Source organism: Haloarcula sp. DT43, from assembly GCF_037078405.1.
GTDB classification, from domain to species: domain Archaea; phylum Halobacteriota; class Halobacteria; order Halobacteriales; family Haloarculaceae; genus Haloarcula; species Haloarcula brevis.
In genome coordinates this window covers 558,045-602,096 of sequence record NZ_JAYMGZ010000004.1, presented here as the reverse complement: position 1 = coordinate 602,096, position 44,052 = coordinate 558,045, and the positions used below count along the sequence as shown (strand labels likewise).

The following is a 44,052-nucleotide window of genomic DNA, read 5'->3' as shown; positions in this document are numbered from 1 at the left end:
CGTTCCGGCGAGTACTGGAGTGCGCGAGCCTCTGGGAAATCCGGTTCGCCGCCACCATTCATACCTTACACAGCCCACCCGAGAGAAACATCCCTCTCCCGTGGGCTTCCTGTATTTATCGACGAGAGCACACAGATAGCGGCAGCGCCGTCCGACGGTGGGATATGAAATATTAATACCCTAACGCAACCGAGTTATTACATGGGCGTAGTCAGCATCTCGATGCCGGACGAACTGGAGGAGCGAATCGACACGTTCGCGGACGAACACGGGTACACCGGCCGCAGCGAGGTCGTTCGGGAGGCGGTCCGGAACCTGATGGGCGAGTTCGAGGACAAGCGACTGGAGGACCGCGAACTGATGGCCATCGTCACGGTGCTGTTCGACTACGAGACCACGACGGTCGAGGAGAAGATGATGCATCTCCGCCACGACCACGAGTCAATCGTCGCGTCGAACTTCCACAGTCACGTCGGCGACCGGTACTGTATGGAACTGTTCGTCTTGGAAGGGCGGCTCGATGACATCTCCGCGTTCGTCGGCAAGGTCCGGGCGACGAAGGACACGCTGTCGGTCGATTACTCGGTGCTGCCGGTCGACGACATAAACATGTTCACGTGAGACGGTGTCGACGCCGGAAAGCCCTGCCGCGTCCCGGGAGACAACGAACCGTTTGGGACCTTCAGTAGGCGTTTAAGTCGGGGCCGCGTAGCCGGCGGCGATGAAAGACTCCATTCTCGACACAATCGGGTCGCCGCTGGTCTCGGTCCGCGCACCGGAGGGGGCGACCGTCGCGGCGAAGGTCGAGTCGTTCAATCCCGGCGGCTCCGCCAAGGACCGGCCGGCCAAGTACATGATAGACGACGCCGAGCGAAGCGGGGCGCTCGAACCCGGCGATACGCTCGTCGAACCCACGAGCGGGAACACCGGCATCGGGATGGCGCTGGTCGGGTCGACGAAGGGATACGACGTGGTACTGGTGATGCCGTCCTCGAAGTCGCCCGAGCGCCGCCAGATAATGAAGGCCTACGGCGCGGACATCGAACTGGTCGAAGGCGACATCTCCGACGCGAAAGAGCGCGCGGACGACCTCTGTGACCGCGACGACCACGTCCAGCTCCGGCAGTTCGAGAACCCGGCAAACCCGCGGGCGCACTACGAGACGACGGGCGAGGAGCTACTCGAACAGGTGGGCGACCGGAGCGTCGACGCCCTGGTAGCGGGCGTCGGGACCGGCGGGACCCTCACCGGAACCGGCCGCCGCTTGCGCGAGGCGTTCCCCGAGATGGATATCGTCGCGGTCGAGCCGGCGGACAACGCCGTCCTCTCGGGGATGGAGCCGGGCACCGGCGAGGACAGTTTCCAGGGAATGGGACCGGGGTTCGTCAGCGACAACCTCGACACAGACTTGCTGGACGACGTGATGACGGTCGAACTCGCGGACGCGGAAGACGAGTGCCGACGCCTCGCCCGTGAGGAGGGCATCCTCGTCGGCCAGTCCTCGGGCGCGTCGAACCTCGCCGCGCGCGAGGTGGCCGGACAGTTGGTCGCTGACGGCGTCGACGACCCGCTCGTCGTCACGGTCTACTGGGACAGTGGCGAGCGGTACATGTCGACCGGGATGTTCGACGGCGACTAGTCGAGCGGGCGCGCGTTCCGCCTGTAGGCTTCGTACTTCTCGCGGGCCCACTCGTTCATCGCTTCGGTGTCGTTGTTGATGGTGCCCTTGATGCCCGTCTCGGTGTAGACGACGATACCGCTGACGGCCCCGTCGGCCCTGTCGGCGGTCCAGACCGCGTACGGCATCGGCTCCCCGGTCACGTACAGCGAGACGTTCGACAGGGCTTCGAGCGTGTCGCGCCTGTCGGGGTGCGCGCTGTCGAGGGATTCGACGACGGCGTCCGTCACTACCAGTTCGACGTCGACGGCCGTGTCGCTCCACAGGGACTCGATGATGTCGACGTAGCGCGGGAAGACCGCCGGGCCGGTCCCCTGAAACGACGTTGTTCCGTCCAGGACGTCGACGGTCTGCTCGGTCGGGGCGGTCGGTGCGGACGGCGACGCGGTCTCTACGTCCGCGTCGTGGAGGACTGCCGGGTCGATGTCGACGTCGGCGGGCAGCGCGGAGAGGACGGGATGGGCACGGTGGAGGGCGTCGAGCCGGTCGCGGAACCCCTCGTAGGCTACCATCGCCTGTCGGCCCGCGTAGGTGACGACGTACTCGCTGCCGGTCCGTTCGACGAGGTCGGCCTCGCGGAGCGCGCCGACCGCCCGGTCGACGGTGGACCGCGACCGGTCGAGTGCCGCCACGAGTTCGGGCTTCGTTTTCGGCGTTGATAACTCAACGAGAAACTCGTATCGCTTCGTGACGACGTCGACCACCGATGAGGACTGTCCCATGTCCGTCTCACCGTTCGTCGCTATCCGGTATTGTTCTTCCTCTTTGCCCCAGTATTTCCGAAAACAGGCATTGATACTCAGGGGATGGGAACTTTCCCGGTCATTCGGTATATACGGTTCGGACGAGTGATGAGAGCCGTGGGCAGACAGACCGCCGATAACGCCCACCCGGAGTGCCCGGCCCGTGCCTCTGACATCCGGGCGCTTTTCTCACGCACCGAACTCGGATTCGGTCACCCGCACGACGAGCGTATCGTCCACGTCTTGTAGGTCGTACTCGGGAATCGTGTCGCCGGTTCGCGTCAGGAGCATCGGCTCCACCAGTTCCGGCGGGCGCTCGGTCGCGGCCTGTGCGTCGGACGCCTCGTCCGGGTCTGCCGGCTCTCTTTCGACGATGCCGTACACGTTGAGAAAGCGCCCGGTGTCCTCGGGGGCGATGTCGTCGTCCCGAATCGCGGCGGCGAGGTCCCGAGAGAGCCACTCTGTCTCGCTGATGGAGGGGTCGCGGATGAAGGCGGCGTCGGCGAAGCGGACAAGATACCAGTTCAGGTCGTTCAGGAGCGCCACCGCCGCCCCGAGGCTCACGGTGTCGACGGCGACGGTGTTTGCGAACGGTTCCTGCAGGTCGTAGGTGGCGAGGGCGTTCCGTGCGGTCTCGCGCGAGAGGAGTTCGTACCGGAGGTTCACGTCCTCGCACCCGACGAGACAGACCTGCGTCATGGCTCAACCCTGGCCCGCCCCGGAAATTTAGCTTTCGATGGGGACGACAGTGCGGTCCCGGGCACAGCTCTCGGCGCGGTCGAACAGGTCGTCGGGTTCGGCCGCCCGGACCGCTTCGAGCGAGGCGTTGGTCTCCGGGTGCGACGGTGCAACGCGGTTGCACCCGGCGTCGATTGTCGAGTCCTCGAACGTCCCGATGGCCCGCGCGCGGTCGGTTATCTCGGACTTGTCGACGGTGAGGTTCGGCCGGTGTACCGGGAGCGCCGTCGCGGCGTCCGTGACCGCGATGTTGGCGCTCGTCTGGCTGGACTTCTGGCCGATAGCCTCACCGGTGACGACGCCGACAGCGCCGCGGTCGCGGGCGATGGCGTCGGCGACCGCGAGCATGAACCGGCGGAGCGCGAGCATCCGGAGCGACCCGAGGTCTTCCGAGAGGTCGGCGACGACGTCTCCGGCGTCGACCACGGAAAGCGACAGGTCGTGTCCGGGCGCGTACGCGGCGAGCGTCTCGACGGTCGAAACTGCCCGCGCCCGGTGGTCGGGGCCGCCGTAGTCACCGAGGTCGACGTAGACAGGGAGCACGGGTGCGCCGCGTTTCATGAGCTTCCAGGCGGCGACGGGCGAGTCGATGCCGCCGCTGACCAGCGCGACGACGGGTCGCTGGGTCCCCAGCGGGAGCCCGCCCGGGCCGGCGCGCCGCTCACAGAAGACGTACGCCGCGTCGGCGCGGCACTCGACGAACAGCTCGAAGTCGGGGTCGTCGAGGTCCACCGCGGGCGATTCGCCCAGTCGTTCGAGTGCCTCCCAGACGGCTGCCCCGCCGGCGGACTCGATATCCGTACTGGAGAAGGGATGTGCCTCCGCCCGGCCCGCCCGGCGGGCGTCGACGGCGAAGGTCCCCCCGGCGTACTGTGCCCGGGCGGTCACGGCCAGCGCGCCCTCGATTGCCGACAGCGTCGGGTCCACGGTCGTGACCGCCGAGGCGGAGGTGACGCCGAACGTGTCGGCCGCGGCCCCGGTCACGCCCTCGGGCTGGTCGGTGTGGACGAACAGCCGGTTCCGGCGCTGGTCGATGTCCCCGGACAGGCCCCGGGCGTCGAGCATCGCACGGAGGTTGTCCGCCAGTTGCCCCTCCATCTTCCGGCGGACCTGTTCGCTCTTGACGCCGAGTTCGCCGTGACGGACGAGCACGCTGTCGGCGTCCGGTGGGTGCATGCCCGCGAGTTGACTGCCGGCGAGTAAAGGGGTGTCGCCTCGCCGCCTCAGAACGTCGAGAGGTCGCCGTCGATGACCTGCCGCGTGACGTCGGTCACGTCGGCCAGTTCCTCGTCGATTGTGGCCTGGATGTCCGATTCGACGTCACCGACCGCGACGCCGTCCTCGGTGACGACCGTCGCGTCGGCGACGTGGGGTTCGTCGATGGGTGACCCGATTTGTGAGAGCAGGCGCATCTGGACCTGCCGGATACCGTCGACCTCGCTCGCGACGGACTGGGCGATTTCCGTCGAGAGGAGGTTGTATATCTTCCCGATGTGGTTGACGGGGTTCTTCCCCGATGTCGCCTCCATGCTCATCGGGCGGTTCGGCGTGATGAGACCGTTCGCGCGGTTCCCGCGCCCGACGGAACCGTCGTCGCCCTGCTCGGCGCTGGTGCCGGTGGTCGTGAGGTAGATGGACTCGGCGTCGTAGTCGTCGGCGGTGTTGACGTGGACCGTCACGTCCCGGTCGGTGTACTCCGCGGCCAGGTCGGTAACGAACGCCCGCACGTCCGAGACGGCGCTCTTGTACGCGTCGAGGTCCGGGACGTGTTCGTCGACCATCGCGACGGCGACGGTCACGTCGATGTGGTCGCCCTCGCGTTTGCCCATCACTTTCACGTCTTGGCCGACGACGGGGTTGGACGCGGCGTAGTCGCCGGTCAGTTCCCGCTCGGTGTGCAGGACTATCTGCTCGGTCTCTGTCAGCGGGGCGTGGCCGACGCCGTAGCTGGTGTCGTTTGCCATCGGAACCGTCGCGTCCTCGCCGAAGACGGTCTGGAGGTCGCCCGACCCCTCGCCGAACTGCACGTCGACGACGACGTCGGACCCGAGGTCGAGATGGGGGAACTGCTCGTCGAGGTAGTCGCGTGCGGCCCGGAGGGCGATGCTCTCCGCCGGGATGCGCTCGCCCTCGAATTCCTTCGTCGCCCGCCCGACGACCAGGATGTAAATCGGCTCCAGCACCTCGCCGCCGCCGTACGCGGGCGCGGCGGTCCCGGCGACGAGCTGTGTCTCGTCGGTGTTGTAGTGCAGGACCGTCCCGAACCGGTCGATGTAGGTCTGGGCCAGCGCCCGCGACACCGTCTCCGCGATACCGTCACAGATAGAGTCCGGATGGCCGATGCCCTTTCGCTCTACGACTTCGATGTCCTGGTCTTCGACAGCGTGCCCGCTCGCGGGCTGGACGTGGATGTTCCGCTCGGTCATTACCCCGACTTCGGCTGGCCGGGTTCTATAACTTACGGGAACAGATGGCGGAGAAATGATTACTCGCTCGCATCGTCGAGCAGCAGACCGAGGTAGGAAGTCCGCTGCTGGTCGCTCGGGTCGAGACCGAGGTCCCGGAGCACCTCGTAGGCACCCTCCCGCACGGGCTCGATGTCGCCGTCGGTCTCGCGCTCGACCTCGACGAACTCCCCGACGTCGTCGACGGCGTCGAGCGTGACGGCGTACTCCCGGACCTCGTAGACCCGGCGGTTCTTCCGGACGGTCGCCGCCGGCTCGAAACCGAGCTGCCGGACGATGGCGTCGACGTCGTCGCCGTCCGCGACTCCCGTCTCGAGCTCCTCGCGGCTCTTCGACTCCGCTTCGAGGAGTGGGCCCTTGTACGTGACCTTCGCGCTCGTTTCCCCCTGCCTGGTCTCGCGGCGGACCCGGAACGCCTCGTCTGTCTGGGCGAAGTCCCGGTGGGGGGCGTCGTAGTACGTGTCTGTCTGTATCACCGTATCGACCTGTTCGGCCCCGAGCTCGTCGAGCCGTTCCGCGACGGCCTTGATGTCCGCCGGCACCTTGACCTCGACTTCGTACATACCGGTTGGCTGGACCGGGTCGGTGAAAAACGCTCCCGTCGACCGCGCCATTTACTGTGTCCGCTCTCCCGGGTAGTAGTATGGCCGGTCGCTACGAGCCGATCAACTCCCCGGACGAGACGACCCTCTTTCCGTACCACGACCTGACGCCGCCGACGGTCCCGGCAGTCGTGCGCGCCCGGCGACGCACCCGACAGCACCTCCCGGAGACGCCTCTGGTCCGCAGCGAGCCCCTCTCTGCCGCCCTCGACGCCGACGTCCTGCTCAAGCGCGAAGACACGCTCCCGACCGGCGCGTTCAAAGTCCGCGGCGGCGTGAACCTCGTCGCGTCGCTGGACGAGGAGTTCCGCGAAGCGGGGCTGCTCGCCGCGAGCACGGGGAACCACGGCCAGTCTATCGCCTGGGCCGGCCGCGAGTTCGATGTCCCCGTCACCATCGGCGTCCCCGAAGACGCGACCGCCGGCAAGGTCGACGCGCTGGAGCAACTCGGCGCGGAGGTCATCCAGCACGGCGAGGACTACGACGAGGCCCGCGAACACATTGAGGAGCTGGCGACCCAGCGCGAAGCCCGCTACGTCCACTCGGGCAACGAACCGAAGTTGCTCGCCGGCGTCGGCACCGCGGGGTTGGAAATCCTCGACGAGCGGCCCGACGTCGACCGGGTGTTCTGCCCCGTCGGCGGCGGCACCGCCGCGGCCGGGTACTGCATCACGCTCGGGGCGATGACCGACGCCGCCGTCGTCGGCGTCCAGGCCGAGCGCGCGCCCGCGGTGTACCGCGCCTGGCAGGAGGAGACGCTGGACGGCCTCGACAGCGTCGACACTATCGCCGAGGGCGTTGCGACCCGGGTCCCGTTCGCGCTCCCGACCGAAATCCTGCAGGCGGGGCTCGCCGATTTCCGGCTCGTGTCCGAGGACGCCATCGCGGACGCCGTGGCACGCCTGTTCGCGACGGACCGCATCGTCATGGAGGGGGCCTGTGCGACGGCCGTCGCCGCGGCGCTCCGGGCTGGCGACGAGCTACGGGGCGAGACGGTCGTCCTCCCCGTCTCGGGGCGGAACATCGACCGCGATAAGTTCGCCCGGTTGCTGGCCGAAAGCGAGTACTAGCCGGTTACCAGCGGGAGTGTCCGTCCGCCGCTGGCCGGGAAACGTTGTCCTTAAGAGTGCCACGACTGACGAACAGGGTATGAGCAACGAGTCCGAGACCGAGGCAGACGAGGAGACCGCAGCCGAAGAAGAGCAGGCGGAGGGACTACAGAAGGGCGACGTCGTCAAGCTCGCCTACACCGCACGTACCGTCGACGGCGGCCAGCTCGTCGACACGACCGACGAGGAAGTCGCCGAGGACGACGGCATCGACACCGAACAGCAGGAGTTCGGTCCGCGCACCATCGTGCTGGGCGAGAACCACATCTTCCCCGACGTCGAGCAGGACATCTACGGGAAAGAGGTCGGCGACGAGGGCACCGTCACCGTCGCCGCCGCCGACGCCTTCGGCGAGTACGACGAGGAAGAGGTCCGGACGGTCTCGAAGGACAAGATTCCCGAGGACGACCGCTACCCCGGCGCACACGTCGACATCGAGGGCGAGCACGGCCACGTCGAGACCATCATCGGCGGCCGCGCGCGCGTGGACTTCAACCACCCGCTGGCCGGCGAGGATGTCGAGTACGAGTACGAAATCCTCGAAGAGGTCACGGACCGCGAGGAGAAGGCCCAGGGCATCATCCAGATGATGCTCGACATGGAGCTCGAGGTGTGGTTCGAGACCGACACCGTCGAGGAAGAACAGCTCGTCGAGAGCGAGGACGACGAGGACGAGGAGTCCGAGCCCGAGTACGAGACCGTCGAGGTCGAGAAGGAGACCCTCTACATCGAGGCGACGCCCCAGCTGACGATGAACCAGCAGTGGATGATGGGCAAACAGCAGATAGCCCAGCAGCTCACCCAGCTGCTCGACATCGACCGCATCATCGTCCAGGAAGAGATCGGTGGCGGCGGCATGGGCATGCCCGGCATGATGGGCGGCATGGGCGGTGCCGGCGGCGCTGACATCGAGGACGCGCTGGAAGACGCGGACGTCGACGCCGAGGAAATCGTCGAAGAAATCGAAGGCGCCGAGGAGTAACTGCACCGAGCGGCTCTGCAGTGCTGTGGGCCAGCGAGCGGTTTCATCGCTCCGAGCGACTGCTATCTTCTGACGGCCACTACGGGCGAACCGTTATACGCGCGAGGCGACATCACCAGCCATGCGAGTGTCGCTGGTGTACCCGTCGCTCCTCGCGCTCCCGCCCGGAATCGCGTTCGGCGTCGGCACGCTCGTGCTGACCGGTCGCGCCGGACTGGGGCTGGTCGCCGGCGTCGGCGTCGCGCTCGGACTGTTCCTGTTGATACTCGTGGGAACCGAGTTCGGCTCGACGGACAGGGAGCGACGGCCCGGCCGCGAGTAGAATCAGGCGATGTCGCGGCTGGTGTCGATGCTGACCTCTTCGACGAGGTTGAGCTTGATGATGTCGGTGGGGGCGCGTCCGCCGCGGAACTTCGGAATCGCGAGGCGGTTCTCCACCTCGTCTCCGGTCGTCGTGGTATCGAGCTGGAACACCACGTCCGCGAAGTGCTCGGTCGTGTCCCGGAGCGGCGGCACCTCCCGGCCGTCGAGACAGTGGACGATGGCGAGGCTGCCGGTGTTGACGATGTGGTTCTGCAGGTCGTTCATGAAGGCGCGAAAGCGCGAGTGTGGCTCCTGTGCTTCCAGCACGTCCAGCGGGTCGACGATGAGGTTCGACGTCTCCGGGAGCGCCGAGACGAGCTTGCCGGCGTTGTCCAGCGGCGCTTCGCCGGAGATGTGTCGCACCGTCGGGTCGCCGGTGTTGGCCGGCGTCTGCTCGATGCTGGCGATGACCGACTCGGCGGTCCGGTCGAGCGAGAGCCACAGTGTCCCGCGCGTGGCGGTGAGTTCGTAGAGGAACAGCTCCGCCTGGCTGGCCGGCTGTGCAGAGAGCACGACGATGCTCCCGGCGGGGATGCCACCGTCGAGCTTTCTGTCGAGGACGTCGATGCCCGTTCGCAACCGGTTGGCCATACCACTGAGGAGTTATTTAGCCACGAGATTAAGTATTCCGCTTGGTCAGAACGGCCGCTATCTCGGCGTATTTCGCCGTCGCGCGGTCGGCTTCGAGTGGCCCCGACACCGACGGAACGTGGACCGTGCGCGGACACGACAGCAGGCCCGACGGGTCGACGGACCCGTCGCTGCCGACGAGGACGGTCAGCCTGGGTGGCGCGTCGAGCGTCCGGGCCATCGCCGCCGTCTTGGCCGCGTCGGTGAGGCTCCGCCGGGTCGGCTCGCTCACGAGCACCGTCCCGTTGGCCGCCCGCAACGGGCAGGCGGCGTCCGGGCCAGCGCCGGCCGGGCAGTCCAGTACCACGGGGCGACCGCACCGGGATAGCCTGTCGACAGCGCTGCTGACAGCGGCCGCAGACGCGGTCCGGCAGGGGACGACGTCGACGTTCTCGACGGTCGCGGCCCGCCGTGCGACTGCGGTCGGCTCGGCTCCGGCCGCGATGTCACTGACGCCCGACGCCGGCCCGACGCCGGCGCGGCGATGGAGGTTCGGCATGTCCCGGTCGGTGTCGACGACCAGCGCCCGTCCGGTGACCCTTCCCAGTGCCTGCCCGACCCCGAGAGCCATCGTCGTCTTCCCGCAGCCACCTTTCCCGCCAGCGATTGCGAGCATACCGTTGGTCGCCCCGCTATCCCTCTTCAACCCTCGCACCGGTCACCGTGGGCCCGCACACAGATGCCCGACTCCGCGGGACCAACGTGGTTCAGGTGGCCGTTCGCGCCGCCGCCCTCCAGGGGTCCACGTCTAGCGGCCATCGTCGGGCTCGGTTATCCACCGGCTATGCCACGATAGCCCATGTGTAACGATAACAGTCACAGCATTACAGAACCGTATGGGTAGTGGACCCAGCAAGGCGCTCCAGTTGTACAGCGTCCGTACCCTGCCCGAATCGCTCCCCGAAATCGTCCGGCGCGTCGGCGCTGCCGGCTACGACGGTGTCGAGTTCGCCCACCGGTTCCACGAGGCACCGCCCGAGGACGTCGCTACGGCACTCGACGACGCCGACCTCGACCCGGTCGCCGTACACGCTGCCCTCCCCGAAATCGAAGCCGCTCTGGAGGGTGATTCGGACCTGCTGGTTCGGTGTCGAACGGTGGGGTGTGACACCGTCGTCGTGCCACACTTCCCGGCGACGGCGCTTCGAACCCGGAGCGACGTCCGCTCGCTCTCCCGTCGGCTCCGCGACGCGGCGGCCGGCCTCGCGGAGTCCGACATGCGGCTGGGCCACCACATCGGCCGCCGGACGTTCCGTCCGTTCCTCCCGGACGCGGCGGGCACCGTCATCGACGAGACGCCGATACCGGCGGCCGCCGGGGAGTGCGCACACCGGCTGGCGACCCGGATTCGGCAGAACGACCCGGCGACGATACCGAGCGAGACCCCGATGTGGAACCTCCTGGCCCGGACCGCTCCGGACGAGGTCACGTTCGAGCCCGAGGTCGCGGACGCACGCGAGGCCGGCTACGACCCGACCGCCGTCTTCTCGCTGTGTGGCGAGCGCATCGATATGGTACACCTCCGGGACGTGGCTCCGGCCGGGCCGTTCCGGGGCTACGAGAACGTATCACACGGTGAGGGAGTCGTCGACATGGACGCGGTGCTGGACGCCGCGGCCGACGCCGGGGTCGACTGGGTGATATACGAGAACGAACTCGACGGCGACCCGACGGCGAAAATCGACGACGGGGTGGCCACGCTGGAGCGACTCCTCGGCGGGAGCGACCCGTCCCGGAGTCCGGCGCGCGCCACCACCCGCTCCTGACCGGTGTTAGCCCGGCCATAACAATACTGATTCACCCGAAGGGCTGGGACATGAACCTCCACCACGAGCGCATCGAGGCGTCGCCGCCGGCGAACACGATGAGTTTCTGCCTCACGACCGACCTCACGGGCAACGGTCGGCCCGACGTCATCGTCGGGGCGCTCGGCGACAAGCACGAGGTTGAGTTCCCACTCGTCGACAAGTCAGTCGACTTGCTGTCCGTATTCGGCATGGGGCCGCTGGCCCGCTGGCTCCAGACGAACGTGTTCTGGTATGAAAACCCCGGCTGGGAGCGCCACGACGTTGCCAGCGCACCGGAACTCTCTGTCGGCGGTTCGCTCGGCGACATCACGGGGAACGGTCGCCCGGACATGGTAGCCGGTCAGAACATCTACCGGCACAAACTGTGGTGGTTCGAGATACCGGACGACCCGCGAGAGCAGTGGACGCGTCGGCTCATCACTGACGACTTCGAGAAGTATCACGACACCGCCGTGGCCGACGTGGACGGGGACGGGGAAAACGAGGTCGTCGGGCTGTCACAGGAGTCCCAGACCGTGTTCTACTACGACATCCCCGAGGACCCGACGCGGGAGCCGTGGCCGGTAGCGAACCGCCACATCGTCGCCGAGGACCTCGACGTCGAGGGCGTCGCCGTCGAGGACGTGGACGGCGACGGCGCGGTCGAAATCGTCGCCGGCCCCAACGTCTTCCACCGGACCGCCGACGGGTGGGACCGGGAGCCGATTGCCGACGACTGGCAGTGTACCCGCGTCGCCATCGAGGACGTCGACGGCGACGGCGACCTTGAGATAATCCTCGTCGAGGGCGACGAGCCGTACCTCGACGACCGCCCGGCCCGGCTGGGCGTGTTTGACCCGCCCGAGTGGGACCTGACCCTGCTGCACGACGACCTCTCGAATCCCCATAGCCTCGACGTGGCGGATTTCGACGGCGACGGCAGTCCCGACATCTTCGTCGCGGAGATGGGGCTGGAGACCGGCCACGAGCCCCGACAGTTCGTCTTCCACAACGACGGGGCCGGGAACTTCGAGCGGAAAGAACTGGGCATCGGCGTCCCGACCCACGAGGCGAAGGCCGTCGACCTCGACGGCGACGGCGTCCCCGACATCGTCGGCAAGGCCTACACCGAACCGCGCGTCGACGTCTGGCGGAGCAATCCCTGACAGGGCGCTGGCCGGCCGTCGGGTCGGTTTCGCCCCGCTCGTTTTCCGCCGTATCCCGGCCCCGCCGGCCGACGTTCGGGCACGCCCGAGAGCCCTGTTCCCGTGTCGGGGGATTCAAGACCGTCCGGAGCGCGGTATCGAGTGAAATGCGGCACGACCACATCATCAGCGCGAAACAACTCTCGCGGGGCGACATCGAGACGGTGCTCGACCACGCGGCCGACATCGCGGCTGACCCGGGGGCCTTCGCGGACCGGCACAGCGACACGCTGCTCGGCATGCTCTTTTTCGAGCCGAGCACCCGGACGAAGATGAGCTTCACCACGGCGATGAAGCGCCTGGGCGGCGACATCGTCGACATGGGCTCGGTCGAATCCTCGAGCGTCAAGAAGGGCGAGTCGCTGGCCGACACCGTCCGCGTCGTCGAGGGGTACACCGACGCGCTCGTGCTCCGCCACCCCATGGAGGGGTCGGCGAAGATGGCGAGCGAGTTCGTCGACGTGCCGCTCGTCAACGCCGGCGACGGGGCCGGCCAGCACCCGACACAGACGCTGCTCGACCTCTACACCATCCGGGAGAACGCCGGCTTCGACGACCTGACTATCGGTATCATGGGCGACCTGAAGTACGGCCGGACGGTCCACTCGCTGGCGCACGCGCTCACGACCGTCGACGCCAGCCAGCACTTCATCAGCCCCGAGTCGCTCCAGCTCCCGCGGTCGGTCCGCTACGACCTCCACGAGGCCGGCGCGGGTATCCGCGAGCACACCGAACTCGACGAGATTCTCCCGGAACTGGACGTGCTCTACGTGACGCGCATCCAGGCCGAGCGGTTCCCCGACGAGAGCGAGTACCGCGAGGTCGCCGGCCAGTACCAGATCGACGCCGACACGCTTGCGGCGGCCAAGGACGACCTGACCGTGATGCACCCGCTCCCGCGCGTCGACGAGATTGCCCACGACGTCGACGAGACCACCCACGCGCAGTACTTCCAGCAGGCCCACAACGGCGTCCCGGTGCGGATGGCCCTGCTCGACCTGATACTCGGAGGCGACCAATGAGCGACGACCAGCAACTCCGCGTCTCGAAGATTCGCAACGGCACCGTCATCGACCACATCGCCGGCGGTCAGGCGCTGAACGTCCTCGCTATCCTCGGCATCGACGGCACCAGCGGCGACTCCGTCTCGGTCGCCATGAACATGCCCTCGGACCGCCTGGGCCACAAGGACGTGGTCAAGGTCGAGGGTCGCGAACTCTCACAGAACGAGGTGGACGTGCTCTCGCTCATCGCGCCCGCCGCGACCATCAACATCATCCGCGACTACGCGGTCGTCGAGAAGCGCCGCGTCGAGCGCCCCTCTGTCGTCGAGGGCGTCCTCGAGTGTCCGAACCACAACTGCATCACGACCGAGGACGAACCCGTCGACTCGCGCTTCGCCGTCGGCGACGACGGCGTCCGGTGTGAGTACTGCGACACGATTATCCGCGACGACCTGCCGGCACACATCCTCGCGGAGTAGGCCGCCTACTGCAGCCAGACGCTCGCAAACGAGTCGAAGTAGTCCTCGCCGGTATCGACCAGCACGTGGTCCGCCCCCAGCGCAGTCACGCGGTTGGACACCGAGTCGATGTGGGCGTCGAGCCGCGACTGGTAGGTCTCTGCCAGCGAGCCGCTGAAATACGACCGCCGTTTCTCGTCGCTCTCGGGGTCGGCAAACAGTACGTCGCCGACGACGCCGGGGTCGCGTTCGCCCGGTGCGACCACGCGGACCAGCAACACGTCGGCGTCGTTGCGCGCGAGCGCGGCCACCCCGGATTCGAGGGCTTCCGGGTCGGTCAGGCAGTCACTGAACACGACGACGAGCGAGCGCGAGCGGATGCGTTCGGCGTACGCTTCCAGCGCCGACTCGAAGTCGGCCGTCCCCGCCGGCGACATCTCGTTCAGCTGGTCGATGAGCGAGAGTATCTCGCCGCGGTTCGATTGCCCGGTGTCGATTCGCTCGACCCGGTCGCGGAACGTACAGAACCGGAAGTCGTTGTTCTCCTCCGCGGTGAGGTAGGCGAACCCGAGCCCGAGCTTTGCTGCGTACTCGAACTTGTGGCTCGCCGCCTCGCCGTAGTCCATCGACGCGCTCGTGTCGACGAGCAGGTGGACCGTCAGGCTCCGCTCCTCCTCGTACTGCTTGATGAAGTACTCCTCCGTCCGGGCGAACAGTTTCCAGTCGATGCGCCGCGTGTCGTCGCCCGGCGAGTACCGCCGGTAGTCGCTGAACGTGAGCCCCTCGCCGACCCGCGGGGATTCCTGGTCGCCCTGTCGTATCGAGGTCGTCTGGCGGTTCAGGGCGGCGGTGAACCGGCCGAGTTCGTCCAAGAAGTCCGGCTCGATAGTCACGGCTGGCCCTCCCGCCCGTCCGCCGGCCGACCCGCAGTCCGTGAGCGGGTCATTCCAGCAGCGACGCGACGAGGTCGTCAGCCGTCCGGCCCTCCCGCTCGGCCCGGAAGTCCACGATAATCCGGTGGCGGAGGACGGGCGCGGCCAGCGCTTCGATGTCCTCGCCCGTGACGTGGGAGCGGCCCCGGAGGAACGCCCGCGCCTTCGCCGTCTGGACGAGCGCCATGCTCGCTCGCGGGCTGGCTCCGAACTCGATGTCCTCGGCCTCCCGGGTCCGGCGAACGAGCTGGACCGCCCGGTCGCGCAGGTCGTCGGCGATGGGCATCTCGCGGACCAGTTGCTGTATCTCCTGAATCTCCGAGCGGGTCAGCGACCGCTCGACCGGCACCTGTTCGGCCCCGGCGGTGTACATGTCGACGATTGTCCGCTCCTCCTCGTAGTCGGGGTAGTCGACCAGCAGTTTCAGCATGAAGCGGTCGGTCTGGGCCTCCGGCAGCGCGTAGGTCCCCGACTGGTCGATGGGGTTCTGGGTCGCCAGGATGAAGAAGGGACGGGGCAGTTCGTAGGTCTCGCCCGCGGCGGTCACCTGCTTCTCCTGCATCGCTTCCAGCAGCGCGGCCTGTGTCTTCGGTGTCGCCCGGTTGATTTCGTCGGCCAGGACGACGTTTGCGAACACCGGCCCCTTCTCGAAGACGAACTCGCGACCGCTGTCTGTCTCCCGGATGATTTCGGTCCCCGTGATGTCCGAGGGCATCAGGTCGGGGGTGTTCTGGATGCGGGAGAACTGGAGGTCCGTCACCTCTGCGACGGTCCGGACCATCGTCGTCTTCCCCAGCCCCGGGTTCGATTCGAGCAGGGCGTTGCCGTCGGCCAGGATACAGACGAGCAGTTGCTCCAGTACCTCCTCCTGGCCGACGATGCGCGTCCCTATCTGTTCACGTGCGTTCGCTATCTTCCGCTGTAGTTCGTCGATGTCTTGCTCTGGGCTCATGGGTCGGTGTCCTCGTCCTCCGGGTCTTGCTCTCGAATCCTGAGGTTGTACTCGCGGATGAGGTCCGCGTCCTCGACGTCTTCCTGACCGGCGAAGCCGGCCTGCTGGCTGTCGACCGCGCCGCTGCCACTCCCCGGCCCCCCGGTGTCCGGCGACGGCGGGAACGACTGGCTCCGGTCGAGTTCCTCCTCGCCGCCGGTCGAATCTATCTGGGCGGTGAGGTTCTCGTCGCCGGCCTGGACGTCCTCGCTGTCACCGAGTATCGCGTCGCCGTCCTCCAGTCCCTCGTACCTGCTGGGCCGGTCGGTCGGCGACTCCGTCTCGGCCGGGTCGCGGTCCAGCAGGCCGACGTCGACGACCGCCACCTGCACCGTCGCCAGACTCAACAGGACGACGACAACGAGCGTCCCGACGAGCCGCCGGCTGTCGACGAGGGCGACGCTCGAACTCTGCTTCAGGCCGTCGAGGACGTCCTCGTAGAGTCTGGCGGCCATCCGCGTCTCGGCCCCGTCCTCGACCGCGTCCCGGGCGGTCCGGAGCGCCTCGGCCACGCCCGGGTTCGCCGCCTCGAACTGCTCGACGAGGGGACGGCGGGCGCGGTACAGGTACTCGCCGACGAGCCAGGCCGCGCCGGCGACGCTCCCGACGACCGCGCCAGTCGGGAGCGACAGCCCCGAGAGCGAGCGGCCGACGGCCGTCCCGACCGGCTCGGTCACCGCCGCGGGCACCGACAGCTGTGTCGGGAGTTCGGCCGGCGAGAGCACCGTCAGGAGGATGTTCACGAGCAGAAAGAGCAACATCGCGTCGACGACGGCGTAGACGAACGCCGCCTTCTTGCCCTCGCGCCTGACCTCAGCGATGGCCGCGGCCATGCGCTCGCGGGCCTGCGTTCGGTCGCTCGCGGCAGCGTCCTCGCCGTCGTTGGTGTCCGGGTCAGTCATCAGTAGTCCTCACAGGTCGGGTCCGGCGTCTCCATCCGGTTGCAGATGGTCTCGATGTCGTCTTCCAGCGCCTCGTTCTGGTCTTCGAGGTCCTGGATGTCGTTTTCGAGGGAGCGTATCCGTGATTCCAGGTTGTCGATGTCGTCCTGCAGGTCGGACACCTGGTCCTCCAGCTCGTCGCGCTCGTCTTCCAGCTCCTCGTTCTCGCTCTCCAGGTCGCCGACCGTCGATTCGAGGTCGTCGACATCGTCCTGCAGGTCGTCCCGCTCGTCCCGAAGGTCAGAAACAGTCCCCTCCAGCTCCTCGACCCTGTTCCGGCTCTCCCGGAGCGACTGCCGGGTCTCGGATAGTTGGCTCTCCGTGGCGTTCAACTGTGACTCCGTCTGGTTCAGGTTGGTCGCGACCTGGTCGACGTCCTCCGACCGCGTCTCCAGTTGCTCTTCGAGTTCGGTGACCTGCGTTCGCGTCGACTCCAGTTCGCTTCTGGTGTCGTCGAGGGTCCCCCGAAGCTCGGCGTTTTGCTGGCGGAGCTGTTGGTTCTGTGAACGGAGTTCGCTCGCCGAGTCCTGGTACAGCACCGTCGTGCCGCCGGTGCCGACCATCGAGAGGACGACGAACACGACGAGTCCGACGTTGATGCGCCGGCCGATTGCGCTCACGGGAGACCACTCTCCAGGGAGGTGCGGCCGCGGTACACTTGAACACGGCGGGCGACCACCTCGCCGGTGAAAAGCAAGAGCGCCCCGAGCAGGGCGACCCAGTCCCAGGTGTCTCGGACGGTGCGGACGCGGGTGGATTTCTGGCGCGCCTCGCTGGCTATCTGCTCGCCCTGGCTCGGACTGAAGGTCTGCCCGCCCGTCGCCTCGACGAGCGCGTCGAGGCTGTCGCTCGGCCCGAACGCGCCGTACTCGACGGGGTAGTTCGCCGCGTACTCGGTGTCAAGCACCGTCCGGTATCCCGCCTCTCGGGGCGTGAACTCGCCGCGATAGCGGCCGTCGCCGACCTGCCGGAAGGACACGTCCGCCGCCTCCGGACGGCTGTCGCCCCGGTATGTCAGCGTCGTCGGACTCCCGACCCTGGCGTCGCCGACCGCCGTGACGCCGGTCTGGGTGCGGGTCGGGTCGCCGACGGCGTAGTTGACCGACTTCGTGACGACCAGCGAGTCGGGCCGGTCGAGCAGACCACCCATCGTGTTGTCCGAGTCGTAGGCGGTGATAGAGACGACCCGTCCCAGCCCGAACCGCCAGGAGGCGATGGCCGGCTTCCCGTCCGCGGTGGCGACCTGATAGTCGGCCCCGGGCTTGACCTGGACGTTGTTGGCCTGGCCGGGGTTCGCCGTCAGCTCGACGCCCGAGGTGATGAACGTGTTCTCCGTGACGATAGTGAGGTTCTCACCCTGGTAGCGCCGCGAGGTGCCGCCAAAGAGGAGCCGCAGCCGCTCGGTCTCGTCGGCGGCGAAGTACGAGCCGCCGGACTCGCTGGCTATCTGGCGCAGGGTCGCGACGCCGACCCGCCTGCCGACGCCGACAGAGATGACGCGCGTCCCCTCCCGGCCCAGTTGGTTGGCGACGGCCGCGGGCGGGCCGAGCCGGTCTTGGCCGTCACTGAGCAGGATTATCGTCCCCTCGCGGTCGCCCAGCAGTTCGTCGGCCCCCTGGAGCCCGACGGCGATGTCCGTCGCGCCGCCGCTTTCCAGCCGGCGTATCCTGTCGGCGGTCTCGGCCCGGTTCTGTCCGAGCGGTTGCAGCTCCGAGACGCGGTAGGCGTTGTAGTTGAACGCGACGACGCCGACCCGGTTCTCGTCGCCGAGCTGGTCGAGCACGTCCAAGGCGACGGCCTTCTGTATCGAGAGGCCGCCCTCGGCGCTGCCGGAGACGTCGACGAGGACGACGATGTTGGACTCGCCGCCGGTCGCGTTCCCGACCCGGACCGGGAGCATCGAGGCCACCGGTGACGTCTCGTAGCCGCCGTTCTCGTAGGCGTTCTCCCCGCCGGCGACGACCAGCCCGCCGCCGTCGATGACGTACTCCTGCAGTGCGGTGGCGTTCCCGACGTTGCCCGCCGGCGTGTCCTGCATGACGACGGCGGCGTAGTCGCCGAGGTCAGCTGGCACTGACGAGGCCGTCGAGACGTTGTACAGCGAATCGAGGTAACCCCGCAGCGGGTACTGGCCCTGCGAGACGTACAGCACGTCGGGCTGTTCGATGACGCGGACGCTCTTGTAGAACACGTCGTTTCGCGCGTACTCGTCCTCGCCGGACAGCGTCGCGGTCACGCGGTGGGCCCCAAGCTCCTCGAACGTGTGGTCGACGGTGAGCGTCCCGTCCGGCCGGAGTTCGCCCTCGGTGACGGTCTCGCCGTCGACGGTCACCGTCACGGGCACGGGTTCGAGGACGCTCACGCCCTGCATCGAGACGGTGTACTGGGACTGGACGCCGCGGCTCACCGTCGACGGCCCCGCTATCGCCACGGCGCGCTCGGTGCGTGGCGACTGGGGAGTGACGCTGTGGACGGTCGCGTTGAGCGCGGCGGCGTCCTCGGCGGCCGCCGCCAGGCTCCGCCCCTCCGTGACCCGGCCGTCGGAGACGACGACGACCGTCCCGTTCTCCCGGAGGTTCGCCGCCACGCCGTCGCCGAGCCGCGAGGTCGACCCGCTGCCGATGGTCGCCCGCGTCACCGGCACCCCCTCGTTTTCGATGTCCCGCACCAGCTCGTCGGTCGTGTTCGGATAGATGCCCATGCTGGCGGAGTCGTCCGAAAGCAGCGTCACGCCCGGCTCGCCCGGCGTCTCGCGGGTCTGGACGGTGTACGGCTCCATCGCACCGAGGACGAGCAGGCAGACGATGAGTACGCGGCTGGCCAGCAGAAGCCGGCGGCTCCGGTCCGAGGCCGACCGCGGCCCGCTCTCGCCACGCCGGACGAGATACACGAGGAGGCCGACGGCGACCGGGAGGACGAGCAGCGGCCAGAGGGACTCGACGCCGACGGTGAGCCCCTCCGCGACGGTGTAGGAGACCGCCATCAGAGGTCACCCCGACGGCGCAGATAGCCGACCTCGGCCAGTGCGAGCACCAGCCCGCCAAGTGCGAAGTACTCGGTCAGCGGCCGCGGCACCGACCGCCGTTCGGTCCGGGTCAGGTTCCCGGCCGTCCCGGAGCGGTCGTCGAGCGCCTCGACGGCGGTGTTGGACTCGCTCTCGTCCAGCAGCGACGCGCTCACCTGCCGGCTCTCGCTCCGGTAGAGGCCGGCCCGCTGGAGCGGGACCGTGGGCCCGGAGACGGAGCCGGCCGGCCCCTGGACGGTGGTGTTGCCGAATCGGACGGTCTCGCCGGTCGCGTAGTTCAGGTCCGGGAGCTGGTCCCTGTCTGCGAGGTAGTACACCGCCCGCTTCCAGAACACGGGGTACTGGTAGTTGAACTTGAAGCTGGACCGCTCCTCGATGTAGCCGTAGTACATGACCCGCCCGCCGTTTCGCTCCTCGGTGGCGATGAGCGGCGTCCCGTCGCCCAGTTGCACCTGGGCGGACCCGGAGCGCAGCGAACCGGAGACGTACTCGTCCGGCGGCTGGAAGTCGATGCCGCGGGTGAGCTGTGTCTGTTCGGTCAGGCCGACCGTCGCGCCCGTCCGTATCTCGCCGGGCTCGACGAGCAGGAGGTCCCCGTAGCGCTGTGGGAGCCCGTCCTGTGCCAGCACCGCGACGCCGCCGCCGTCGGAGACCAGCGTGCGCCCGCTCTCGACGTTGCCGGGGAGCAGCGAACTCCGGTCGACGTTGCTGTACAGGATGACGTCGTAGCCCTCCTGAATCGTCGTCGGCGGCTGCCTGACCGTCACGTTCACCCGGTCGACGACAGACAGCGCGGTAATCAGGTAGCGGTTCCGGTCGTTCGTCAGGACCAGCACGTCGACGGCCGCGTCCGCCGGCGCGGCGACGTAGACGCTGTCGTCGGTGGCGAAACTGTCGCCCGGGCTGAGCCGGGCCTCGCTCCCGCCGGCCGGGACCGGCAGCGTCACCGAGCCCACGTCGTCGGGGCCGAGTTGCAGTTCTTGCTGCGTGTCGCCGAGCCGGACGGTCCGGGTGACCGTCGAGTCGCCGTAGTTTTTCACCGACAGCGTCACCGCCGCGCCGGAGAACCGCCGGTCGATGAACCCGACGTTCGCGTCACCGCCGCCGCCGAACTGCCGGAGGTCGACCGAGAGGCCCCGGCCCCGCGCCGTCGTCACCGCGCTGGTCCACTCCTCGCCCGCGAAGTCGCTCAGGACGACGATTCTGGCGTTTTCGCCGGCGAGCGAGGCCGCCTGCGAGATAGCGCCGCCGAGTTCCCCCGGCGCGTCCGTCGGACTGAGCCCGTCCAGGGTTCCCTGGGCCGCCGTCGGCGTGCCCCGCTGGAGCACCACCTCGCCGCCGTCGGTCGTGGTGACGACGGAGGTCGTCCCGGTCACCTCCTCGCGGGCGGCCGCGACGGCCCGCTGGAAGCGCGTCTGCCCGTCCGCGTCGGTCCCCATTGACGCGCTCGTGTCCACGACGACGACCGTCTCCTCGACCGTCGCCCGCTCGGAGACGGTGACGTACGGCGTCGCCAGCCCGACGGCGAGTACCAGCACGACCAGCACCTGCAACAGCAGGAGGAGGCTGCGGGAGATGCGTTCGAAAAACGGCGTCGCCGACTGCTGGCGTTCCCCGGCGACGAGAAACTGGAACGTCGGCAGGGTGACCTCCTGTGGGTCAGGGCGGATGAGGTACAGCACCACTATCGGGAGGGCCAGGAGGAGGGCGGCCAGTCCCAGCGGGGCGAGCAAAACGTCCGAGAGGACCATTACCTGTGTTTCAGGCGGAGGCGGCATTTATCTTGTGACTCTGGTGACACGCCCCCGCGGGTGCCCGACGACGCCGTCTATTTGCGTCCCGGCGTCGAACGGTCGGTATGCGTTTCAGCCGCGCCCGCACGGAGGAAGTCCTGCGGGCCCTCGTTCACGAAGTCAGGGCGGAACGGCTCACGTTCATGGCTGGCTCGATAGCCTACCACGCGTTCCTGTCGATTCTCCCGCTGTTGTTGCTGGTGTTGACCTTCGTCCAGCGGACGGAGAACGTCGCGCTCAGCACCTCTATCGTCAATATCATGGAAGCCGTCCTGACGGCCCAGGCAAGCGGCGTCATCCAGCAGGGGCTCAGCGAGGCCGACGCGTCCGTGTCGCTTCTGGGCGTGGGCTTTCTCTTCTGGGGGTCGCTGCGCATCTTCCGCGGGCTGGACACGGCCTTCTCGGACATCTACGAGACGGGCGCGTCGAACACGTTCCTCGACCAGCTCCGCGACGGCCTGCTCCTGCTCGTGACCGTCGCCGTGGCGATACTCAGCGCCAGCGCGCTCGGTAACGCCGTGCCCGACGGCGGGAGCGGGCCGGCGTGGGCGGTCGTCGGCGGGTTTGTCCGTGCCGCCGGCCTCTTCGTCGTCTTCTACCCGATGTACTACGTCTTCCCGGACACCGACGTCGAACCGCTGGAGGTGGTCCCCGGCGTCGCCTTCGCCGCCGTCGGACTCACGGTCGCGCAGGTCCTGTTCACGGCGTTCAAATCCGGCTCGACGGGCGGGAACCTCATCGCCAGCATCCTCGTCTTGCTCTCGTGGCTGTACGTCATCGGCCTGATTGTCCTGCTCGGCGCGGCCGTCAACGCCGTCCTCTCGAACCGCTCCGAGGACGTGGACATCGCGCCGGTCGTCGGCGGCGTGGCCCAGCAGAACACCGAGCGGGAGACGGCGATGGCCCGAGACGACCTGCTCGCTGACCTGGACGCGCTCGGCGACCGTCTGCAGCGCGGGAGCGGGACGATAACCGTCGAGGTCGGGACCGAACGGACCGAACTCGACTGTCCCGAGACCGCGACCGTCGACCGCTCGTCGGACGTGTTCGGACTCGACCGGTCGGTCGCGCTCACGCTCCGGTGGTGGCCGGAGGACGACTAGCGCTACCGCGTGTCGTGTCGCTCCCGCGCCCGGACCGTCGGGAGCGACCACCCGCGGCCGACGCCGAGCCCGCGCGCCGACAGCACCGCGAGCGCGCACCCGCCCGATGCCGCCCCGAGCGCCAGGTCCATCCCCGCTAACGCCCAGAAGGTGAGGCCGCCGATGACGGCACAGGACGCGTAGAAGTCGTCGCGGAGGATAAACGGCGTCCGACCCAGCAGGAGGTCCGATATCGCGCCGCCGCCGGCCGCGTTGACCGTCGCCAGCGCGACGACGGCGAACACCGGGAGACCGGTCCGGTGGGCCAGCAGCGCGCCGGTGGTCGAGAAGGCCGCCAGCCCGATGGCGTCGGCCGTCAGGACGACCGGGTGCTGGTGGCCGTCGTCGAGGGAGTGGACGAACACGACGGCCGCGCCGACGCCAAGCAGCGAGAGGCCGACCTCGCCGGGGGACTGCAGCGAGTTCGGGACCCTGTTCAACAGCAGGTCTCGGGTCGTCCCGCCGCCCAGCGCCGTCATCACGCCGACGACCGTGACGCCGAACACGTCGTAGCGCTCCTCGATGGCCTTTGCCGCGCCCACGAACGCGAAGCCGACAAGTCCGACCGCGTTCATCAGCGCGAACGCGTCAGTCACGCCGGTCACCGCCGGTCCGTCCCCGCCGCCCGCTCAGTCGGTTCGGGCTTCCCCGGTCCGGCACGTCGCTGCCGCCCGTCCCTGCCATTACCGTATCGCTACGGACGGCGGTAATTATCCCTTTCCAACGGCCGCGCCGGGGGCAGTGTGGTAGCGTTCGACACGGCTGGACGGCAGTGGAGGGCGCGACCGGTCAGCCGTGCGCCCGGTCGCGACCAGTGCGCTGTCAGGGTTTCTCCGTCTCCAGCACCCAGTCGCTCGGCGTCGCTCGCCGGACGTCGAACGGGTCGAACGCCTCCCGCGGGGCCTCGGCGAGGCGACCGAGGAAGCTCCCGACGGGCGTCGGGTCGCGGTCGCTGACGAGGACGAACCGCTCGCCGCTGTCGAGGGCGGTAAAGCGCTCGCGGACCCGGTCCTTCCGTTCCTGGGGCGGCAGGTCGCGGATGTCGACCGCGTCGGGGTCGTCGGCGACCGCCACCTCGCCCGCAGTATCGAGCGCGTCCTCGACCGCCGCGCCGAGGTCGTCGACCGCGTCGGGCACGTCGCCGGGCGCGGGCGTCCCCTGGAGGTCGTGGCTGAACGGGAGTTCGGCGAGCACGTCGGCGTCGAGGTCGGCGAGCGCGTCGCCGGCGAACAGGTCGTTCGGCTCCCCACAGCAGTCACAGACGTACTCGGCCATGTTGACGACGGTCCCGAGCACCGGGACGTCGTTGTCGCGGAACAGCTCGACGGTGCGGCTGGTGTCGCTGACGCTGGCGTGGAACGGCGTCGTCACGACGACCACGCCGTCGACCGGCACCTCCTGGAGCGTCGTCAGGACCACGTCGCCGGTCCCCGGCGGGAGGTCGAGCACCAGCGTCCCGTCGGTGCGCCAGGCGGTGTTCTCGAAGAGGTCCGAGAGCGCGTCGTGGGCCATCGCCCCGCGCCAGGCCAGCGGCGCGCCGGACTCCATCAGGCCGACGCTCATCACGTCCATCGAACCCGCTCGCACCGGGAGCGGGTCCCCCTCCTCGCTTGAGTGGACCGGCCCGCTCACGTCCAGCAGTTCGGGCACGTTCGGGCCGTGGATGTCGGCGTCGAACAGCGCCACGTCGCCGTCGGCGGCCAGCGCGCAGGCGAGGTGGGTCGCCACTGTCGACTTGCCGACGCCGCCCTTCGCGCTGGCGACGGCGACGACGCGGTCGAACGACTCGACGCCGCCCTGGCCCTCGCTCGACGGCGTGGTCCGCTCGACGTGGACGCTCTCGACGCCGTCCACGTCGTCGACAGTGCGGAGCATCGCTTGGACGACCTGCGTGCTCGTCCCCCCGTCCAGCGCCGTCAGGTCGGCCTCTATCGTCACCTCGCCGCCGTCGACGGCGATGTCGTCGACGAATCCCGCGTCGAACACGGAGAGGTCTGCGTTCGGGTCGCGCACGTCTCGCAGTGCGGCCTCGATGCGGTCGGTCAGCGTCGTGGGCGTTCCATCAGTCATCGTCAGAGGTCGGGCATCCGGTTGAGTCGGTCTTCGCCGGGCAGGAGCCGGGCGTCGTTCTCGAGCGCACCGCCGAACTGCCGCCGGAAGGTCCCAGGGTCGACCTCCAGCGAGCGCTCTGCGGTCTGTCTGACCACGGTGGCGGGGTCGTCGGTGAGTTCGCGCAGCCGCTCGCGGGCGCGGTCCTCGTCGACGCCGCCGAGCATGTGGGCGGCCCACTCGCGGACCCGCTCGCTGTCGTCGCGGCTCTGTTCCAGTAGCGTGTCGGCCATCTCCTCGCCCCGGAGCTTGAACAGCGAGATGGCGGCGTTACGCCGCACGGCGTGGTGGTCGTCGTCCAGCGCGGCCGCGATGTCGACCTCGTGGGCCTCGCGGTCGACATTGTCCAGCGCGACGACGGCCTCCGCGCGGACCCACGGGTCGGGGTCGTCGAGGAGTTCGACGGCGACGGCGGCCGCCCGCTCGCCGCCGTGGGCGGTCAGCGCCTCGACGGCGAACTGGCGCACGTCGGCGTCCTCGTCGGTCGTCGCGGCCTGCGCGAGCCCGCTCACGACCGCGTCTGAGGTGCCCCGGTCCTTCAGCGCGAGGACGGCGCGCCGACGGTCGGTCTTCGACCCGTCCGCCGCGTCCGCCAGCAGCGACGCTACCTCGTCGTCTTCGACCGGTTCGGTGTCGCTCGCGGCCAGTTCCTCCGGCGTCGCCTCCCCGATGGTCACGTCCTCGCGGCTCACCTCGATGTCTTCCAGCGCCTCGATGTCGGCGTGCAGGCCCGGACTGCGCTCCGGGTCCAGCTGCGGGTCCGGGTCCGCTTCGAGGTGCTTCTCGAACTCGTCGTCATCGTGACACCCGGTCATGGTTGGCCCTCCCGTACGGTGAGCGCGGCGACCCCAAGCGCGAACGGGAGCGCGCGCGGGAGCGAGGCCGGGACGCCGGCGAACGTGACCAGCGCGACGCCGGCCAGCAGCGTCCAGCGGCCGGTCCGCACGGCGGCGCTGGCCGTCGTCACCGCGCCAGCGACGGCCAGTGCCACGACCGGGAGGCTCGTCCCGACGACGCCGCTGCCGGTGAGCGTGACCGCGCCGGCGACGAACGGGACGGTCCGACCGACCGCGAGGACGACGGCGAAGGCCGCGACGCCGCCGATTACCGCGCCCCAGTCTGCCGTCGACAGCGACGGCCAGCCCGTCGCCGCGAACGCGGGGGTCGCCGCGACCCCGAGCAGCGCGACGGTCGAGGCAACCGACCGGAGCCCCGTCCAGCCGCCGACGCCGCTCGCCAGCCCGATGCTCAGTGCCGCGACGAGCAGGGCGGTTGCGGCCGCCGAGACGGGGTTCAGCCGTCGGCCCGAGGCGGCCACGACCGTCGCTGTCCCGAGGACGACCGCGGCGGCCGCCGGCAGCGCCGCCGCGCGACTGACCAGCGACAGCAGGCCGAACACGCCGACGAACAGGAGGCCAACGCCGGTCAGCGGGTCGGCGTCGGTGACGGCGACGGCGATTGCCGCAGCGGCGACGACGGCCGTGGACGCGACCGTTACCGGGCCAGGCGCGACTGGGGCCCCGTACCCCGGCGCGTTGACGAACACGACGGCGAGGTAGCGGGCGGCCACCGCGACGGCCGCCGCACCGACCGCGAGGTCCGCGAGCGAGCGACGCCCGCCGAGTAGCAGCGGCCGGACTCGCTGCTGGAACGTGGCTGTCATCGCTGGCCCTCCAGCCGGTCCGCGAGGTCGTTTCGGTCGGCCCGGACGAACGCTTCGAGCAGGTCGCCGAAGCCACCGTAGACGTCGGTCCCCGGCTCTTCGGCCAGCCGGTCCGCGACGCCGGCCGCCGCGTGGCCGAGGTGGCGGTCGTGGAAGTCCAGCCGGGCAGTGGCGGCGTCGTTCCCGACCGCGGCTTCTCGACGGGCCAGGTAGCCCGCGAACTCCAGTTCGTAGGTCAGGGCGTCGTGGTTGTCCCGCTCGTCCTGGTCGATTTCCAGGCCGTAGTGGTTGTAGGCCCGCGCGAGGTCGAGGTTCACGTCGTTCCAGGAGTGGTCCGGCCGGTACTTCGACTCGTACAGCGGGACCGGCGGTCCCTCCGCCTCCAGCGAGCCGTCGGTCCGGTCGGTGTACTCGCTGTAACCGAGTTCGAAGATGTCGTTGTAGCGGGCCGCGAGCGTCTCGTAGTCGTCGTCCGTCGAGAGCGGCGGGACGGCCACGTCCAGTGCGGTGCGGTCGAGGCAGGCCCGGAGGTCCGCTTCGAGCGAGCCGCTCGCGGCGGCCTCGTGGAACGACTCCCCGGGGTACTCGAACGCCTTCGAGAGCGTCGCGTACACCGCGCCGCGGGCGGCCGCGTCCTCGTCTACGTCGTCCATCGGGTCAGTCGGCGTGGTCGCCATCACTCGACCCCCCGCGTGCGGTAGATGCCGAAGCTCGTGACGCCGACCACGGCGACGATGGCGACCCCGGCGACGGTCCACAGGAGCGTCTCGTAGGGCGGCCCCTGCGGTCCGCCGCCGAACGGGTAGTAGTGCCACTCGCTGACCGCCTTCTGGCCGGACCGCTCGGCGTTGGAGCCGTTCCAGACGGCGAAGGCCACGTCGAGGTCGCCGTCGGTCCGCAGGTCGGTCCGGTTCTGGCCGGACGCGTCCAGCGGGCGCGAGTAGACAACCGTCCAGGTGGCGTTGCCGCCGGTGCCGGCGTGGCTCGCGTTCGCCGCCACGGTGGGGCTCTCGAACGCCGTGGTCGAGCCGGCCCCGCCGGCCAGCAGTTCCTGGGTCCCGGTCGCCCCGCTCCAGTACCAGACGTTGACGCGGTTGTCCGGACCGCCCATCGCTATCGGCGGCCGGGAACTCGTGTTGGCCGGGAACTGGACCGCGACCGCGTCGGCGAACGCCCGCGTCCCGTTCGCGTTCACGTCCCGAGTCGCGTCCTGCCACTGCAGGCGGACGTACAGCCGCTGGTCGGTGCGAGCCGCCTGCACGTCGACCGTCTCGACGGACGTGTCGTCGGCGTTGGGGACGCTGCTCGGCGCGCTCGAAAGCGGCACGTCGGAGGCCGGGACCGCCGTCCAGCCCTCGGCGTTCGGCTGTGCGAGGTCGGCCGCCGCTACCTCTGCGACCGGAATCTCGTGTGCCGGCCGGGCGCTGGCCATCGGTGCGGCCACCGTCGAAACGACCAGCAGCGCCGACAGCACCGCCGTGAGTGCGAGCGTGCGTCGGTGGTCAGTCATCGTCGAACACCTCCAGTCGGTACTGTTTGGCCGGGTTCTTATCCTGGAGCAGGTCCATCAGTTCGCTGTCCTCGCCCTGGCGGGCCCGCTGGCGCTCGCGCTCGATGGTGTCCAGCGCCTCGTCGACGCCGTCGCCGAACAGCTCCCGGAGGTACTGCCGCGGGATGCGGTCGATGTCGACCGTCTCGCCGTCCTCCGTGTGCTGGCCGGGCGCAAAGGGCGGGATGTAGTAGACGTTGGGCTGGGTCCGGAACTCCGGGTGCAGCGGCAGCGCCACTTCGTACTCGTTGACGAGCTTGTGAATCGGACCTTCTTCGTCGTCGAGGAAGCCGACCAGCCGGAGCTGTGGCGGACACTCCTCCGCGCAGGCCGGCGCGAACGTCTCCCCGTCGGGGCCCTCGCCCTCGATGCGCGGGTAACAGAAGATGCACTTCTCCGACTTCTTCGAGACGGTGTTGTAGTACACCTTCTTGTACGGACAGCCCTCGACGCAGTAGCGGTAGCCCCGACAGCGCTCCTGGTCGACCAGGACGATGCCGTCCTCCTCGCGCTTGTACAGCGCCGAGCGCGGGCAGGCCTCAACACACGAGGGGTGGGTGCAGTGGTTGCAGATGCGCGGGAGGTAGAAGTAGTAGCTGTTGGGGTACTCGCCGGCCCCCTGGTCCTCGTCCCAGTTGGGGCCCCACTCCGCGCCCTCGCGGGGCCGGAGCGGCTCGTCGCTGCCCTCGTACATGATTTCGTTGTGGTTGAACTCCCAGGCGCGCCCGTAGTCTTCCTCGGCGGGAATCTCGCCCGGCGAGCGGTCGGAGTGCTCGCCGGACTCCCAGCCGCCGCCGGAGTCCTCCCAGCCGCGCGGGTAGCCCTCGCCGGGCTTGGTCTCGACGTTGTTCCAGTACATGTACTCCGACCCGCCGTCCTCCGTCCAGAGGCTCTTGCAGGCGATGGTACACGTCTGGCAGCCGATGCACTTGTTCAGGTCCATCACCATGGCGACCTGGTGGTCGACGCCGTCGGCGACGTCGACCAGCGTGTCGTCCTCGCGCTGGTCGTCCTGTTGGTCGGTGCTCATTCGCTGTCACCTCCGGTCGGTCTGACGTCGACGCGCACGTCGCTGTTGACCCCCGTCGGCCCCCAGTAGTTCGGGAAGAAGTGCAGGTGCTCGCCGGTGTCCTCGGGGTACTGCACCAGCTGCGTGGGCTTCATGTACATCGGGACCAGCGTGTTGAAGTTGTCCCGGTCGGGGTACTGGAACTTCTCCCAGGAGAAGAAGTGCCGGACGGTCCCCGGCTCGCTGGACGGGTAGATTTTGGCCTGCACTTCGACGGCCCCGAGGTCGTTGTACACCTCGACGGTGTCGCCGTCCTCGATGCCCCGTTCTTCGGCGTCCTCGGGGTTGATGTACACCACGGGTTCGCCCCGCTGGAGGCGGAGCATCTTTGGGTCGTCCCGCCACGTCGAGTGGATGGACCACCGGCCGTGGGGCGTGTTGTACGACAGCGGGTAGTCCCCGCCGGTGTTCTCCGGGCCTTCCTTGTGGGTCGGTAGTTCCTCGCCGAGTTCGAGGTACCAGTCGTGGTCGATGTAGTACTGCTGGCGTCCGGTGAACGTCGGCCAGGGGTTCTTGTCGTGGACGTAGTCCTGCCACGGGACGTACGCCTCCCCGTCCTTGATGTCGGAGCTCCAGTGGTCGCCGGCGGTGAGGAACCGCTGTGGTTGCTCGTCGATGTCGTCGAAGGTTATCTGTTCGTCGCTGTCCTCGGGGTTGGTCTCCTCGGAGTGTTCGAGGATGAACTCCGCGGCGGCGCGGTCTTCCGCCAGCGCACCGTCCTCGCCGGTCTCCCAGTCACGGACGTAGTCGTCGTGGATGGTCGTCAGGTCGATGGTCCGGTCGAACGACCGGTCCTCGACCGGCTCGACGCCCCGTTCCCGGGCCCGCTCCTGTATCTTCTCGGCGAGCAGGCGGAATATCTCCCAGTCGGTCTTGGCCTCGCCCAGCGGCTCGACGGCCGGCGTGAACGGGTGCACGTAGGTGTGCATGTCCGTCTCGGAGAGGTCGTGTTTCTCGTAGTGGCTGGCCGCCGGCAGGACGATGTCGGAGTACAGCGCCGTCGAGTCCATCCGGAAGTTGATGTCGACAACGAGGTCGAGTTTGGGCCACAGTTGCTCCTCGACGGCGACGTTGCCCTTGGCCTGGTTGAAGTAGTTCCCCCGCCAGACGAACATCGTCGACGGGTCCGGCCGGCTGCCGTCCGCGCGCTCCTCGGGGTAGACCGGCATCCAGCCCTCGTCGATGGACTCGCGTATCTTCTCGGCGGTGTCCGGGTCGGTGTTGTCCAGGATGCCGGCGTGGAAGTACGTCCACAGCGTCGTCGGGACGCCGCGGACGCTGCCGGTCGGGAACGAGAGCACCTGCCAGCCGTGGAACGACCATATCTTCTCCTGGCCGACGTAGTGGTCCAGGCCGGTGCCGGGGTCCCCCAGATTGCCAGTCAGCGTCACGAGCAACTGGATGGCGCGGTTGCCCAGGTCGTTGTGGTACCAGTCGTTGACGCCCTTGCCGTGGATGATTTTGGCCGCGTCGGCCTCGGCGAACTCGCGGGCGACCCGCTGGTAGGTGTTCTCGCCGACGCCGGTCTCCTCGTGGACGACCTCGGGCGTGTACTGGCTCAGTTCGTCAGTGAGGTTCTCCCAGACCGACCGGACTGCGACGCTGCCCGCGTCGGTCTCGACGCTCCGCTCGACCGACAGCTGCGGGTCGAAGTCGAGTTCGATGCTCGCCGAGTGGTCGTTCTGGCCGTCCCGTTCGCCCAGCGAGCCAGGCGCGCGACGGAGGGTCCCGTCGGCGTCGACCATGACGAACACCTTCTCGGGGTCGTCAGCGTCTTCGGCGAGGCCGACCTCGTTGGCCCGGAGGAATTTGCCGGTGTCCTCCCGGACGAGCAGCGGCATGTCGGTCTGCTCTTTGAGGTGGGCCTCGTCGTACAGCCCCTCGTCGACGATGGTCTGGGCCATGCCCAGGGCGAGGGCGGTGTCGCTGCCGCCGTGGGGCGAGAGCCACTCGTCGGTGTGGATAGCCGTCTGGGAGTAGTCGGTGAAGATGCCGACCCGTTTGGCCCCCTCGTAGCCCGCGTCGAGGAAGTACTTCGCGTCGGGGATGCGCGTGACGTTGATGTTCGACCCCCAGGCGATGATGTAGTCGGCGTTGTGCCAGTCGGCGGATTCGGCGTTGTCCGTCTGGGTGCCCCAGGTGATGGGCTGGCCCGGCGGCAGGTCCGAGTACCAGTCGTAGAAGCTGTGGGAGACGCCGCCGAGCAGGTTCACGAGCCGGCTCCCGCTTGCGAAGCTCACCGGGGACATCGCCGGAATCGGCGTGAACCCGGAGATGGCGTCGTACCGGCCCGCCTGCACCTCGTCGATGACGTGGTCGGCGATTTCGGTCAGCGCATCGTCCCAGCTAATCCGCTCCCACTGGCCCTCGCCGCGCTCGCCGGTGCGACGGAGCGGATGCAGAACGCGCTGGTCGGCGTTGACGTAGTCGGTGTAGCAGGCCCCCTTCTGGCAACCCCGCGGATTGGGGTCCGGGAGGCTCTCGTCGAAGGTCGGATAGTCGCCGGCCTGTTCCTCGCGCCAGACTTGGCCGTCCTTGACGTAGACGTTCCAGGAACAGGAGCCGGTGCAGTTGACGCTGTGTGTCGAGCGGGCGACAGAGTCCCAGTCCCACTCGTCGCGGTAGAGGTCCTCCCAGTCCCGATACGGGTAGTTGCCGATGGGGTCATCGACCGCTTGCAGGCCGTCCATGCCGTCGTCGGCGAAGGACAGCCCCGTCGCGCCCAGCAGCGACGCGGCTCCGAGGCCGCGGACGAAGTCGCGGCGACTGATTCCAGCACTGTCCGCCTCGTCGTCGGTCGGGTCGTGTCTATTCATTGGTGATGAACACAGTCGCAGTCGCGCAGGCGGTGCCGGCCACGGCCAGCGCGATGCCGGCGAGCGTGCCGCTGCCGACTTCGAGGCCGGCGGCGACCAGGGCGAGGCCGACCAGCTTGCTCGTCGTATCCAGCAGGCGATACTGTCGCTCGCTCAGTTCGACGCTCGTGGTCATCCGTCTCCCTCCTGTTCGGTGTCGCCCGCGTCGGCCGTGCCGCCGTCGGCGGCCACGTCCCCCTCCCGGGACGGCGAGGGCTCCCCGTCGCGCAACAGGATGTACGTAAGCCCGCCGAAGATGGGCGGGACGACCAGCAGCGCGGCCGTCAGGACGGGGTTGACGACGCCGGTCGTCGTCCCCAGCACCTGGTCCGCGAGGATGTTGTTCATCCCCGCGATGGAGGCTATCATGATGAACGCGACGGCGGCGACGCCGACGCCGGTCTGCCAGGCCCGGTCCAGCGGGTCCGCGGTGAAGTGGGTCGGCTCCGTCCGGTCGATGAACGGCCAGGCGGCGACCGCGGCGAACACCAGCCCCGGGAGGACGATGCCGCCGACGAACTCCCCGTTGATGTGGGCGGGGCCGACGTTGAAGCTAATCTGTGGCAGGAGCTTCAGGAAGCCGTACACCCACATCAGAAACCAGTCCGGCATGATGAGCTCCGGCGTGGCCGCGGGGTCGTTCGGCCCGTACTCGGCGACGTTGTGGACCGGCAGCAGGCCCGCGAGCGCCGACAGCGTCGCCGCCGTGGCGAAGAACACGACGGCGGAGACGGCGGCCTGGTTCGGGAAGGCAGGCAGGCCGACGATGACGCTGTCGTCGTCCTCGTCGACGGGCTGGCGGCCGGCGGTCACGTCGTCCTCGCGCGGGGCCTCGGTGTGTTTCTGCCGGATGAGGATGGCCATGTGGACGGCTAGCCCCACGGCGATGGCCGCCGGTATCACGAGGACGTGCAGGAAGTACAGCCGCGGGATGGTGGCGCTGGAGGGGAACTCCCCGCCGAACACCACCTGGCCGAGGAAATCACCCAGCAGGGGTATCGAGATGGTGAGGTTGTAGCCGATGCTCGTGGCCGTGGCGGCGAACTCGTCGAACGGCAGGGCGTAACCGGTGTAGGCCGCGCCCATCGACAGGGCCGCCAGCCCGGTGCCGACGACCCAGTTCGGCTCCCGCGGATTCCGATACGCGCCCGTGAAGAACACCCGTAACATGTGCAGCCCGATGGAGGCGACGAAGAGGTGGGCCGCCCAGTGGTGGAGCCGGCGGATGAACATCCCGAAGGGCACGTCGTAGGTGATGTGCAGCACCGAGACGAACGCTTCCGGCATCTCCTGGCCCTGGAACTTCTGGACGCTGCCCTCGTACGCCACGTCGGAGGTCGAGGGCTCGAAGAAGAATCCGAGGAAGACCCCCGACAGGATCAGGAGGAGGAAACAGAACAGCGCCACCTCCCCCAGCAGGAACGAGTCCTCGGCCGGGAACGCTTTCCCGAGGAACTTCCGGCCGTTCTCCAGGTCCAGCCGGGTGTCGAACCAGTCGTAGACGGCGTCGGCGCGGGACATCAGCCACCCCCCGGGCCGACCGGCCCTTCAAAGTCGCCCGTAGCGACGAGCTGGCCGTCGCTGGTCACCGTAATCGGGAGCTGCGGGAGCGCCCGTCCGGGCGGGCCGCCGCTGACCGCCGCCCCGTCGAGGACGTTGAACTTCCCGAAGTGACAGGGACAGACGACGAGGTCCTCCTCCCTGTCCGAGACCATACAGCCGGCGTGGGTACACACTTTCGAGAAGGCGGCGTATCCGTTGACTGTGAACCCGGTCTTGATGCCCCCGCCGTACTCCGACTCGGGGTAGCGCACCAGCAGCGTCGGGGCGTCCTCGATGCCGGGCCGGGGCTCCGGGAACACGGTCATGTGTTCGCCCTCGGCGAGCCGCCCCTCCGTGACGCGCTCGCCCTCGCCGTCGACGAGGTGGATGCCGTCGGAGTACACCGGCCCCTCGTAGCCGCGCTCGAACACCTGCGTGGTGCTGGCAAGCGGCGCGGTCAGGCTGGCGACGGCGGTCAGGCCGCCGACGGTGGCGAGGAACTTCGCGAAGTCCCTGCGGCGAAGCTCCGCGCGGGCGTCCCCGTACAGCGTGGGACCGGCCTCGTCACACGAGCAGTCGTCGCCCTGTTCCTCGTCGTCGTCCGGTTTCGGATACTCTCTCATTCGTGCCCCCTGTGTTCGGCGACTTCGACGTGTGGCATGAACCAGGCGTAGTACGCGACCGTCGAGAGCGCGAGCGAGAGGAACATCCCGGTCGCGTACAGCCCGAAGTACTGGGTCCGGGCGAGCGTGAGGTACTCGCCGGTGAACAGCGCCGCGAAGACGATGGAGAGGACCGTCAGCCCGCTCATGGCGACGAGTCCCTCCATGGCGTCCGAGGCGTCGTGGTACTCGACGACCCAGCGGTGCTCCGTGTCGAGCCACGGCAGCGAGACGGTCCCGCCGTCGGGAACCTGCTCGGTCCCGTCGGGCGGTCGGACCGCCCTGTTCATGAACTGGTGGGCGGCCGTCAGTACGCCCACGAGGCCGAACAGGGCGACCCAGACGACGACGCCGACCTGGCTCGGCGACAGTTTGTTCGGCGTCTCGACCGGGCCATCGAGCGGCCGGATGTCGCTGACGCTCTCGTCGATAGCGATTTCCTCCGACGGTGGCTCGCCGTGTAGCGCGACGTACCACATCGGCAGCAACACCGCTGTTATCAACAGACCGATGAGTATCGTGTTACGTCTCATATTCCTGTGGTATCTCGGTTCGCCAGCGATTCGAACGGCTACCTGAGTCGCTGTGTTCGGGGTTTGTCCCAGGACCCCGATGAACTGCCAGCCCGACATCTTAGGCCCATTATATGGCGGCTTTTTATACGAACATGTTCGCGTGGACTTTCTTATGCCAGCCGGGGCATCCCCAGACTATGTCGGGCCGAATGCTCGCCGAGGTCGAAGTGTTCGGTCCTCGGTCCTGCCAGGTACAGCCACACGCCGACGACGAGTGGTCGGTGTCGGGGGTCGCCAAGAGCGCGACGACCGGCGGTGCCGACCGCGTCACCGAGGAGTTCACGCTCAAGGGCGGCGACGAACCGCCGGCCGCGCTCCAGGGCGAGGGCGCGACCGTCGAACACGTGTTCGCCTACGACCAGCGACACGTCTTCCAGCTGACTCGGGCTGCCGGGCAGGGCTGTGTCTGTGAGCGCATCGAGGCGGCCGGCTGTGTCGTCCAGGGGTTCACGGCGGACACCGAGTCCGTCGTCGCCACGTTCCTCGTCGACGACGTGCCGACCCTGCGGGACATCGTCGACGACCTGCAGTCGGAGGGCGAGACCGTCAAGCTCCGCCGCCTGCTGGAGGACACGACCGCGGAGACGGACCGCCCGGTCGTCCTCGACCGCGCGAAGCTGACCACCCGGCAGCGGGAGGTCCTCGGTCGCGCCCACGAGCTGGGCTACTTCGAGCACCCGCGCGAGGCGACCGCCGGCGACGTGGCCGACGCGCTCGACATCTCCACCTCGACGTTCACCGAACACCTCGCCGCCGCCCAGCGGAAACTCCTCGACGACCTGCTCGACGCCTGTTGACGCCTCCCGCACCATCCGGCGAGTCCAGTCCCGGGCACACCACGGCCCGGCCGGCGGTCACAGGACCCTTTACGCCCCACGGCGACACTCCGACCATGACCGAGTTCGACGCCGAGAAGTTCGAGGAGAAGTACGTCCACTACTTCGAAGAGCTCGAAACGGCGTACTCGAACGCGTACCAGGAACTGCACGGGCAGTACGACTCCGAGGTGCTCCGTGGCATCGACCGGCAGGTGCTCAGCGAGAGCGAGCCGGTGTACGAGGGCGACGGCACGTTCCGCGTCCGGTTGCCCGACGACACCGCGGCGCGGGCGGAGTCGCTGCCGGGGGACGAGGAGACGTTCGACACCGTGCTGTCGGCGTTTACCGACGCCATCGAGTGCGAACTCCGCCGGCTGTTCGAGTTCGAGTGAACCCCTGGTCTGCGAACCGCTGTCATCTCCGACAGAAAACACCAGAATCAATGCAGCCCCGGTCCTAATTTCTCCAGTTGTAGTAATGGCGACCGATTCAGATATCCGCTGTCTCTTTACCGCACGCGTCGAGGAGCAATCCGACTCGTATGTCATCGAGGTCCCGAAACGGGAACTCGAACTGGGAACGCTAGCTCCCGAGACGCTGTACCGAATCGCGCTGTTTCAGTCGGCGGCCGAGCCGACCGAACCCGAGGCTCGACCACAGCCGTCCGACGAACCGGGGGAGGACTCGGCGTACGCTCCGTCGAGCGCACCCGTCGTCGAGGGCGAGACCCGCGTGGTCGAAATCGACAACATCGGCGACAAGGGCGACGGCGTCGCGCGCATCGACGGCGGGTACGTCGTCATCGTCGCCGACGCGGAGGTCGGCGAGCGCCTGCGCGTGGAGATGAACCAGGTCCGGGAGAACGTGGCCTTCGCGGAGGTCGTCGAGCGACTGCCGTACTACGAGTAGGGCGCTACGCGGCCCGCTGCCGCGAGCCAGGCGGCCACGGCCGAGGGTATATCTCTCCTCGGCTGCCATCCCCTGTATGGGACACGACCACGACGAGGCGGGGCACGCGGACCACGGGGAGCACAGCCACGACGACCACCACGCCCACGACGCCGACGGGGTCGCCGTCGGGGTGCTCACGGTCTCGTCCTCGCGGACGTTGGACGACGACCCGGCCGGCGACGTCATCGCCACGGCCTGTGAGAACGCGGGCCACGAGGTCGTCGAGCGCCGTCTCGTCGCCGACGAGGCCGACGCCATCGCGGCTGCCGTCGCCGCCCTGCTAGACGACGGGGTCGACGTGGTGCTGACGACCGGCGGGACCGGACTCACGCCCGACGACGTGACCGTCGACGCCATCGAACCGCTGTTCGACCGGCCGATTCCCGGCTTCGGGGAGCTGTTCCGCTGGCTCTCCTACGAGGAGGTCGGGGCGATGGCGATGGCCTCGCGGGCGACCGCCGGCGTCGTCGACGACCGCCTGGTGTTCTGTCTCCCCGGCAGCGAGAACGCCGCCCGGACGGGCGCGGAGCGACTCGTCGCGCCGGCCGTGGGCCACCTGCTGGGTCTGGTCCGCCGGTAGCGCGGACCCGCACGGTTTTGGGCCGTCGCCGGCTACGGGAAGCCATGCCCGAGGAGTTCACCCACGTCGATGACGAGGGGGACGCACAGATGGTCGATGTCGGCGACAAGGCCGAAAGCCAGCGGCGCGCGGTCGCGCGCGGACGGATTCGGCTCACCGAGTCCACGCTGGCGGCCATCGACGCCGACGAGGTAGAGAAAGGGGACGTGCTGACGACGGCCCGCATCGGCGCGATTCAGGCGGTGAAACACACCTGGGAGACCGTGCCGATGTGCCACCAGATACCTATCACGAACGTCGAAGTCGAGTTCACCGTCGGCGACGAGGCCGTTGCGACGACCGTCGCCGTCGAGACGGTCGGCAAGACCGGCTGCGAGATGGAGGCCCTGGAGGGCGTGACGACCGGCCTCAACGTCGTCTGGGACATGGTGAAAGCAAACGAGAAAGACAGTGACGGCGAGTACCCGATGACGGCCATCGAGGACGTCCGCGTGGTCGAGAAGACCGTCGAGCGGTAGGACCCGCTTACTTGGCCCGGTACGACGGCTGTACGTACACCGTCGCCGGGCTCTGGACGACGACGTCTTTCCCGGCGAACTCGAACGACACCGTCAGGTCGTTGTCCGGAGCGGGGAACAGCGCCTCCAGCACGTCTCCGTCCACAGTTTCCGCCAGCGGCGGCAGGTCGAGAGGGTCGCAGTCGTTCGCCGTCGAAACGGCTCGAACGAGGACATCGGTGATGGATTCGTACGGCTCGGTCACCGTATCCACGATTCCGCCGTCTTCTGTGCTATCGGTCATCTCTCCTGTCAGTCCCCGGTCTGTTGGGGTTCATTGCTCCGGGCTGCGGTCACCGGTGCAGTGGTGATAGCTCCGACCGGGAGCTGGTACGCGAGCGTCGTCTCCCGTACTGTGCCTTGGTCGCGGCTCCAGACGATGAGCCCCGCGGCGTTGAGCTTCGGGAGGTGGATGTGGTGCAGTTGGACGCGCGCCCGGTGGACCGCGTCGTCGTCGCTGTCGACCGCGAGGTGTCCAGCCACGTCGTCTACCGTTACTTGGCCGTCCTCATCGACCAGGAAGTCCAGGACGGCCCGCCGCTCGTCGTTCGACAGGCAGTCGAAGACCGAACTCCAGTTCACCGTTTCTCTCTTAGACATCTGTTAGGGAAGACGAACCGGACGGGTAAGGAGGCAGTACCTGTTATATCACCCATTTATATGCGGCTGCCTGTTATCGCTCCCACTTCGGCGAGTCGAACATCACCGAACGAAGCACTTTGTTGGTCGCCCGGCGGATGCTCTCCGAGACCGACTGTTCCGAGATGCCGAGTTCCGCCCCGAGTTCGACGAGTGTCGTGCCACGTGGCACCTCGAAGTAGCCCGACTCGACGGCCAGAACGAGTGCCCGTCGCTGTGATTCGGTCAGGTCGAACATGTACCCGCCGTCGTGTTCCTCCGCGAGCGTGTACACCCGCTCCAACTGGAACACGATGCCGTGCTCCGTACAGAAGTTGTGGAACGCGGTGAGCCCGCTGTGGTCGTCAAACCGGATACGGAAGAACCACCGGGCGTTGCCTCTGGCCTCCAGGATAGTGGCATTCGTCTCCGCCATGCCGTAGATGAGGCTCTCGACGTCTTCGGCCCAATCGACGCGGTAGAGGCTGCTTTCGCCGACTTTGTCGAGCGAGCGGAGCGCGTGGACGTACGGACTCGACTCGACGGCGGCTTCGAACTCGTCGAACCCCCCGCCGTGGACCCAGATGTACGGCATCACCCGTCCAGAGGCGGGTACCACCCGTTCCATCTCGACGTGCGTGTTGTCCCCTCTCGCCAGCACCTGCCCCAGAATAAACTCGTCTGAGTCGATTGTGAACTCCGCGACGACAGTCATGCCACCCGTACACCCCCGCGGATAATTAATATGGAGTCTGTGAGCGTGTGGCACGGATTGGCGCGTTCCGGTCAGGAACAAGGCCTATCTATGTTCCTGTGTTAGAGCCGCGCATGCACGTGCTGGGAATCGTCGGCCACTCCGAGACGGGGAAGACCACGCTGGTCGAGCGGCTGACCGAGCGCCTCGCCTCGTCCGGCCGCGTCGCGACGGTGAAACACTGTACGCACCCGCCGGACGTGGACACGGCGGGCAAGGACACCGCCAGACACCGCGACGCCGGGGCGGCCGAGACCGTCGCGCTCACCGACGACGGCGAGTGGTACGCGACGGGACAGTCGCGGACGCTGACGGAGACGCTCGACGCCCTCGCGCCGGACTACGACTACGCGCTCGTCGAGGGGTACTCTGACGCGACCATCCCGAAGGTGGTCCTCGGCGACCGCGAGGCCGCCGACCCCGTCCTCCACCGCACGCCCCACGGCGCGGATGCGGCTCTCGACGACATCGTCACCGCGTTAGAGGAACGGGACCCCTACGTCACGCTGGAGACGCTCGTGGCGGACGTCAAGCGGGACCCCGACGAGGTCTACTCCGGCGCGATTGCGACGTTCACCGGGCGCGTCCGCGCACGGGAAGGGCCGGAGGACCCGCCGACGGAACTGCTGGAGTTCGAGCGCTACGACGAGGTCGCCGCCGAGAAGATGGCCGCGCTCCGGCGCGACCTCGAAGCGCGGGACGGCGTCCACGCGGTCCGGTTACACCACAAGACCGGCGTGGTCGAGGCAGGCGAGGACATCGTCTTCGTCGTCATCCTGGCCGGCCACCGCGGCGAGGCGTTCCGCGCCGTCGAGGACGGCATCAACCGCCTCAAGGAGGAGGTCCCGCTGTTCAAGAAAGAGGTCACCGTCGACGAGGAGTTCTGGGCCCACGAGCGGTAAGTCGCCGGAACCGGACGACGCCCTACCGCCACGGCGTCGCGCGGAGCGCGTGTACCACCAGCAGGGTCCCGAGCGCGACGCCCAGCAGGACGACCGCCACGGGCAGCGCCGCGTCCAGTCCGTCCGAGATGAACGAGGCCCATATCTGGACGGGGAGCGTCCGCGGGTAGTACGCGAGCATCATCGTCGCGCCGAATTCGCCCATCGCGCGGGCGAACGTCAGCACGAGACCGGCGAGCAGGCCGGGCTTTGCCAGCGGTATCGTCACCGAGCGCATCGTTCCCACCCAGTCGCGGCCCAGCGACCGCGAGGCCTCTTCGAGGTGGTCGTCGATGCCGTCGAAGGCGGCCTTGGCGGTGACGACGAAGAACGGCGACGCGACGAACGTCTGGGCGGCGACGACGCCCAGCAGCGACCGCGTCAGCGCCAGGTCGGTGAGGCCGCCGAGCCCGTTCGGGCCGACGACGGTCAACAGCAACATCCCGCTGACGACCGGCGGGAGGACGAGCGGCAGAACGACGGCCCCCATGGCGACGGTCGCCAGTGCGCCGGTGTTCTTCGAGAGCCAGTAGGCCAGCGGCAGGCCGAACACGACGGCGAGGGCCGTGCTGCCGACGGCGGCGACGAGGGAGGTGACCGCGGCGTTGATGACGTAGGTCTCGGTCAGGCTCGTCACCAGCGCCGCCGGGGAGTACGTGACCACGAGCACCAGCACCGGCACGACGAAGTACAGCAGCAGCACCGCTCCCAGGACGGGCACGAGTTCGCGCACGCCGACCGTGTGGCCGGCGCTCGTCTCACCGCGTGACAGTGTCCGGGACATCTCCCACTAGTCGAGGATACGCTTGACGGACGGTAAATCCGTGTGGTGCGAGCCAGTCCCCCGCGAGGACCGCCTCGAAGGCTGTGCGCGTCGCGTCCCGCTCGTCGCGACGGAGCGCCCCGTACTCGATTGGGCTGCCGGTGACCGCCGTGCCGTCCGACAGTTCGTAGCTCGCGGCCCGGTACCGCTCGGCGTGGCCGGGGTCGCCCAGGTGTATCTCCGGTGGGAACTCCCGGTAGGGGTAGTCCCGCTCGATTGCCATGCTCCGGTAGACGAAGGCGGCGTCGACGGCCCCCGTCTCGAACTGGGCGAGCAGCTGGGTCTCCGGATAGGTCTGGTCCGGCGTGAGGACTGCGTCGGCCAGTCCCGGCTCGTCGTAGTAGTCGGCCGCCAGCGTCAGGACGAACAGCGTCCGGTAACCAAGCGGGTCCAGCGCCGGGTCGGTGCGGCCCAGCGAGACGCTGTCGCCACGGAGCGGGTCGTACCACGTCGCCGCGTCGGCGACCCGCTCGCCGCCGTCCGTCTGTGGGTTGTAGGCGAGTACCATCTCGTTGCTGGCCACGACGGCGTGCCAGGCGGCGTCCATGAGCCGGTCGAACAGGGCCGGGTCCGCCAGGGCGACGATTGCCGGGTCGCGCTTCCCGTCGGCGACCAGGCGCGCGGCCTGGACCGACCCGCGGGCCTCGACGGCGAGGTCGACGTCGGTCCGGGCCTGGAGCGTCTCGCTGGCGGCCTTCTGCAGGCTCCCCGCGACGAGCATGTCCACCCGTTCCCGCCCGAACGCCCCGCAGCCGGCCGTCGCGGCGAGACCGCTCCCCAGCGCCGCGAGCACCGCACGACGGGTCTGTCGGGCCATCGTTCGTTCATTTCTCGTTGGCCTACATCCGTGTTGGGGTCGGTCCCAGTATTGACGGGGTCTCTTTCACAGCGACGGCTACCGAGCCGTCCGCTGGCACCCACGATGCGCCCCGAGCGAACCGCCGGTCGACGGGTACGGCGGCTCCCGGTACGGCGGTAGTTCTTTATAACCGGTGTTCGTCTATTGAGACGATGCAAAAGAAAGTCATCGCCCTGGTCGCGGTCATGGCGCTTGCCCTCGCGTACTACGTCAAGCGGTAAGCGAACCCCGAGTGTACCGTTCCCCGAACCGTGCTGTCGGCCGCCTGCCGGTCCCCGGCGTCGCGTGGCCTCCCACCGATGGCCGGCAGTATCTTTCCGGCGTTCCGCCGTCAGCGACAGCGCCGGCGGGTTTCCGAACCCTTACCCGGCGAACACCCATAGGAGCGTCCATGTACGGCGTCGTCACCCGCAACGAGGAGGAGACGGAGTGGTCCGAGTTCGACCGGGCGTTCTACGAGGTCAAGGACGTGACCGGCCGCGCTGTCGAGCCGATAGCGGGCGCGGTCAACATGGTGTCCTGTTTCGGCGACAACGCGGTCGAGAGCGAGGAGGACCTGCTCGCGTTCGACGACGAGGGCACGCCGGCGACCCGGAACCAGCCGTACTTCGACTGGACCTACGTCTGCCCGACCCACGACCGCTACCGCGAGGGCCTGCTCGACATCATCGAGGAGGCGGCCGCGGTCAACGAGGACGTTCGCCTCGACGACGTGGGCTTTCCGCGCGACGAGTACTGCCACTGCGACCGCTGTGAGCGGCGCTTCGCCGAGAGCGACTTCGAGGACTGGTCGGCCTGGCGCACGAACGTCATCACGGAGTTCGTCGCCGCGGCCCGCGAGCGTATCCCCGGCGACCTGTACCTCACGCTGTATCCCGACCCCTACCCCGGCCACCTCGAAGCCCGCTCGGGCGTCGCGGTCGACGACATCGCCGCGTACGTCGACGAGTTCGTCGTCCCCATCTACGACATGGCCTACTCGACGACCTACTGGCTGGAGATACTGGCGAAGGGGTGGCAGGACCGCCTCTCGACGCCCTTCAGCATCGAACTGTACGCCGTCGACGTGGATGTCGACGACCTCTCGAAGGCCGTCGAGGTGGCCGAAGAGTACGCCGAGAGCGTGCTGTTCGGCTACGACGCCAGCAACGCCCGCGCGACCGTCCGGCGGATGAACGCCGACGCCCGCGAGGGCCAGTCGTTCGGGCCGGAGTGACGACGGTCTACGTCCCGAACCGCTTCTCGCGCCACGCTGCGATTTCCTCGCGGTCGCGCGTGTCGTCCGGCAGTTCGTCGAACCAGCGGGCCTCGCTTATCTCCTGGTCGGGGTCGTCGACGGCGACGGCGGTCGTCTCCGCACGCGCCTCGTACACCGGCAGGACGCCCCAGGCCATGTTGCCGTCGCAGTAGAACTCGACTCGGCCGAGCATCCCCAGGCCCTCGATGGTCGCTTCGATGCCGCCCTCTTCGCCGAGTTCCCGGAGCGCGGCCTCCCGGAGCGATTCGCTCCCGTCGAGTTCCCCGCCGGGCAGGACCCACATGTCGACGCCCTCGTGGCGGACGAGCAGGAGGTCGCCGCCGGGGCGGTACGCGAGGGTGTGTGCGCCGTAGGGCGCGCCGTGGTTCCGTGCGGCGGCGGCCACGTCACGGAACCGACCGCGGGGGACGTGGCGGTGCCGCGTGAACTCGACGTAGCCGCCGTACCGCTCCCGGAGCTGGTGATACGTCTGCTCGGCGGTCTGACACGCGCCGTCGGCGAGAAACCACAGGTCGTCGACGCTCGTCATCTGTCCGAACGCTGGCGGCGCGCTCGCCGCCGCGGCGAGTACCCGGGGACCCCTGCCGTGCTGCTCATGGCAAGCAGTTGGTGCGAGGTGCCTATAAGCCTTCGACACTGAATCAGTCCCTTTTTGACGAGCCACCGAGTACCGCCGGGTATGGCATTCGAAGAGGACGACAGCGTCATTCTCCACGACGAGCACAGCGACTACGACGGCGAGGAAGGGACGGTCACGCAGGTCGTCGAGACGATGTTCGGCGACGCCAACTACACGGTTTCCTTCGAGGACGGGCAGGAGCAGGGCGTCCCCGAGGACAACCTCGAAGCCGTCGAGGACGAGTAGGGCCCCGATGTCGTCGGTTCCGTTCCACTACGTCGACCTCCGGACCTTCTGTTACGCGACCGAGGACGACAAGCGCGTCGAGGCGGCGCTCCGGACGTTTCTCCCGGAGGACTACCCAATCGAGCGCGCCGAGAGCGAGGGCCACTACGGCGACCGCATCGTCGTCCTCTCGGCGCGCGTCGAGAACGCCGACGACGTCCGCCACGTCCTCTCACAGGTCGCTACGGCACCGGACATCGACGCGGTGCGGGCGGAACTGGACGACCGGGTCGACGACAACTGCTCGTTTTTCCTCACCTTCGACAAGCAGGCCGCCTTCGGCGGCGACGTGGCACGCGGCGACGGCATCACGCTCCGGGCGAAAGTCGAGGCCTACCCCGCAAAGCGGGAGAAAGCCGTCGAGAACGCCCGCACGC

At 68.5% G+C, this 44,052-nt stretch carries 50 protein-coding genes (1 of these 50 cut by a window edge); 19 read left to right on the top strand and 31 right to left on the bottom strand.

Translation table 11 applies throughout. The features are described from left to right. Positions 1–201 precede the first annotated feature (201 nt). Together VI123_RS17750 and VI123_RS17745 are read left to right on the top strand one after the other, a co-directional pair. A complete protein-coding gene (locus VI123_RS17750) occupies positions 202–621 on the top strand; it encodes a CopG family ribbon-helix-helix protein (protein WP_336339394.1) in 420 nt (139 codons plus the stop codon). A gap of 100 nt (positions 622–721) precedes the next feature. Then, entirely contained in the window at positions 722–1,639 is a 918-nt protein-coding gene (locus VI123_RS17745) for a PLP-dependent cysteine synthase family protein (protein ID WP_336339393.1), read from the top strand. Here the strand turns inward: VI123_RS17745 and VI123_RS17740 are convergent. The 5 genes from VI123_RS17740 to cyaB form a co-directional block, all read right to left on the bottom strand. Beyond that, entirely contained in the window at positions 1,636–2,400 is a 765-nt protein-coding gene (locus tag VI123_RS17740) for a helix-turn-helix transcriptional regulator (protein WP_336339392.1), read from the bottom strand. The genes VI123_RS17745 and VI123_RS17740 overlap by 4 nt on opposite strands. Positions 2,401–2,610: 210 nt before the next feature. After that, entirely contained in the window at positions 2,611–3,120 is a 510-nt protein-coding gene (locus VI123_RS17735; protein WP_336339391.1) for a DUF5804 family protein, read from the bottom strand. 27 nt (positions 3,121–3,147) lie between these two features. Then, positions 3,148–4,335, bottom strand: coding sequence for a tRNA sulfurtransferase (locus VI123_RS17730; RefSeq protein WP_336339390.1), 1,188 nt, complete (start codon positions 4,333–4,335; stop codon positions 3,148–3,150). A 47-nt stretch (positions 4,336–4,382) separates the two neighbouring features. Continuing rightward, positions 4,383–5,585 (bottom strand): methionine adenosyltransferase, encoded by a 1,203-nt coding sequence (locus VI123_RS17725; RefSeq protein ID WP_336339389.1) that lies wholly within the window; start codon positions 5,583–5,585, stop codon positions 4,383–4,385. A 59-nt stretch (positions 5,586–5,644) separates the two neighbouring features. Further along, positions 5,645–6,187, bottom strand: coding sequence for a class IV adenylate cyclase (cyaB, locus tag VI123_RS17720; protein ID WP_336339388.1), 543 nt, complete (start codon positions 6,185–6,187; stop codon positions 5,645–5,647). Positions 6,188–6,267: 80 nt separating this feature from the next. Here cyaB and VI123_RS17715 point away from each other — a divergent pair, with 80 nt between their 5' ends. The 3 genes from VI123_RS17715 (at position 6,268) to VI123_RS17705 (ending at position 8,639) form a co-directional block, all read left to right on the top strand. After that, positions 6,268–7,296 (top strand): threonine ammonia-lyase, encoded by a 1,029-nt coding sequence (locus VI123_RS17715; RefSeq protein WP_336339387.1) that lies wholly within the window; start codon positions 6,268–6,270, stop codon positions 7,294–7,296. Between the two features lie 79 nt (positions 7,297–7,375). Beyond that, a complete protein-coding gene (locus VI123_RS17710) occupies positions 7,376–8,317 on the top strand; it encodes an FKBP-type peptidyl-prolyl cis-trans isomerase (RefSeq protein ID WP_336339386.1) in 942 nt (313 codons plus the stop codon). A 121-nt stretch (positions 8,318–8,438) separates the two neighbouring features. Continuing rightward, entirely contained in the window at positions 8,439–8,639 is a 201-nt protein-coding gene (locus VI123_RS17705) for a hypothetical protein (RefSeq protein WP_336339385.1), read from the top strand. Between the two features lie 2 nt (positions 8,640–8,641). On the opposite strand, the gene VI123_RS17700 is transcribed toward VI123_RS17705, so the two are convergent. Beyond that, complete coding sequence (locus VI123_RS17700; protein ID WP_336339384.1) at positions 8,642–9,271, bottom strand: RAD55 family ATPase; 630 nt, start codon at positions 9,269–9,271, stop codon at positions 8,642–8,644. A 28-nt stretch (positions 9,272–9,299) separates the two neighbouring features. Continuing rightward, entirely contained in the window at positions 9,300–9,926 is a 627-nt protein-coding gene (locus VI123_RS17695) for a MinD/ParA family ATP-binding protein (RefSeq protein WP_336339383.1), read from the bottom strand. Between the two features lie 220 nt (positions 9,927–10,146). Here VI123_RS17695 and VI123_RS17690 point away from each other — a divergent pair, with 220 nt between their 5' ends. The 4 genes from VI123_RS17690 to pyrI all read left to right on the top strand — a co-directional run bounded on the left by VI123_RS17690 (position 10,147) and on the right by pyrI (position 13,785). After that, positions 10,147–11,076, top strand: coding sequence for a sugar phosphate isomerase/epimerase family protein (locus VI123_RS17690; protein ID WP_336339382.1), 930 nt, complete (start codon positions 10,147–10,149; stop codon positions 11,074–11,076). A gap of 50 nt (positions 11,077–11,126) precedes the next feature. Then, complete coding sequence (locus tag VI123_RS17685; protein ID WP_407067014.1) at positions 11,127–12,263, top strand: FG-GAP repeat domain-containing protein; 1,137 nt, start codon at positions 11,127–11,129, stop codon at positions 12,261–12,263. A 146-nt stretch (positions 12,264–12,409) separates the two neighbouring features. Next, positions 12,410–13,324 carry an aspartate carbamoyltransferase gene (pyrB, locus tag VI123_RS17680; protein WP_336339381.1) on the top strand — a complete coding sequence of 305 codons (915 nt, stop codon included), beginning with the start codon at positions 12,410–12,412 and terminating at the stop codon, positions 13,322–13,324. Then, positions 13,321–13,785 (top strand): aspartate carbamoyltransferase regulatory subunit, encoded by a 465-nt coding sequence (gene pyrI, locus VI123_RS17675; protein ID WP_336339380.1) that lies wholly within the window; start codon positions 13,321–13,323, stop codon positions 13,783–13,785. The genes pyrB and pyrI overlap by 4 nt, the downstream gene beginning before the upstream one ends. A 5-nt stretch (positions 13,786–13,790) precedes the next feature. On the opposite strand, the gene VI123_RS17670 is transcribed toward pyrI, so the two are convergent. The 6 genes from VI123_RS17670 to VI123_RS17645 are packed head-to-tail and all read right to left on the bottom strand — an operon-like array spanning position 13,791 to position 21,404. Next, the gene (locus VI123_RS17670) at positions 13,791–14,657 is read right to left on the bottom strand and encodes a DUF58 domain-containing protein (RefSeq protein WP_336339379.1); all 867 of its coding nucleotides are present in this window, start codon (positions 14,655–14,657) and stop codon (positions 13,791–13,793) included. A 49-nt stretch (positions 14,658–14,706) separates the two neighbouring features. Continuing rightward, positions 14,707–15,648: an AAA family ATPase gene (locus VI123_RS17665; RefSeq protein ID WP_336339378.1), complete on the bottom strand. Its 942-nt coding sequence runs from the start codon at positions 15,646–15,648 to the stop codon at positions 14,707–14,709. Further along, positions 15,645–16,589 carry a DUF7502 family protein gene (locus VI123_RS17660; RefSeq protein ID WP_336339377.1) on the bottom strand — a complete coding sequence of 315 codons (945 nt, stop codon included), beginning with the start codon at positions 16,587–16,589 and terminating at the stop codon, positions 15,645–15,647. The genes VI123_RS17665 and VI123_RS17660 overlap by 4 nt, the downstream gene beginning before the upstream one ends. After that, the gene (locus VI123_RS17655; protein WP_336339376.1) at positions 16,589–17,248 is read right to left on the bottom strand and encodes a chromosome partitioning protein; all 660 of its coding nucleotides are present in this window, start codon (positions 17,246–17,248) and stop codon (positions 16,589–16,591) included. Before VI123_RS17655 ends, VI123_RS17660 begins: the two co-directional genes overlap by 1 nt. Continuing rightward, positions 17,245–19,611: a VWA domain-containing protein gene (locus VI123_RS17650; protein ID WP_336339375.1), complete on the bottom strand. Its 2,367-nt coding sequence runs from the start codon at positions 19,609–19,611 to the stop codon at positions 17,245–17,247. Before VI123_RS17650 ends, VI123_RS17655 begins: the two co-directional genes overlap by 4 nt. Beyond that, a complete protein-coding gene (locus VI123_RS17645; protein ID WP_336339374.1) occupies positions 19,611–21,404 on the bottom strand; it encodes a DUF7408 domain-containing protein in 1,794 nt (597 codons plus the stop codon). The genes VI123_RS17650 and VI123_RS17645 overlap by 1 nt, the downstream gene beginning before the upstream one ends. 107 nt (positions 21,405–21,511) lie before the next feature. On the opposite strand from VI123_RS17645, the gene VI123_RS17640 reads away from it, so the two are divergent. Further along, the gene (locus VI123_RS17640; RefSeq protein ID WP_336339373.1) at positions 21,512–22,549 is read left to right on the top strand and encodes a YihY/virulence factor BrkB family protein; all 1,038 of its coding nucleotides are present in this window, start codon (positions 21,512–21,514) and stop codon (positions 22,547–22,549) included. Between the two features lie 2 nt (positions 22,550–22,551). Here VI123_RS17640 and VI123_RS17635 read toward each other — a convergent pair whose 3' ends face one another. From VI123_RS17635 to VI123_RS17580, 12 genes are all read right to left on the bottom strand, one after another. Next, positions 22,552–23,184, bottom strand: a complete 633-nt coding sequence (locus tag VI123_RS17635; RefSeq protein ID WP_336339405.1) for a trimeric intracellular cation channel family protein — start codon at positions 23,182–23,184, stop codon at positions 22,552–22,554. Between the two features lie 226 nt (positions 23,185–23,410). Next, positions 23,411–24,658: a P-loop NTPase gene (locus VI123_RS17630; protein WP_336339372.1), complete on the bottom strand. Its 1,248-nt coding sequence runs from the start codon at positions 24,656–24,658 to the stop codon at positions 23,411–23,413. 2 nt (positions 24,659–24,660) lie between these two features. After that, positions 24,661–25,512, bottom strand: a complete 852-nt coding sequence (locus VI123_RS17625; protein WP_336339371.1) for a HEAT repeat domain-containing protein — start codon at positions 25,510–25,512, stop codon at positions 24,661–24,663. After that, positions 25,509–26,360, bottom strand: coding sequence for a phosphate ABC transporter permease (locus tag VI123_RS17620; protein ID WP_336339370.1), 852 nt, complete (start codon positions 26,358–26,360; stop codon positions 25,509–25,511). The genes VI123_RS17625 and VI123_RS17620 overlap by 4 nt, the downstream gene beginning before the upstream one ends. Next, a complete protein-coding gene (locus VI123_RS17615; protein ID WP_336339369.1) occupies positions 26,357–27,037 on the bottom strand; it encodes a molecular chaperone TorD family protein in 681 nt (226 codons plus the stop codon). The genes VI123_RS17620 and VI123_RS17615 overlap by 4 nt, the downstream gene beginning before the upstream one ends. Beyond that, entirely contained in the window at positions 27,037–27,870 is an 834-nt protein-coding gene (locus VI123_RS17610) for an ethylbenzene dehydrogenase-related protein (protein ID WP_336339368.1), read from the bottom strand. Before VI123_RS17610 ends, VI123_RS17615 begins: the two co-directional genes overlap by 1 nt. Beyond that, positions 27,863–28,939 (bottom strand): nitrate reductase subunit beta, encoded by a 1,077-nt coding sequence (narH, locus tag VI123_RS17605; RefSeq protein WP_336339367.1) that lies wholly within the window; start codon positions 28,937–28,939, stop codon positions 27,863–27,865. The genes VI123_RS17610 and narH overlap by 8 nt, the downstream gene beginning before the upstream one ends. Next, positions 28,936–31,794, bottom strand: a complete 2,859-nt coding sequence (narG, locus tag VI123_RS17600; protein ID WP_336339366.1) for a nitrate reductase subunit alpha — start codon at positions 31,792–31,794, stop codon at positions 28,936–28,938. The genes narH and narG overlap by 4 nt, the downstream gene beginning before the upstream one ends. Continuing rightward, positions 31,787–31,969: a hypothetical protein gene (locus VI123_RS17595; RefSeq protein WP_336339365.1), complete on the bottom strand. Its 183-nt coding sequence runs from the start codon at positions 31,967–31,969 to the stop codon at positions 31,787–31,789. The genes narG and VI123_RS17595 overlap by 8 nt, the downstream gene beginning before the upstream one ends. Then, complete coding sequence (locus VI123_RS17590; protein ID WP_336339364.1) at positions 31,966–33,354, bottom strand: cytochrome b; 1,389 nt, start codon at positions 33,352–33,354, stop codon at positions 31,966–31,968. The genes VI123_RS17595 and VI123_RS17590 overlap by 4 nt, the downstream gene beginning before the upstream one ends. Continuing rightward, on the bottom strand, positions 33,354–33,998 hold the full coding sequence (locus tag VI123_RS17585; RefSeq protein ID WP_336339363.1) for a QcrA and Rieske domain-containing protein: 645 nt from the start codon (positions 33,996–33,998) through the stop codon (positions 33,354–33,356). Before VI123_RS17585 ends, VI123_RS17590 begins: the two co-directional genes overlap by 1 nt. Further along, positions 33,995–34,570: a hypothetical protein gene (locus tag VI123_RS17580; protein ID WP_336339362.1), complete on the bottom strand. Its 576-nt coding sequence runs from the start codon at positions 34,568–34,570 to the stop codon at positions 33,995–33,997. The genes VI123_RS17585 and VI123_RS17580 overlap by 4 nt, the downstream gene beginning before the upstream one ends. 179 nt (positions 34,571–34,749) lie before the next feature. Between VI123_RS17580 and VI123_RS17575 the strand changes: the two genes are divergently transcribed. The 5 genes from VI123_RS17575 to moaC all read left to right on the top strand — a co-directional run bounded on the left by VI123_RS17575 (position 34,750) and on the right by moaC (position 37,479). Next, positions 34,750–35,409: a helix-turn-helix domain-containing protein gene (locus tag VI123_RS17575; RefSeq protein ID WP_336339361.1), complete on the top strand. Its 660-nt coding sequence runs from the start codon at positions 34,750–34,752 to the stop codon at positions 35,407–35,409. Between the two features lie 95 nt (positions 35,410–35,504). Next, positions 35,505–35,822 (top strand): DUF5783 family protein, encoded by a 318-nt coding sequence (locus tag VI123_RS17570; RefSeq protein WP_336339360.1) that lies wholly within the window; start codon positions 35,505–35,507, stop codon positions 35,820–35,822. Between the two features lie 85 nt (positions 35,823–35,907). Next, positions 35,908–36,339, top strand: coding sequence for a TRAM domain-containing protein (locus VI123_RS17565; protein WP_336339359.1), 432 nt, complete (start codon positions 35,908–35,910; stop codon positions 36,337–36,339). 76 nt (positions 36,340–36,415) lie between these two features. Beyond that, entirely contained in the window at positions 36,416–36,961 is a 546-nt protein-coding gene (locus tag VI123_RS17560; protein WP_336339358.1) for a MogA/MoaB family molybdenum cofactor biosynthesis protein, read from the top strand. Positions 36,962–37,005: 44 nt separating this feature from the next. Next, entirely contained in the window at positions 37,006–37,479 is a 474-nt protein-coding gene (gene moaC / locus VI123_RS17555) for a cyclic pyranopterin monophosphate synthase MoaC (protein WP_336339357.1), read from the top strand. A 7-nt stretch (positions 37,480–37,486) separates the two neighbouring features. Here moaC and VI123_RS17550 read toward each other — a convergent pair whose 3' ends face one another. The 3 genes from VI123_RS17550 to VI123_RS17540 all read right to left on the bottom strand — a co-directional run bounded on the left by VI123_RS17550 (position 37,487) and on the right by VI123_RS17540 (position 38,851). Continuing rightward, positions 37,487–37,762, bottom strand: a complete 276-nt coding sequence (locus VI123_RS17550) for a HalOD1 output domain-containing protein (protein WP_336339356.1) — start codon at positions 37,760–37,762, stop codon at positions 37,487–37,489. An 8-nt stretch (positions 37,763–37,770) separates the two neighbouring features. Next, entirely contained in the window at positions 37,771–38,118 is a 348-nt protein-coding gene (locus VI123_RS17545; RefSeq protein ID WP_336339355.1) for a DUF7344 domain-containing protein, read from the bottom strand. A 73-nt stretch (positions 38,119–38,191) separates the two neighbouring features. Beyond that, the gene (locus VI123_RS17540) at positions 38,192–38,851 is read right to left on the bottom strand and encodes a helix-turn-helix domain-containing protein (RefSeq protein ID WP_336339354.1); all 660 of its coding nucleotides are present in this window, start codon (positions 38,849–38,851) and stop codon (positions 38,192–38,194) included. A gap of 113 nt (positions 38,852–38,964) precedes the next feature. Between VI123_RS17540 and VI123_RS17535 the strand changes: the two genes are divergently transcribed. Continuing rightward, positions 38,965–39,792, top strand: a complete 828-nt coding sequence (locus tag VI123_RS17535; protein ID WP_336339353.1) for a molybdopterin synthase — start codon at positions 38,965–38,967, stop codon at positions 39,790–39,792. A 22-nt stretch (positions 39,793–39,814) separates the two neighbouring features. Here the strand turns inward: VI123_RS17535 and VI123_RS17530 are convergent, their stop codons facing one another. Both VI123_RS17530 and VI123_RS17525 read right to left on the bottom strand, forming a co-directional pair. Further along, complete coding sequence (locus tag VI123_RS17530) at positions 39,815–40,615, bottom strand: ABC transporter permease (RefSeq protein ID WP_336339352.1); 801 nt, start codon at positions 40,613–40,615, stop codon at positions 39,815–39,817. Next, positions 40,590–41,471, bottom strand: a complete 882-nt coding sequence (locus tag VI123_RS17525; RefSeq protein WP_336339351.1) for an extracellular solute-binding protein — start codon at positions 41,469–41,471, stop codon at positions 40,590–40,592. The genes VI123_RS17530 and VI123_RS17525 overlap by 26 nt, the downstream gene beginning before the upstream one ends. A 433-nt stretch (positions 41,472–41,904) precedes the next feature. Between VI123_RS17525 and VI123_RS17520 the strand changes: the two genes are divergently transcribed. After that, positions 41,905–42,729, top strand: coding sequence for a hypothetical protein (locus VI123_RS17520; protein WP_336339350.1), 825 nt, complete (start codon positions 41,905–41,907; stop codon positions 42,727–42,729). Positions 42,730–42,736: 7 nt separating this feature from the next. On the opposite strand, the gene VI123_RS17515 is transcribed toward VI123_RS17520, so the two are convergent. Further along, on the bottom strand, positions 42,737–43,300 hold the full coding sequence (locus tag VI123_RS17515) for an NUDIX hydrolase (RefSeq protein ID WP_336339349.1): 564 nt from the start codon (positions 43,298–43,300) through the stop codon (positions 42,737–42,739). Positions 43,301–43,450: 150 nt separating this feature from the next. On the opposite strand from VI123_RS17515, the gene VI123_RS17510 reads away from it, so the two are divergent. After that, positions 43,451–43,636 carry a DUF1918 domain-containing protein gene (locus VI123_RS17510; protein ID WP_336339348.1) on the top strand — a complete coding sequence of 62 codons (186 nt, stop codon included), beginning with the start codon at positions 43,451–43,453 and terminating at the stop codon, positions 43,634–43,636. A 7-nt stretch (positions 43,637–43,643) separates the two neighbouring features. Next, positions 43,644–44,052 carry the 5' portion of an RNA-binding protein gene (locus VI123_RS17505; protein WP_336339347.1) on the top strand. 17 nt of this gene lie beyond the right edge of the window, so 409 of the gene's 426 nt are visible here — the first part of the coding sequence; the start codon lies at positions 43,644–43,646; the stop codon falls past the right edge of the window.

What these genes read in the sequence shown, in the direction of transcription:
- moaC (WP_336339357.1), top strand. Translation starts at nt 37,006, where the DNA reads ATGCCCGAGGAGTTCACCCACGTCGATGACGAGGGGGACGCACAGATG.
- VI123_RS17560 (WP_336339358.1), top strand. Translation starts at nt 36,416, where the DNA reads ATGGGACACGACCACGACGAGGCGGGGCACGCGGACCACGGGGAGCAC.
- VI123_RS17610 (WP_336339368.1), bottom strand. Translation starts at nt 27,870, where the DNA reads ATGACTGACCACCGACGCACGCTCGCACTCACGGCGGTGCTGTCGGCG.
- VI123_RS17695 (WP_336339383.1), bottom strand. Translation starts at nt 9,926, where the DNA reads ATGCTCGCAATCGCTGGCGGGAAAGGTGGCTGCGGGAAGACGACGATG.
- VI123_RS17715 (WP_336339387.1), top strand. Translation starts at nt 6,268, where the DNA reads ATGGCCGGTCGCTACGAGCCGATCAACTCCCCGGACGAGACGACCCTC.
- VI123_RS17735 (WP_336339391.1), bottom strand. Translation starts at nt 3,120, where the DNA reads ATGACGCAGGTCTGTCTCGTCGGGTGCGAGGACGTGAACCTCCGGTAC.
- pyrB (WP_336339381.1), top strand. Translation starts at nt 12,410, where the DNA reads ATGCGGCACGACCACATCATCAGCGCGAAACAACTCTCGCGGGGCGAC.
- VI123_RS17740 (WP_336339392.1), bottom strand. Translation starts at nt 2,400, where the DNA reads ATGGGACAGTCCTCATCGGTGGTCGACGTCGTCACGAAGCGATACGAG.
- VI123_RS17710 (WP_336339386.1), top strand. Translation starts at nt 7,376, where the DNA reads ATGAGCAACGAGTCCGAGACCGAGGCAGACGAGGAGACCGCAGCCGAA.
- VI123_RS17625 (WP_336339371.1), bottom strand. Translation starts at nt 25,512, where the DNA reads ATGACCGGGTGTCACGATGACGACGAGTTCGAGAAGCACCTCGAAGCG.
- VI123_RS17705 (WP_336339385.1), top strand. Translation starts at nt 8,439, where the DNA reads ATGCGAGTGTCGCTGGTGTACCCGTCGCTCCTCGCGCTCCCGCCCGGA.
- VI123_RS17530 (WP_336339352.1), bottom strand. Translation starts at nt 40,615, where the DNA reads ATGTCCCGGACACTGTCACGCGGTGAGACGAGCGCCGGCCACACGGTC.
- VI123_RS17620 (WP_336339370.1), bottom strand. Translation starts at nt 26,360, where the DNA reads ATGACAGCCACGTTCCAGCAGCGAGTCCGGCCGCTGCTACTCGGCGGG.
- VI123_RS17550 (WP_336339356.1), bottom strand. Translation starts at nt 37,762, where the DNA reads ATGACCGATAGCACAGAAGACGGCGGAATCGTGGATACGGTGACCGAG.
- VI123_RS17590 (WP_336339364.1), bottom strand. Translation starts at nt 33,354, where the DNA reads ATGTCCCGCGCCGACGCCGTCTACGACTGGTTCGACACCCGGCTGGAC.
- VI123_RS17730 (WP_336339390.1), bottom strand. Translation starts at nt 4,335, where the DNA reads ATGCACCCACCGGACGCCGACAGCGTGCTCGTCCGTCACGGCGAACTC.
- VI123_RS17725 (WP_336339389.1), bottom strand. Translation starts at nt 5,585, where the DNA reads ATGACCGAGCGGAACATCCACGTCCAGCCCGCGAGCGGGCACGCTGTC.
- VI123_RS17660 (WP_336339377.1), bottom strand. Translation starts at nt 16,589, where the DNA reads ATGACTGACCCGGACACCAACGACGGCGAGGACGCTGCCGCGAGCGAC.
- VI123_RS17645 (WP_336339374.1), bottom strand. Translation starts at nt 21,404, where the DNA reads ATGGTCCTCTCGGACGTTTTGCTCGCCCCGCTGGGACTGGCCGCCCTC.
- cyaB (WP_336339388.1), bottom strand. Translation starts at nt 6,187, where the DNA reads ATGTACGAAGTCGAGGTCAAGGTGCCGGCGGACATCAAGGCCGTCGCG.
- VI123_RS17745 (WP_336339393.1), top strand. Translation starts at nt 722, where the DNA reads ATGAAAGACTCCATTCTCGACACAATCGGGTCGCCGCTGGTCTCGGTC.
- VI123_RS17575 (WP_336339361.1), top strand. Translation starts at nt 34,750, where the DNA reads ATGTCGGGCCGAATGCTCGCCGAGGTCGAAGTGTTCGGTCCTCGGTCC.
- VI123_RS17565 (WP_336339359.1), top strand. Translation starts at nt 35,908, where the DNA reads ATGGCGACCGATTCAGATATCCGCTGTCTCTTTACCGCACGCGTCGAG.
- VI123_RS17650 (WP_336339375.1), bottom strand. Translation starts at nt 19,611, where the DNA reads ATGGCGGTCTCCTACACCGTCGCGGAGGGGCTCACCGTCGGCGTCGAG.
- VI123_RS17665 (WP_336339378.1), bottom strand. Translation starts at nt 15,648, where the DNA reads ATGAGCCCAGAGCAAGACATCGACGAACTACAGCGGAAGATAGCGAAC.
- VI123_RS17750 (WP_336339394.1), top strand. Translation starts at nt 202, where the DNA reads ATGGGCGTAGTCAGCATCTCGATGCCGGACGAACTGGAGGAGCGAATC.
- VI123_RS17700 (WP_336339384.1), bottom strand. Translation starts at nt 9,271, where the DNA reads ATGGCCAACCGGTTGCGAACGGGCATCGACGTCCTCGACAGAAAGCTC.
- VI123_RS17640 (WP_336339373.1), top strand. Translation starts at nt 21,512, where the DNA reads ATGCGTTTCAGCCGCGCCCGCACGGAGGAAGTCCTGCGGGCCCTCGTT.
- VI123_RS17595 (WP_336339365.1), bottom strand. Translation starts at nt 31,969, where the DNA reads ATGACCACGAGCGTCGAACTGAGCGAGCGACAGTATCGCCTGCTGGAT.
- pyrI (WP_336339380.1), top strand. Translation starts at nt 13,321, where the DNA reads ATGAGCGACGACCAGCAACTCCGCGTCTCGAAGATTCGCAACGGCACC.
- VI123_RS17615 (WP_336339369.1), bottom strand. Translation starts at nt 27,037, where the DNA reads ATGGCGACCACGCCGACTGACCCGATGGACGACGTAGACGAGGACGCG.
- VI123_RS17690 (WP_336339382.1), top strand. Translation starts at nt 10,147, where the DNA reads ATGGGTAGTGGACCCAGCAAGGCGCTCCAGTTGTACAGCGTCCGTACC.
- narH (WP_336339367.1), bottom strand. Translation starts at nt 28,939, where the DNA reads ATGAGCACCGACCAACAGGACGACCAGCGCGAGGACGACACGCTGGTC.
- VI123_RS17580 (WP_336339362.1), bottom strand. Translation starts at nt 34,570, where the DNA reads ATGAGACGTAACACGATACTCATCGGTCTGTTGATAACAGCGGTGTTG.
- VI123_RS17540 (WP_336339354.1), bottom strand. Translation starts at nt 38,851, where the DNA reads ATGACTGTCGTCGCGGAGTTCACAATCGACTCAGACGAGTTTATTCTG.
- VI123_RS17585 (WP_336339363.1), bottom strand. Translation starts at nt 33,998, where the DNA reads ATGAGAGAGTATCCGAAACCGGACGACGACGAGGAACAGGGCGACGAC.
- VI123_RS17545 (WP_336339355.1), bottom strand. Translation starts at nt 38,118, where the DNA reads ATGTCTAAGAGAGAAACGGTGAACTGGAGTTCGGTCTTCGACTGCCTG.
- VI123_RS17525 (WP_336339351.1), bottom strand. Translation starts at nt 41,471, where the DNA reads ATGGCCCGACAGACCCGTCGTGCGGTGCTCGCGGCGCTGGGGAGCGGT.
- VI123_RS17630 (WP_336339372.1), bottom strand. Translation starts at nt 24,658, where the DNA reads ATGACTGATGGAACGCCCACGACGCTGACCGACCGCATCGAGGCCGCA.
- VI123_RS17535 (WP_336339353.1), top strand. Translation starts at nt 38,965, where the DNA reads ATGCACGTGCTGGGAATCGTCGGCCACTCCGAGACGGGGAAGACCACG.
- VI123_RS17515 (WP_336339349.1), bottom strand. Translation starts at nt 43,300, where the DNA reads ATGACGAGCGTCGACGACCTGTGGTTTCTCGCCGACGGCGCGTGTCAG.
- VI123_RS17570 (WP_336339360.1), top strand. Translation starts at nt 35,505, where the DNA reads ATGACCGAGTTCGACGCCGAGAAGTTCGAGGAGAAGTACGTCCACTAC.
- VI123_RS17520 (WP_336339350.1), top strand. Translation starts at nt 41,905, where the DNA reads ATGTACGGCGTCGTCACCCGCAACGAGGAGGAGACGGAGTGGTCCGAG.
- VI123_RS17685 (WP_407067014.1), top strand. Translation starts at nt 11,127, where the DNA reads ATGAACCTCCACCACGAGCGCATCGAGGCGTCGCCGCCGGCGAACACG.
- VI123_RS17510 (WP_336339348.1), top strand. Translation starts at nt 43,451, where the DNA reads ATGGCATTCGAAGAGGACGACAGCGTCATTCTCCACGACGAGCACAGC.
- narG (WP_336339366.1), bottom strand. Translation starts at nt 31,794, where the DNA reads ATGAATAGACACGACCCGACCGACGACGAGGCGGACAGTGCTGGAATC.